Annotated in this window: 50 protein-coding genes, 2 tRNA genes and 1 other RNA gene (2 of these 53 running past the window's edge); 29 read left to right on the top strand and 24 right to left on the bottom strand. The window is 36.1% G+C overall.

Translation table 11 applies throughout. The features are described 5' to 3' along the window. On the bottom strand, positions 1 to 864 hold the 5' portion of the coding sequence (metH, locus tag H3T57_RS05245; protein ID WP_198193412.1) for a methionine synthase. 2,634 nt of this gene lie to the left of the window's left edge; 864 of the gene's 3,498 nt are visible here — the first part of the coding sequence; the start codon lies at positions 862 to 864; the stop codon falls past the left edge of the window. Between the two features lie 439 nt (positions 865 to 1,303). Here metH and H3T57_RS05240 point away from each other — a divergent pair, with 439 nt between their 5' ends. The 9 genes from H3T57_RS05240 to H3T57_RS05200 all read left to right on the top strand — a co-directional run bounded on the left by H3T57_RS05240 (position 1,304) and on the right by H3T57_RS05200 (position 15,561). Next, entirely contained in the window at positions 1,304 to 3,574 is a 2,271-nt protein-coding gene (locus tag H3T57_RS05240; RefSeq protein WP_370552685.1) for a peptidase domain-containing ABC transporter, read from the top strand. A gap of 1 nt (position 3,575) precedes the next feature. Next, complete coding sequence (locus H3T57_RS05235; RefSeq protein ID WP_198184751.1) at positions 3,576 to 5,144, top strand: HlyD family type I secretion periplasmic adaptor subunit; 1,569 nt, start codon at positions 3,576 to 3,578, stop codon at positions 5,142 to 5,144. A gap of 35 nt (positions 5,145 to 5,179) precedes the next feature. Beyond that, positions 5,180 to 7,036 carry a tetratricopeptide repeat protein gene (locus H3T57_RS05230; RefSeq protein ID WP_198193411.1) on the top strand — a complete coding sequence of 619 codons (1,857 nt, stop codon included), beginning with the start codon at positions 5,180 to 5,182 and terminating at the stop codon, positions 7,034 to 7,036. 35 nt (positions 7,037 to 7,071) lie between these two features. After that, positions 7,072 to 10,158 carry a glycosyltransferase gene (locus H3T57_RS05225; protein ID WP_198193410.1) on the top strand — a complete coding sequence of 1,029 codons (3,087 nt, stop codon included), beginning with the start codon at positions 7,072 to 7,074 and terminating at the stop codon, positions 10,156 to 10,158. A 116-nt stretch (positions 10,159 to 10,274) separates the two neighbouring features. Beyond that, entirely contained in the window at positions 10,275 to 11,303 is a 1,029-nt protein-coding gene (locus H3T57_RS05220) for a hypothetical protein (RefSeq protein WP_155565127.1), read from the top strand. 70 nt (positions 11,304 to 11,373) lie between these two features. Continuing rightward, positions 11,374 to 12,648 (top strand): glycosyltransferase, encoded by a 1,275-nt coding sequence (locus H3T57_RS09225; RefSeq protein ID WP_198193409.1) that lies wholly within the window; start codon positions 11,374 to 11,376, stop codon positions 12,646 to 12,648. Between the two features lie 151 nt (positions 12,649 to 12,799). Next, positions 12,800 to 13,867, top strand: a complete 1,068-nt coding sequence (locus tag H3T57_RS05210) for an ABC transporter substrate-binding protein (RefSeq protein WP_198193408.1) — start codon at positions 12,800 to 12,802, stop codon at positions 13,865 to 13,867. Continuing rightward, a complete protein-coding gene (locus H3T57_RS05205) occupies positions 13,864 to 14,799 on the top strand; it encodes an ABC transporter permease (protein WP_198193407.1) in 936 nt (311 codons plus the stop codon). Before H3T57_RS05210 ends, H3T57_RS05205 begins: the two co-directional genes overlap by 4 nt. 6 nt (positions 14,800 to 14,805) lie before the next feature. After that, the gene (locus H3T57_RS05200) at positions 14,806 to 15,561 is read left to right on the top strand and encodes an ABC transporter ATP-binding protein (RefSeq protein ID WP_198193406.1); all 756 of its coding nucleotides are present in this window, start codon (positions 14,806 to 14,808) and stop codon (positions 15,559 to 15,561) included. A 145-nt stretch (positions 15,562 to 15,706) separates the two neighbouring features. Here H3T57_RS05200 and ppa read toward each other — a convergent pair whose 3' ends face one another. Then, positions 15,707 to 16,231, bottom strand: coding sequence for an inorganic diphosphatase (gene ppa, locus H3T57_RS05195; RefSeq protein WP_155567844.1), 525 nt, complete (start codon positions 16,229 to 16,231; stop codon positions 15,707 to 15,709). Between the two features lie 288 nt (positions 16,232 to 16,519). Here ppa and H3T57_RS05190 point away from each other — a divergent pair. The 3 genes from H3T57_RS05190 to H3T57_RS05180 all read left to right on the top strand — a co-directional run bounded on the left by H3T57_RS05190 (position 16,520) and on the right by H3T57_RS05180 (position 18,973). Next, a tRNA-Ile gene (locus H3T57_RS05190) sits at positions 16,520 to 16,593 on the top strand. Between the two features lie 107 nt (positions 16,594 to 16,700). Beyond that, a complete protein-coding gene (gene ettA, locus H3T57_RS05185; protein WP_122123271.1) occupies positions 16,701 to 18,380 on the top strand; it encodes an energy-dependent translational throttle protein EttA in 1,680 nt (559 codons plus the stop codon). 80 nt (positions 18,381 to 18,460) lie between these two features. Beyond that, the gene (locus tag H3T57_RS05180) at positions 18,461 to 18,973 is read left to right on the top strand and encodes a GNAT family N-acetyltransferase (protein WP_198193405.1); all 513 of its coding nucleotides are present in this window, start codon (positions 18,461 to 18,463) and stop codon (positions 18,971 to 18,973) included. Between the two features lie 168 nt (positions 18,974 to 19,141). Here the strand turns inward: H3T57_RS05180 and H3T57_RS05175 are convergent, their stop codons facing one another. From H3T57_RS05175 to queG, 7 genes are all read right to left on the bottom strand, one after another. Then, the gene (locus H3T57_RS05175; protein ID WP_232349735.1) at positions 19,142 to 20,818 is read right to left on the bottom strand and encodes a sugar MFS transporter; all 1,677 of its coding nucleotides are present in this window, start codon (positions 20,816 to 20,818) and stop codon (positions 19,142 to 19,144) included. Positions 20,819 to 21,008: 190 nt separating this feature from the next. Further along, positions 21,009 to 21,647: a 5,6-dimethylbenzimidazole synthase gene (bluB, locus tag H3T57_RS05170; protein ID WP_155580157.1), complete on the bottom strand. Its 639-nt coding sequence runs from the start codon at positions 21,645 to 21,647 to the stop codon at positions 21,009 to 21,011. Positions 21,648 to 21,706: 59 nt separating this feature from the next. Beyond that, a complete protein-coding gene (locus H3T57_RS05165; RefSeq protein WP_110438693.1) occupies positions 21,707 to 22,369 on the bottom strand; it encodes a phospholipid-binding protein MlaC in 663 nt (220 codons plus the stop codon). Between the two features lie 15 nt (positions 22,370 to 22,384). Then, on the bottom strand, positions 22,385 to 23,206 hold the full coding sequence (locus H3T57_RS05160; RefSeq protein ID WP_198193404.1) for a VacJ family lipoprotein: 822 nt from the start codon (positions 23,204 to 23,206) through the stop codon (positions 22,385 to 22,387). Between the two features lie 282 nt (positions 23,207 to 23,488). Beyond that, positions 23,489 to 24,319, bottom strand: coding sequence for a TerB family tellurite resistance protein (locus tag H3T57_RS05155; protein WP_110438695.1), 831 nt, complete (start codon positions 24,317 to 24,319; stop codon positions 23,489 to 23,491). A 175-nt stretch (positions 24,320 to 24,494) separates the two neighbouring features. Then, positions 24,495 to 24,719, bottom strand: coding sequence for a ribbon-helix-helix domain-containing protein (locus H3T57_RS05150; protein WP_198193403.1), 225 nt, complete (start codon positions 24,717 to 24,719; stop codon positions 24,495 to 24,497). A gap of 20 nt (positions 24,720 to 24,739) precedes the next feature. Further along, complete coding sequence (queG, locus tag H3T57_RS05145; RefSeq protein ID WP_198193402.1) at positions 24,740 to 25,798, bottom strand: tRNA epoxyqueuosine(34) reductase QueG; 1,059 nt, start codon at positions 25,796 to 25,798, stop codon at positions 24,740 to 24,742. A gap of 371 nt (positions 25,799 to 26,169) precedes the next feature. On the opposite strand from queG, the gene H3T57_RS05140 reads away from it, so the two are divergent. Beyond that, complete coding sequence (locus tag H3T57_RS05140; protein ID WP_155580160.1) at positions 26,170 to 27,414, top strand: NAD(P)/FAD-dependent oxidoreductase; 1,245 nt, start codon at positions 26,170 to 26,172, stop codon at positions 27,412 to 27,414. Here the strand turns inward: H3T57_RS05140 and H3T57_RS09220 are convergent, their stop codons facing one another. The 3 genes from H3T57_RS09220 to H3T57_RS05125 form a co-directional block, all read right to left on the bottom strand. Then, positions 27,415 to 27,729 carry a TM2 domain-containing protein gene (locus tag H3T57_RS09220; RefSeq protein ID WP_155566530.1) on the bottom strand — a complete coding sequence of 105 codons (315 nt, stop codon included), beginning with the start codon at positions 27,727 to 27,729 and terminating at the stop codon, positions 27,415 to 27,417. Between the two features lie 211 nt (positions 27,730 to 27,940). Then, a complete protein-coding gene (locus H3T57_RS05130; protein ID WP_122123280.1) occupies positions 27,941 to 28,315 on the bottom strand; it encodes a VOC family protein in 375 nt (124 codons plus the stop codon). Positions 28,316 to 28,375: 60 nt separating this feature from the next. Beyond that, positions 28,376 to 29,806: a PLP-dependent aminotransferase family protein gene (locus H3T57_RS05125; RefSeq protein ID WP_198193401.1), complete on the bottom strand. Its 1,431-nt coding sequence runs from the start codon at positions 29,804 to 29,806 to the stop codon at positions 28,376 to 28,378. A gap of 394 nt (positions 29,807 to 30,200) precedes the next feature. On the opposite strand from H3T57_RS05125, the gene pdxS reads away from it, so the two are divergent. From pdxS to H3T57_RS05105, 4 genes are all read left to right on the top strand, one after another. Further along, positions 30,201 to 31,088, top strand: a complete 888-nt coding sequence (gene pdxS, locus H3T57_RS05120) for a pyridoxal 5'-phosphate synthase lyase subunit PdxS (RefSeq protein WP_122123282.1) — start codon at positions 30,201 to 30,203, stop codon at positions 31,086 to 31,088. Between the two features lie 79 nt (positions 31,089 to 31,167). After that, a complete protein-coding gene (gene pdxT / locus H3T57_RS05115; RefSeq protein ID WP_198193400.1) occupies positions 31,168 to 31,743 on the top strand; it encodes a pyridoxal 5'-phosphate synthase glutaminase subunit PdxT in 576 nt (191 codons plus the stop codon). A 189-nt stretch (positions 31,744 to 31,932) separates the two neighbouring features. Next, on the top strand, positions 31,933 to 32,292 hold the full coding sequence (locus tag H3T57_RS05110) for an AAA family ATPase (protein ID WP_198193399.1): 360 nt from the start codon (positions 31,933 to 31,935) through the stop codon (positions 32,290 to 32,292). A 341-nt stretch (positions 32,293 to 32,633) separates the two neighbouring features. Next, positions 32,634 to 33,581, top strand: coding sequence for an AAA family ATPase (locus H3T57_RS05105; RefSeq protein ID WP_198193398.1), 948 nt, complete (start codon positions 32,634 to 32,636; stop codon positions 33,579 to 33,581). Between the two features lie 69 nt (positions 33,582 to 33,650). Here H3T57_RS05105 and tgt read toward each other — a convergent pair whose 3' ends face one another. The 6 genes from tgt to ssrA form a co-directional block, all read right to left on the bottom strand. Next, positions 33,651 to 34,793, bottom strand: coding sequence for a tRNA guanosine(34) transglycosylase Tgt (gene tgt / locus H3T57_RS05100; RefSeq protein ID WP_198193397.1), 1,143 nt, complete (start codon positions 34,791 to 34,793; stop codon positions 33,651 to 33,653). A gap of 453 nt (positions 34,794 to 35,246) precedes the next feature. Beyond that, the gene (queA, locus tag H3T57_RS05095; protein WP_198193396.1) at positions 35,247 to 36,299 is read right to left on the bottom strand and encodes a tRNA preQ1(34) S-adenosylmethionine ribosyltransferase-isomerase QueA; all 1,053 of its coding nucleotides are present in this window, start codon (positions 36,297 to 36,299) and stop codon (positions 35,247 to 35,249) included. Between the two features lie 87 nt (positions 36,300 to 36,386). Continuing rightward, positions 36,387 to 37,802 carry a glycosyltransferase family 39 protein gene (locus tag H3T57_RS05090; protein ID WP_198193395.1) on the bottom strand — a complete coding sequence of 472 codons (1,416 nt, stop codon included), beginning with the start codon at positions 37,800 to 37,802 and terminating at the stop codon, positions 36,387 to 36,389. Positions 37,803 to 37,897: 95 nt separating this feature from the next. Then, entirely contained in the window at positions 37,898 to 39,259 is a 1,362-nt protein-coding gene (locus tag H3T57_RS05085) for a glycosyltransferase family 39 protein (protein WP_198193394.1), read from the bottom strand. Between the two features lie 455 nt (positions 39,260 to 39,714). Continuing rightward, positions 39,715 to 40,281, bottom strand: coding sequence for an SspB family protein (locus H3T57_RS05080; RefSeq protein WP_198193393.1), 567 nt, complete (start codon positions 40,279 to 40,281; stop codon positions 39,715 to 39,717). A 34-nt stretch (positions 40,282 to 40,315) separates the two neighbouring features. Further along, positions 40,316 to 40,626, bottom strand: a transfer-messenger RNA (tmRNA) gene (gene ssrA, locus H3T57_RS05075). 115 nt (positions 40,627 to 40,741) lie between these two features. On the opposite strand from ssrA, the gene H3T57_RS05070 reads away from it, so the two are divergent. From H3T57_RS05070 to H3T57_RS05050, 5 genes are all read left to right on the top strand, one after another. Beyond that, positions 40,742 to 42,145, top strand: coding sequence for a hypothetical protein (locus H3T57_RS05070; protein WP_198193392.1), 1,404 nt, complete (start codon positions 40,742 to 40,744; stop codon positions 42,143 to 42,145). Between the two features lie 354 nt (positions 42,146 to 42,499). Then, complete coding sequence (locus tag H3T57_RS05065; protein ID WP_198193391.1) at positions 42,500 to 42,757, top strand: hypothetical protein; 258 nt, start codon at positions 42,500 to 42,502, stop codon at positions 42,755 to 42,757. Positions 42,758 to 43,206: 449 nt separating this feature from the next. After that, a complete protein-coding gene (gene thyX / locus H3T57_RS05060; RefSeq protein ID WP_155565152.1) occupies positions 43,207 to 44,130 on the top strand; it encodes an FAD-dependent thymidylate synthase in 924 nt (307 codons plus the stop codon). A gap of 38 nt (positions 44,131 to 44,168) precedes the next feature. Then, positions 44,169 to 44,309 carry a hypothetical protein gene (locus tag H3T57_RS05055; protein ID WP_155565153.1) on the top strand — a complete coding sequence of 47 codons (141 nt, stop codon included), beginning with the start codon at positions 44,169 to 44,171 and terminating at the stop codon, positions 44,307 to 44,309. Between the two features lie 26 nt (positions 44,310 to 44,335). Continuing rightward, positions 44,336 to 44,698: a hypothetical protein gene (locus H3T57_RS05050; RefSeq protein ID WP_198195198.1), complete on the top strand. Its 363-nt coding sequence runs from the start codon at positions 44,336 to 44,338 to the stop codon at positions 44,696 to 44,698. A gap of 19 nt (positions 44,699 to 44,717) precedes the next feature. Here H3T57_RS05050 and H3T57_RS05045 read toward each other — a convergent pair whose 3' ends face one another. Beyond that, complete coding sequence (locus tag H3T57_RS05045; protein WP_198193389.1) at positions 44,718 to 45,887, bottom strand: Mrp/NBP35 family ATP-binding protein; 1,170 nt, start codon at positions 45,885 to 45,887, stop codon at positions 44,718 to 44,720. A 134-nt stretch (positions 45,888 to 46,021) separates the two neighbouring features. Here H3T57_RS05045 and H3T57_RS05040 point away from each other — a divergent pair, with 134 nt between their 5' ends. The 3 genes from H3T57_RS05040 (at position 46,022) to H3T57_RS05030 (ending at position 50,072) form a co-directional block, all read left to right on the top strand. Continuing rightward, positions 46,022 to 47,173 carry an OpgC family protein gene (locus H3T57_RS05040; RefSeq protein ID WP_370552875.1) on the top strand — a complete coding sequence of 384 codons (1,152 nt, stop codon included), beginning with the start codon at positions 46,022 to 46,024 and terminating at the stop codon, positions 47,171 to 47,173. A 263-nt stretch (positions 47,174 to 47,436) separates the two neighbouring features. After that, positions 47,437 to 49,005 carry a Do family serine endopeptidase gene (locus H3T57_RS05035; RefSeq protein ID WP_230873403.1) on the top strand — a complete coding sequence of 523 codons (1,569 nt, stop codon included), beginning with the start codon at positions 47,437 to 47,439 and terminating at the stop codon, positions 49,003 to 49,005. Positions 49,006 to 49,052: 47 nt separating this feature from the next. Further along, complete coding sequence (locus tag H3T57_RS05030; protein ID WP_198193388.1) at positions 49,053 to 50,072, top strand: aromatic acid exporter family protein; 1,020 nt, start codon at positions 49,053 to 49,055, stop codon at positions 50,070 to 50,072. 16 nt (positions 50,073 to 50,088) lie between these two features. On the opposite strand, the gene H3T57_RS05025 is transcribed toward H3T57_RS05030, so the two are convergent. Continuing rightward, the gene (locus tag H3T57_RS05025; protein WP_198193387.1) at positions 50,089 to 50,307 is read right to left on the bottom strand and encodes a Trm112 family protein; all 219 of its coding nucleotides are present in this window, start codon (positions 50,305 to 50,307) and stop codon (positions 50,089 to 50,091) included. 46 nt (positions 50,308 to 50,353) lie between these two features. Next, positions 50,354 to 51,331 carry a co-chaperone YbbN gene (locus H3T57_RS05020; RefSeq protein ID WP_198193386.1) on the bottom strand — a complete coding sequence of 326 codons (978 nt, stop codon included), beginning with the start codon at positions 51,329 to 51,331 and terminating at the stop codon, positions 50,354 to 50,356. 189 nt (positions 51,332 to 51,520) lie between these two features. On the opposite strand from H3T57_RS05020, the gene H3T57_RS05015 reads away from it, so the two are divergent. From H3T57_RS05015 to H3T57_RS05005, 3 genes are all read left to right on the top strand, one after another. Next, a tRNA-Gly gene (locus tag H3T57_RS05015) sits at positions 51,521 to 51,595 on the top strand. A gap of 585 nt (positions 51,596 to 52,180) precedes the next feature. Beyond that, positions 52,181 to 52,918 (top strand): DNA/RNA non-specific endonuclease, encoded by a 738-nt coding sequence (locus tag H3T57_RS05010; protein ID WP_198193385.1) that lies wholly within the window; start codon positions 52,181 to 52,183, stop codon positions 52,916 to 52,918. A 605-nt stretch (positions 52,919 to 53,523) separates the two neighbouring features. Next, the gene (locus tag H3T57_RS05005) at positions 53,524 to 54,642 is read left to right on the top strand and encodes a glycerol dehydrogenase (RefSeq protein WP_198193384.1); all 1,119 of its coding nucleotides are present in this window, start codon (positions 53,524 to 53,526) and stop codon (positions 54,640 to 54,642) included. Positions 54,643 to 54,693: 51 nt separating this feature from the next. Here H3T57_RS05005 and H3T57_RS05000 read toward each other — a convergent pair whose 3' ends face one another. From H3T57_RS05000 to H3T57_RS04990, 3 genes are all read right to left on the bottom strand, one after another. Then, on the bottom strand, positions 54,694 to 55,155 hold the full coding sequence (locus tag H3T57_RS05000; protein WP_198193383.1) for a hypothetical protein: 462 nt from the start codon (positions 55,153 to 55,155) through the stop codon (positions 54,694 to 54,696). Next, positions 55,152 to 55,670 carry a hypothetical protein gene (locus H3T57_RS04995; protein ID WP_198193382.1) on the bottom strand — a complete coding sequence of 173 codons (519 nt, stop codon included), beginning with the start codon at positions 55,668 to 55,670 and terminating at the stop codon, positions 55,152 to 55,154. Before H3T57_RS04995 ends, H3T57_RS05000 begins: the two co-directional genes overlap by 4 nt. Positions 55,671 to 55,837: 167 nt before the next feature. Further along, positions 55,838 to 56,959: an asparaginase gene (locus tag H3T57_RS04990; RefSeq protein ID WP_232349733.1), complete on the bottom strand. Its 1,122-nt coding sequence runs from the start codon at positions 56,957 to 56,959 to the stop codon at positions 55,838 to 55,840. Between the two features lie 142 nt (positions 56,960 to 57,101). On the opposite strand from H3T57_RS04990, the gene H3T57_RS04985 reads away from it, so the two are divergent. Further along, a protein-coding gene (locus H3T57_RS04985) for a hypothetical protein (RefSeq protein ID WP_198193381.1) crosses the window boundary here: on the top strand, positions 57,102 to 57,671 show its beginning. The gene runs 1,143 nt beyond the window's last position; only the first 570 of its 1,713 coding nucleotides appear in the window; its start codon is at positions 57,102 to 57,104; its stop codon lies beyond the right edge, outside the window.

The following is a 57,671-nucleotide window of genomic DNA, read 5'->3' as shown; positions in this document are numbered from 1 at the left end:
GATCATATTTATTTTCTGTTCTTTTATATAACGGGACATCCAAACAGCCATTTCTTCTGGAGAGAGTGGGTAGTGCGTTTTACCGTTGACGAGTTCTGGCAATCCTGCGTTAGGTTGCATTGAAATTAAATACGGCCAGTATTGAGATAGCCATTTGATACCCTCGGCCATTTCCCGAGGACCTGTTCCGCAATTCATTCCCATCATTTGAACATCCAACGCTTCAATGACGGTCGCTGCGGCAGCGATATCACTTCCAACAAGAAGGGTGCCTGTTGTCTCAATGGTTACTTGTACAAAGATTGGTAAAAAAATATCAGCTTCTTTTAATGCTATCTTGGTTGCGTTTACAGCAGCCTTGATTTGAAGTGGATCTTGGCATGTTTCAATTAAAAAAGCGTGAACACCTCCTTCAATCAAACCTCTACATTGCTCTGTAATAGCGTCTTCAAGTGAATCATAATCAATATTTCCCAAGGAGGGTAGTCTAGTCCCGGGTCCGATTGATCCAAGAATATATCTATTTTTTTTATCAGCAAATGAATTTGCGGCTTCATTGGCAATTTCAGCGGCACGTTTGTTGATTTCTCTTGTTTGGTCCTGAAGGTCAAATTCGGATAGGGTGATGGAAGATCCTCCGAAAGAATTTGTTTCCACCATATCTGCACCTGCTGAAAAATAGCGTTTATGAATATCCCTAATCAAATCGGGTCTAGATAAATTAAGGATTTCTGTACAGTTTTCCTTTCCCCAAAAATCTTTGTTAATATCGAGATCAAGTGCTTGAATGATAGATCCCATTCCTCCATCACATAAAAGAATCTGTTCATGAAGTTGATTCAAAAGCTGACTTTGTTTGGACATAGAAAACCTTGATGTTAGCATTTTTTATTTATTAAAATCAGGATACTCAATTGAAATATCTACCATAATTTTAATAAAATGAAATTTATTAAATAAATAAAAAAAAAGAATAAGAGGTCCATTTCGCATTTTAATTATTTGAATTAATTTTGATACTCCAAGTCCGGTTTGAAGATATGTGAAAAGAATGATAGGGTAAAACTCATTATAGTATTTATTGCATATTCAGCATGAAAAGAATTGAATTATTAAAATGATAATGATATTTTGGCAGAAAAATTGCAAAGCATTAATTGATATAGTTAATTAAGGAAATGATTTTATTGTTTATTTTAATGGTCAAATGAATTTATGATAATGAAGACTGCATATTAAAAAAAGCTGTTCTTATTAAAAATTTGTAAAATATTTTGTTAATTTAATTGATAAAGGATGATCGGTGGATCAACCAGATAAGGGCTCCATACAGTCAGGAGCAGGGCAAAGCAATAATCAAGGGAAAACGCAGAAGCTTTCCCCAATGATGATTCGTTTACGGGCAACAATGGCAGCTGCAAAATATCATGGGGTTGATCTTGATATACGTGATTTTGCAGCTGAGCCTGGTGAAGACTCTCCATCCCCGGCAACCTTGGCACGCTGGCTGAATAGTCAGGGGCTGATTGCTAAAGGGATGCGTTTGAAATGGCGATATTTGATACGCTTGTACAATTCACCTCCCATAGTACTAATGTTTAAGGATGGTTCCGCAGGATTGATGGTGGGTGTCAATCCTGAAAAAAGGATTGTTTTTTTAAGAGATCCGTTGAAGGGAGAGGGTGAACCTCCTATTCCTGTTGAAGAAGTCCGTTTAAGGCAGGCATGGACAGGTGATATTCTTCTTGTAAAGCAAAATAAAAACCTGTCTGAAAGTGAAGATAAGCTTGATTTTAAATGGCTTTTCAAAATGGTATTGCGTGAACGTGCCTCCTTGCGTGATATTTCAATAAGTTCGATGATAATCAGCGTTTTGCAAATTTTTCCTGCTTTTATAGTGATGCAGGTTGTAAATCGGGTGGTTGCTTTTCAATCAATGGCGACACTGGTATCGATTAGTGGATTGTTGATTGTCTTAAGTTTTTATGAAATTTTAATTAGTTATGCCAGACGAGAGATTACCAACGTTATGGCAACACGTTTGGATGCTCGTATTTCAATTCATACCTATAATCGTTTGCTTTCTTTGCCATTGGAATTTTTTGAACGACAACAGACTGGTCGTTTGATCGGAAAGGTTTCTCAGATATATCAGGTGCGAGATTTTATCACGGGCCGTTTAATGACAACTTTCCTGGATTTGTTTACATTAGTTGTTATTTTACCGTTCTTATTTTACATTAGTGTTATTTTAGCATGGCTGACCGTTGTTGCAGCAGGTTTGATCGGTTTAATTGTGGTTATTTTTATTAAACCCTTAACATATTATTATAGTAACCGTATTGAAGCGGAAATGACACGTGGATCAGCAATGTATGAAACCGTTGCGGGTATACGAACTGTTAAAACTTTAGCTTTGGAACCTTCCCGTCGTCGTGAATGGGATAATATCGTTGCTGAGGTTTGTAAATGGCGGTTATCAACAACGCGTATGCAAAATTGGCCTGAAACATTGGTTATGCCGTTGGATTTCTTTATCAATCGAGGGATTATTCTTATTGGTGCCTTTATTTGTATAACCAATCCAACAGCGGGAGTTGATGCCGGTGCAATTGTTGCTTTTATGATGCTGGGAGGTCGTGTCGCGGCTCCTCTCGTTGGGTTGGCTAAATTAATGACCGTAATAACAGAAGTAGAAACCTCATTATTTCAAGCGGGGGAAATATTAAATAATCCAACGGAAACAAAAGCGTTGACTACAGGATTGAGACCAAAGATTATTGGTGCGCTATCCTTTGAAAATATTAATTTTACATATCCTGGGGGAAGTAGTCGGGCGTTAAAGGATTTAAATTTTTCAATTCCAGCAGGTACGATGTTGGGTTTGGTGGGACGAAGTGGATCCGGTAAATCCACTATAACGCGTCTTTTACAAGGCGTTAGCCGAAATTATGAAGGTTTTCTAAGGCTGGATGGTGTAGATTTGCGTGAAATCAATCTTACCCATTTAAGACGCTCTTTTGGTGTTGTTTTACAGGACAACTTTTTGTTTCGTGGAACAATTAGGGATAATATTACCGCTGGACGTCCCGGATTGACGATGGAAAAGGTTATCTGGGCAGCACGAATGGCTGGCGCTGAAGAATTTATAGAACGTATGCCCGCTGGATATGACACTTTTATCGAAGAGGGTTCAACGAATATTTCAGGAGGACAAAGGCAACGTCTTGCAATTGCAAGAGCTGTTATTCTAGACCCAAAACTAATGATTCTAGATGAGGCAACATCCGCTCTTGATCCTGAAAGTGAAGCGTTGGTTAATGCCAATTTGGAGCGAATTGCCAAGGGAAGAACGATGGTTATTGTTTCACATCGATTATCATCATTAGTTAATTGTGATCAAATACTGGTTATGGATCAGGGTGAAATGCAGGCAATTGGAACACATGAACAATTATTAGAAACCTGCGAAATTTATCGTACTTTATGGTTGCAGCAAAATCGACATGTTGATGAGAGAAAGCATTCAAAAAAGAATGAAGCCCAGAAACCTGTAATTACGGAAGGAACATAAAATGGTGGATGATAATCATAAAAATCAGTTGCCAGGAAATGTGAATTCTGAAAATAACAATGAAAAGTCTAATATTTCTAATGAATTGACAGATACTACTGAAAAAAAAATAAAAAAAACTTCAGAAAAAAAAGATGTTTCATCGACTGATGAACAGACAAGCATACCAGAAGGATATTTGCCTGCAGCAGATAACGAGACAGAATCTCAAGCTGATATGCCGATAGCTTTACTAGAGTTTACTTCACCTACTGCAGCTATTATCAATATGCCGCCAACGGCTTCTGCCCAGTATATTACTTGGGTTATTGGAGCTTTGGCGCTTTTTTCCATTATCGCATTATGTGTGTTTCCACTTGACAAAGTGGTTTCAGCTCAAGGTCGACTGGTTTCAGTGGATCCACCTTTGTTAATTCAACCAATGGAAGAGAGTATTATTAAATCAATTGATGTTAAAGAGGGGGATTTTGTAACGAAAGGACAGGTTTTGGCTCATTTGGATCCGACAATTCAACAGGCTGATATTGATAATCAACGTTTACAAGTTGAAAGTGGACAGGCTGAATTTGACCGTTTGCAGGCCGAAGCTGCTAATAAAAACTATACAGTGGACCCATCTAATCCTTATTCGGTAGAACAGGGGAATAGTTTTATAAAAAGAAAACTTGAGTATGATGCGAAAGTTGATGGTTTCAACCAGAAAATCAACGAACAATCGTTTCAACTTAAAAACTTTCTTGCAACTACTGCTGTATTGAAAGGGAGATTGCAAGTTGCATCTGATATTCATTTGATGCGGAAAAAATTGCAGGAACAACAAGTGGGAAGTCGCTTATCAACTTTGGGTTCGCAAGATACTTTAATGGATGTTGAAGATAAATTAATAACGGCACAACAATCAGCGAATGCCACGCAAAAGAAAATAGCATCTTTATTAGCTGATAAACAGGCCTACATTGAAAGTTGGAAGGGTGAAGTTTATAAAAATCTAACTTTAATTCAAAGACAATTGGCAAAAGATAAGGGAGAGTATGAAAAGGCAAAACTTCGTCGTAAAAAAGTTTTGATGAGGGCCGAACAGGATGCAATCGTACTATCAATTTCAAAAGGTTCTGTTGGTTCTATACTAAATTCTGGAATGCCGTTTATGACTCTAGTACCTGTTGGTACAGGTTTGGAGGTTGAAGCTGCTGTACAAGATGCGGATGTTGGATATATGAAGTTGGGTGATAAAGCGATTATAAAATTTGATACTTTTCCCTATACACAATATGGTGGAGCGGAAGCAGTTGTAACAAATGTTAGTGCCGATGTCTTTCAGCCTGGTGATACAGGTCAGGATATGAGTAATCGTCGGGGTGCAGCACCTTTACAATTTCGAGAAAAACCTTTTTATCGTGTAAGATTGAAAATCAATAAATACACTTTGCACAGTATACCGAATTTTTTTCATCCAACCCCTGGACTTACTGTTACAGCTGATGTTCATGTTGGTAAAAGAACAGCGGCTCAGTATTTAATGAATGGTATTGTACCTAAGTTAACAGAAGGAATGCGTGATCCACAGTAATGTAAAACATAAGGTGAAATTGAATTGGGAAATTTATGATGCGTGTTTTTTTTAATCCCTTGGATAAAGTCAGAAAAAAGAAAATTCAAAAGCTTTTGAATAAGGGGAAAAAACATTATGAAAGAAAAGAATATGTTTCAGCATATAATTGTTTTTCACAGGGCGCATCTTTAAAATCCCCTGAAGCTCAATATTACCTGGCTTTATGTTATTTAAATGGACATGGAGTTGCTTTTAGCCTGCAAGAAGCGTCTTTATGGTTTGAAAGTGCGGCATCAGCTGGCTATAATGACGCTGAATATATGCTTGCATTATTATATATGCGTGGACTTCCCGAACTTAATGCAGTAACGGGACATGATATATTTACCCTAAAACAGGCTAAAGTTTCCGATGACTTAAAAACCGATTATGAAAAAGCTCGTTATTGGGCTCAAAAAGTAGCTGAAAATGGGTCTGCTGATGGTCAGGCCCTCTATGCTTATCTCTTATCAGAAATCACATCTGAACAAAATCAATTTGATGAAATAATAAAATGGTATGATAAGTCAATTTCCCAAGGTTCACCGCAAGGTTATATGGGGAAAGGATTATTTTTATTAAAAATTAGCAAAACCCAGGATGATTTTTCCAAAGCGGCTGCATTATTGCAAGTTGCAGCTGAAAATGGACTTGGTACGGCGATTTATACCTTGGCTATTATGTATGAAACTGGAAAGGGGGTTGAAATTAATCATGAATATGCTGTTCAGTTGTATAAACAGGCTGCGGAATTGGGTATCCGACAGGCGCAAGCATTATATGGCATTGCCTTACGAAAAGGAAATGGGGTTGAGCGGAATCTTATTGAGGCTGAAACTTGGTTAAGACGTGCTGCCATAGGTGGGGATGTAGAGGCTGCTTCGGTATTGGCCGATATGCTGGCATCAGGTAATAAGGATATACCACCTAATTATACTGAGGCTATAAAATGGTATCAGTTTGCGTTTTTAGAAAAACAGCATGTTGGTGCCGCTTTTGCCTTGGGATATTTATATTTTAATGGTTTAGGAGTTGTTAAGGCTGTAGATAAGGCAATTGATCTTTATAAATTTGCTGCTGATAAAGGATATTTGCCAGCGTTAGATATTCTTGCCGAAATCGCTTTTACAAATTCTCAATATATTTCTGTAGAAGAAGTCGTCGATAATTATTTGCGTCCCCAAGCGGAAAAAGGCAACAAGAAAATTATGTTAAAATTAGCGATGGCATTGACAAACAATAAAAATTCTGAAGTTGATTTAAACAAAGAAAAAGAAGCAAAAAAGTGGTTGCAAATCTGTTGTGATGAAGATGCAGAAGCTCAATATTGGTATGGGCGCATGTTGTTGCAGGGAATTGCTGGGGAAAAAAATCTTAAAGAAGCTTGTAAATGGATCAAGTCTTCAGCGGAGCATGGGATAGTCAAAGCGCAATTATTATGGGCTTCCCTTTTGTCGGAAGGGAAAACGGAAGATGGAAAAATTCATATTCAGGAAGCTTTAGAATTTTTTAAAAAGGCTGCTGAAAAAGGTGATGCATCGGGCATGTTTTCATTGGGTGCAATTTATGGGGGTGGAAATCATTTAAGAGAAAATAGGCAGGAAGCTCAAAAATGGTTTGAAAAAGCTGCTGAATTGGGTCATTCAAAAGCTCAGCTGATGTTGGGACGTTATTTATATGACGGTTTAGCGGGAAATAAAGATATAGCTAAAGCGCGTTATTGGTTTGAAAAAGCAAAAGATAATGGGGAAAAAGAAGCAGGGTTGGTATTGAATGCACTAGATGAGGAAATAAATCAGCAAGATTTGAAACCTGTTAAAAATAAACAAGTGGAAGTGGCTCCTGGTTTGTTTATATTTCAAGACACATAGCTAATTTATATTTAATTGCTTAATTGTGAGGCGTTGTGTCAGGAAAAAATAAAGCACAATTAGTGGTTTACGCTAGAAAAAAAGCAGAAGGGCTCGAAAAACTAAGAAAGAATGCACAGATTGCATATTCAAAAGCCCAAGAAGCTAAGCAAAATGGACAAATTGAGATTGCACTTCAATGGATGTGTAGAGCGCATCATTTAACACGAGGCAATCCGAACATTATCTTTGATTTGGCAGTTTTAAATCTAAAAACTGGTAATTTAGAGGGTGCCCATGATTTATTGCAGCCTTTATTGAAGCAATATGATTTCTATGAAGGCTGGATAGCACAAGCAGTTATTTATTCTTCTCGCAAATCCTCAAAACAATTAATTGAAATTTTGAATTATTTTCTTTCTCATTACAGTCCATCCCCGGAAACATGGTTATTGACTATTAATCTCTTGAAACAGGTTTCAAATATTGTCGGCTGTTGTTGTATCAAGGGCTCATTAAATGAAATATGGATAGATTCATTTAATGATTATCCAGTCAGTATTTATTTGGATAATCAATTATTTATTAAAACAAATCAGCCAAAAATTATCCTGCCTTCAGGCTGGCAGAAAAAATATAAAAAATTGCGTATTGAACAAGATGGTGTTCCTTTTGTAGGCAGTCCTGTTGATTTGGAGTCAATTAATCTAACAATTGGGTTTGTAGAGGTTAAGAATGAAACATTAATCGGGTGGGTTTGGTGTCCAGCCGAGCCCAGTCGAATACCTTTGATCACTATAAAAGATTATAAGGGAAAGATTTATCATCAATTTCAACCCAAGGATGATATTGAGGTTGTTACTCTTGAAACACCTTTATTACAGGCAAAATCTTTTAGAATTCCCATCCATGATTTTTCTGCCGGAATGTATTCTGTTCAAGATGAGTTTTTGCGTCATTTAATTGGTAGTCCTTTGGATCCTAGCTTGGAATTCAGGGCAAAAACTTTTTTAATCCATATGCAAACCCCTGCATATCATAAGAAAAATATTAAAATTTCAAATGTAGCTCATTTTTTTCCTGTTCAAGCAGTTTATAAAGGATATGATCCAGTAATAGATAAAAAATCATCAGAGGGTATAGTTATTGTCATACCTGTTTATAAGGGAAAACAGATAACATTGGATGCACTTCAGAGCGTATTGAATAGTGTACCGGAAAATGTAAAGATTCAATTGGTTAATGATGCTTCTCCTGATAAGGAACTGGTTGTTTCATTAAAGAAATTCATAGATGACCAGCAAGTTTTTTGCATTAATCATAAGGTAAATAAGGGGTTTCCCACTGCTGTTAACAGTGGTATGAAGGCTTGGCCTGGATACGATATTATCTTGTTAAATAGTGATACCTTCGTAGGAGGGAAATGGACCGAAACGCTTTGTCAGGCCGCTTATCAGGAAGAAAATATTGGAACGGTAACTCCTTTTTCAAATGATGCGGGTATTTATTCTTATCCTTATCACGATAAGAAAAATTTGATGCCTGATAATCAAACAATTTTTCATTTTTCAAAAATATTTAAAAAAATAAACAAGCATCAATTAATAGAGATACCTACGGCACATGGTTTTTGCATGTTTATCCGACATGACTGTCTGGCGCAAACAGGATTGTTTCGTGAGGATTTATTTGCCCAGGGATATGGTGAGGAAAATGATTTTTGCATGCGTGCACGGCATTTGGGTTGGAAACATGTTTTGGCAGCTGATTGTTTTATAGGACATAAAGGGGGTGTTTCATTTGCGTATGCAAAAAAACTATTAGGGAAAAGAAATACGGAAATTCTCAATCGGCTTTATCCAGGATATGATGAAATGGTACAGGATTTCATACGTGATGATCCGTTATTGCCATTCCGTCGAAATATTGATCTATATAGAATTCAAATCCTGCTTGATGCTCAAAAGAAACGTCATGAGAAGTATCAATTTGTTTTATTGGTCACGCATCAATTTGGTGGAGGGGTGGAAAGGGCGGTTCAAGAAAGAACAGATATTTTACGTTCCCAGGGTTTTATTCCAGTATTGATCAGACCAACAATTTTGGGGGATGGCTGTCAGATTGAAATTCAATTCAAATCAAAAAGAAATTTGGAAAAAGAAATAAACCTGATTTTTCCCAATCTAATTTTTTATTTTCCTCATGAATTAGAAAAATGCCTAAATTTTCTACAATTTCTTTCTGTAGATTCGTGTGAAATACATCATTTGAAAAAACATCATAAATTGATGACAGATTTATTACTTAAAATAAATAAACCTTATGATGTATATATTCATGACTATCTGATTTTTTGTCCGAGAACCGTTTTATTAAATGAAACCATGCATTATTGTGGCGATACGAATGATTTGCAGATTTGTCAAAATTGTGTAAATAGTTTGTGGAAGGAAGAAGAAAGCCCTAATTTTATTGATATGGAAAAATGGTGGCATGATTCATGGAATGAATTAAAACAGGCAAGGGCTGTTTATGTGCCTTCCAATGATACATTTGAACGTGTTTCAAAACATTTTCCAGAATTGGGACAATTGGAGTTAAAATTTCTCGAAGACGATCGTCCTGATCTCACTATGAAACAATTAACATTCTTTTCTCAAAAGCCCTGCCAGTTGAATGGAAAGATCAAAGCTAGAGATAATAGTTCAAACCGTTTCCGTATTTGCTTAATAGGTGCGATTGGAGTGGAAAAAGGGTTTGATGTCATTCTTGCCTTACTTCAAGATGCTGATAAGCGTGATTTGCCGATTGAGTTTGTATTGGTTGGTCGTTCCGTGGATGATGATTTGCTAATGCGTTCCGGTCGCATATTTGTAACAGGAGAATATAAGGAGGAAGAGGCAGTTTCCATGGTGCGGGAACAAGAGGCTGATCTTGCATTTTTCCCGTCAATTTGTCCGGAAACCTGGTGTTATTCACTAAGTATTGCTTGGCGGGCTGGATTGAGGACAATAAGTTACGATATTGGTGCTATTGCTGAAAGAATTAAGCGAACAGGACGAGGAAATGTCATTTCGTTAAATTTATCTATTGCCAAACAGAATGATTTTTTATTAAAAGAATGTAAATATGTTGGTCATTAAATAAAAATTAAAATTTGTTTTGAGAAATTATTAATTTTTTATTAGTTTTAATAAAATATTATTTAGTTATTTTAACTTTGCTATACTTAGCCATCTTTTAAAAAGGAAATATATTAATGTCAAAGTCTGATGATCAATCAAATAATAATCAGTATCAACAACGAATTATTGATTTAAATGTAAATGGTCATTTAATGAGTTTAGACACTGGATTATATTGTATTTATCATGTTGCCAATCAAATTCCGGCTGATGAATTTGGTTTGCCCGGCCTGCGTATTTCTGTTCCTCCCTTCAAACAGAATGCTACAGTTGAGATCAAGACTTTTGAAAATGATGGGTGGCTAGGCGCTGAAAAAAATGCTGTTCTAGTACGTATTTCGGGAGATGCTGGTTTGGTTCTTGTAACAGTTTATCGGAATCCATCAAATAATTATCCCGCACCTCAATTACAGGTTATTCGACTTAATGATGCTTCTGAAAATGATAATTCAAATAATTTGACAAATGGATTGGGCAATCAAAATTCGGGTATCAATGAAAAAATAGCCAGACAGTCAAAGCGTGCGGTCGCTCAACAACAGAATGAAATTGAAAAAGAAGGCAAAATGCGTGTTGTCGCCCATGTTCAACGTCTTGGTGACGTTAGTGTCGAACTTGGAGATTGGATTGGTATTCCAGACAGTAAAACATGGATTGAAGGATTCGGTTTGTCATTAGATGATCGTATACAGCCAGAAGATATTGAATATCAGGCTGTATTGGGAAAAGGGTGGTTTTCTCCCTGGTATAAGGGTAATGAATTTTGTGGAAGTAGAGGAATGTCACTTCCCTTGTGCGGTTTGCGTGTTAGATTGAATGGTGATGCCGCGAAAAAATATACCTTATCCGTGAAAGCAACCTTTATAGATGGAACTAAATTAGGTCCTGTCGATGATGATACCATTCTTTCATCGGAAACCATTGCGCCTCTAGAGGCATTTAGCCTGGATTTAATTGATCATGACAAGGGAAAAAATAGCAAGGAAGTCCCTGAAACTCATGTTAGTTCCAGCAATGTGAAGAGTATAAAACCAAGAACTAATATCAAGGTTAAAAATGCTAAACATAAATCTTCATCTAATCAGAAAAAAACTGAAAGCTGATTTTAACCAATATTGATTACCAAAATTAATTATGTTTAATTAATAATTATTGAATTAGCTCGTTAAAATTGTGAAATATTTATTCATACATCAAAATTTCCCCGGTCAGTATTTACATATAATAAAATATCTTGCGGGAAAGCCTGATAATGAAATTGTTTTTGTCAGTCAAGTGACGAGGCGAACAATTGGGGGAATTCGGAATGTCTTTTACGGTAAAATTGATCCCGTAAATGAATTGCACTCTTCCTTGAACGAATTGCATCAGGCCGTTAAAAGAGGAGAGGAAGTTTACCAAACTCTTAAAAAATTAAAACAGCTAGGTTTTGTCCCTGATATCATTATTGGTCATCAGGGATGGGGGGAGATGTTGAATGTTCAGGATATTTATCCTGATGTTCCAATATTGAAATATTGTGAGTTCTATTATCATTCAGATGGATTGGATGTTAAATTTGATCCGGAATTTTTATCTGATGAACTGCTTCCGTCACGGGTCAGAATCAAGAATACCATTAATTTAATCTCTGCGAATAATCCAGGTTGGGGACAGACCCCTACGTTGTTTCAGTGGAAAACCTATCCTGAATGGGCGCGTGGACAAATTACAGTGTTGAGAGAAGGGGTTGATCTAAAGATTTGCAGTCCTGATGCAGATATATATAATCATACAATGAAATTCGAGGATTTCATCATCCACCCCAAAGATAAATTGGTCACCTATGTTGCCCGTGGATTGGAACCCTATCGAGGGTTTCATATTCTTATGCGCTCCTTACCCAAAATTTTAAAAGAACGTCCAGACGCAAAAATCGTTATAGTTGGTGGGGATCAAGTCAGTTATGGTGCTGCGCTTCCCGGTAAATTGACCTGGAAACACTATTTTCTTCAACAGTTGGGTAATCAGCTGGATCCCACTAGAATTTATTTTGCCGGGCTTTTGTCTTATCCCGTTTTTTGCAAACTTTTAAAACGGTCAGATGCGCATGTGTATATGACCTATCCTTTTGTTTTATCGTGGTCTTTACGAGAAGCGATGGCGATGGGTTGTCCGATTATTGCAAGTGATACTGACCCAGTCAAAGAATTTATTGTTCATCAGAAAACTGGAATTCTGACACCTTTTTTTGATAAAGAAAAACTTGCTGATAATGTTTTGGAGGTTCTAGAAAATAAGGATCTTTCAAGTAAAATCAGACATTTTTCTCGGGAAGAGGCTGAACGATCTCTTTCAATGGATATTTATTTAAATAATTATAATACATTAATCGATGATCTTATAAATCATCGAACGCCAGATCTAAGTCTGGGTAAATCCCCTGCCATGATTGGAGAGGAGCTGTAGATCATATCCATAAAAGAGAATTTAAATACGTTAAATTATTGTATATTACAATTTTTTTTAAATTAAGTTATATTAAAATTGTATTTTATTGAAAAATACTGATATATACGTTTTTTGCCAAATTCTCTGATTTATAATAAGGAAAAACCTTATGGATTTTGATCGCATCAACCGTCGTAAATTTACGCGTTCCTTTCTAATGGCTTCTGGTGCCGCTTTAATCGTCGGTCGTTGTGGAAATCAGGCCTTCGCTGAAGAGCAATCTCAAACTGGAGATAGTCATTTTCCTGATTTGGGAACAGTGCAAAAACTTCAGGGTGCTGCAAGAAAAATAACACTTGCTTGGAGTGCGGATTCAATATGTACGGTTGCCTTTCCAGTTGCACAAGCCAAGGGTTTTTTTAGTAAATATAATTTGGATGTAAATTTTATTGATTTTGCAGGATCTGTCGATCAAATGCTGGAAACAATGTCGACAGGTAAGGCTGATGGTGCGTCAGGTATGGCCCTGCGTTGGTTGAAACCTTTACAGCAGGGATTTGATGTTAAACTTGTTGCGGGGTTACATTCTGGCTGTTTGCATTTATTGGCTTCTGGTACAAGTTCCATAAAGAATCTAGCAGATCTGAAAGGTAAGACAATCGGTGTTGGAGATATTGGTGGACCAGCAAAAAATTTTTTCAGCATGCGTTTCAGGGAAATCGGGATAGATCCTGAAAAAGACGTAAATTGGCGTCAGTTTCCATCTGACATTCTACCTTTGGCTATAAAACGTCAGGCGGTCCAGGCTGCAGGACTGGATGATCCCTTGGCTTATTTACTTAAGCAGGAACATCATCTTGTCACTATAGATTCCAATATGTCAGGTGAATGGGCAAAAATCGCCTGCTGTGTTGTCGGTTTAAGAGGGTCATTGATAAGAAAAGATCCATTGGTAGGTAAGGCACTCACTCAGGCAATTCTGGAAGCAGGTCAATGGGTGCATCATAATAAGGAAGAGGCGGCTGAAATTTTTAAACCCTATGCGCCCAAGGCAACTGTTGGGCAGTTAACTGAAATTCTTGAATCAGAAGGAACTCATCAACAGGTTATTGGCAGCAATCTCCGGCAAAATGTATCTTTTTATGCACAGCAATTAAAACAAATAGGTGTTTTTCCTCTTTCTCTCGATATAAATGCGTATGCCGATAAAGTTACCGAGGACATTTTTGCTTTATGATTCAAAAAGTAAAAATGGCATATTGGCCGCAATTGGCAGCTTTTATAATGTGGTTTGGGACTGCTTTTCTTACCTATTTTATCAAAAATGCTGATGATTTTCCCAGAACAACTGAATTTGCCTGTCTATGTATCATTATAGCGTTTTTTTGTATAGTAACGTTTCCATTTAATAAAGTTAGATATTATGGACCATGGTTGCTGGCTCTGGCTCTTATTGCAGGAGGATGGGAAATTGTACAGGCAAAGTGGTTATTACTGCCGCGTCCTTTTTTTGGTGCACCACAGGAATTGTTGGATGTATTCATAACAGATTGGTATCGTCTACTGGATTCCCTGTTACATTCCCTAACGTTGCTGTTGGGAGGATATATTTTTGGTTGTCTTATTGGCTTTTTAATCGGAATAGGAATGGGATGGTCTTTACGTTTTGGCTATTGGGCCCATCCTGTATTGAGGTTTTTTGGACCTTTGCCACCTGTAGCTTTTTTACCTTTACTTTTTGCCGTTATACCATCCAGTTGGTTGGCGGGTGAACTGTTAATGGCATTTGCCGCCGCTTTTCCTGTTGCAGTATTGACATGGTCAGGAATCGCAGGGGTCAATCCGGGATATTATGATGTTGCCCGAACGATGGGGGCAAGCTCATCCTTCTTGATTCGTCATGTTGCCATTCCTGCGGCTTTACCTTTTGTTTTTGTAGGGATGTTCATGGCTTTGGGTTCCTGTTTCTATATGCTTGTCGTAGCGGAAATGCTGGGGGTTAAAGCAGGTCTCGGGTTCTATATGCAATGGGCGCAGGGATGGGCTGCCTATCCAAATATGTATGCGGCTTTAATCATCATGGCGGTAATGTGCACAAGCTTTATGACCCTACTTTTTAAAATTAGGAATCGTTTACTGCGTTGGCAAAAAGAAAGTATTAAATGGTAGGGATGTATGGCAGAAAAACAAAGGATTGACATCACACATTTAAGCCATGGTTATAGTCTGGATAATGATGATTTACCGGTATTGGATGATATTAATCTGAAAATTGAACCACAGGAATTTGTTGTCATACTGGGCCCATCAGGATGTGGTAAATCAACATTGTTACGAATGATAGCGGGGCTTGAGCAACCTTTGAATGGATCGATTCAGGCAAATGGACAGGAAATTTCTGAGGCAGATCCATCAAGAGTGGTTGTTTTTCAGGATCCGACCCTATATCCATGGTTGACAGTTTGGGATAATGTCAATTTGGGTTTCAAAATCCGTAAGGAAAAGAACGATCATGCCGTTCAACTGATGCTTGAACTGATTGGGTTGAATAGTTTTAAAAATGCCTACCCTCGACAATTATCGGGTGGCATGGCACAAAGGGTGGCGTTGGCCAGAGCCTTGGTTAATGATCCAGGCATTCTTATTTTGGATGAACCACTGGGAAAATTGGACAGCCTGACTCGCATTACAATGCAAAAAGAGTTGGTTCATTTATGGCAACAAAGGAAATTCACGGCAATTATGGTAACCCATGATATTGAGGAGGCATTGTTACTGGCAACGCGCATCATTGTCATGCGACAACGTCCAGCACATATCATAGGTGAATTTCGGCTCAATATGGATTATCCAAGACATAGAGACTCGGAAAAACTGATTAAAATTCGTGAAGATATATTTCATCTTTTGGGTTATCAATCAGATTGGTAAAAATTAGATCTACCAGCATATTTAAACGTTCAACTTTTATTTAAAGAAATAGGATGAATTATAAAAATCATTATTAATTTTTGATGATTTTTATAATAAACTAGGAGCAATTTTAAGCTCCTAGTTTATCTGATAAGCTATATATTTATTTTTTATATTTTTTAATTGCGGTTTCAATTAATTCACAAGCTTTTGCCTTATTGTCCCAGCCCTGGATTTTAACCCATTTACCCTTTTCCAAATCTTTATAATGGGTAAAGAAATGTTCGATTTCTTGGCGGATAATTTCTGGAAGCTCTGAAACTTCATGAATTTTCGAGTATAGAGGATGAATTTTATCGTGTGGAACACAGATCACTTTTTCATCCATGCCTGATTCATCCTCCATTTTTAAAACACCGATTGGACGGGAACGAATAACACAACCTGGAACCACCGCTTCCGGAATCAAAACCAGCATGTCAATAGGGTCACCATCAGCTGCAAGGGTGTTGGGAATAAATCCATAGGCAGCAGGATAAGCCATGGGGGTAAAGACAATACGATCAACAAAAACAGCACCGCTTTCTTTGTCAACTTCATACTTTACTTTTGAACCCTTGGGAATTTCAATAACAACATTAATATCATTAGGCACGTCTTTGCCCGGTGCAATCTTAGAAAGATCCATAATCATGTTCCATTATTATTTAAAACAGGAATACTAGCGAATTGCCGTTGATTTATCAATATTGAAACGGGTTAAATTGCTAAACAGGGATGACCTGATAGTCATATCTGGACTTGATCCTAACATTTTGGAAAAATTATAAAAATATATCTCAAAACTTTTGATGATATCAGGATTATAAATAAATGAAATTGAATGGAATGGGTAATAATCAAAGTTTTTTCGGATAAACGTAAAGAAAATGCTTGCAAAAATGATTGTTTTGCGGCAAATATGAGCTGCGTCAACGCGCCTGTAGCTCAATTGGTTAGAGCCGACCGCTCATAACGGCCTGGTTGCAGGTTCGAGTCCTGCCAGGCGCAGACGCTTTTTATCCAGCCTGAGGGCAATAAAAGATAACGGTGATTGTCTCAGGTTCTTCCCCCTAAATATTTAATACTAGATAGATGATATAAGGAGCTTCTTAACGATGGCTGGGCCTCAATATGTATACGTGATGAAAGATTTGACAAAGGCTTATCCCGGTGGTCGTGAAGTGTTTAAAGGCATAACTTTGTCTTTTCTGCCTGGGGTAAAGATTGGTGTTCTTGGGGTCAATGGTGCGGGTAAATCAACTCTATTACGCATTATGGCAGGAAAGGATAAGGAATTTGGCGGGGAGGCCTGGGCAGCTGATGGAATCAGGGTTGGATATTTAGAACAAGAACCGCAGCTGGATGAAACTAAAACGGTTGGTGAAAATGTTGCCGAAGGTTTTGGCCCTTTAAAAAAGGCTGTTGATCGGTTTAACGAAATTTCAATGAAATTTGCCGAGCCGATGGATGATGACACCATGAATGCCTTGTTGGCAGAACAGGCTGATCTGCAAGAAAAAATTGATGCCGGTAATGGTTGGGAACTTGATCGTCAAATTGAAATTGCCCTTGATGCGTTACGTTGTCCACCAGCTGATGCAAGAGTCGATAAATTATCAGGAGGTGAGCGACGTCGTGTTGCTCTGTGTCGTCTGTTGCTGGAAAAACCAGATATTCTTTTATTGGATGAGCCGACAAATCATCTTGATGCGGAAAGTGTTGCATGGTTAGAACAGACATTACGGGAATATGCTGGTACTGTTATTCTGATTACCCATGATCGATACTTCCTGGATAACGTTACGAACTGGATTTTGGAAATTGAGCGTGGCCGTGGTTATCCATTCGAGGGTAATTATTCTTCATGGCTTGAACAAAAGCGCAAACGTCTGGCTCAGGAAGAAAAAGAGGAAAGTGCACGTCAACGGGCCCTGGCGGCAGAACAGCAATGGATCAATTCCTCACCAAAGGCACGTCAGGCGAAAAGCCAGGCCCGTATTGCAAAATATGAGGAAATGCTTTCTCAAAGCCAGGAAAAGGCAACAGGTGTTGCGGATATATATATTGCCCCTGGCCCCCGTTTAGGTAATGTTGTTATTGAAGCGGATAATCTCAGCAAAGGATTTGGTGACCGTTTACTAATTGATAAATTGAACTTCAAATTGCCTCCTGGAGGGATTGTAGGAGTAATCGGTCCAAATGGTGCGGGTAAATCAACCCTGTTCAAAATGATTATAGGTGCTGATAAACCTGATGAAGGTGAGATACGTATTGGTGATACGGTAAAGTTGGGATATGTTGACCAGTCCCGTCATGAATTGGATCCCAATAAAACCGTATGGGAAGAAATTTCCGGTGGGACGGATGTCCTTTATCTGGGTAAGCGGGCAATTCCTTCGAGAGCCTATGTTGGAACATTTAATTTCAAGGGTTCGGATCAGCAGAAAAAGGTTGGTGTTCTATCCGGTGGTGAACGAAACCGTGTTCATCTTGCCAAAATGTTAAAACAGGAAAGCAATGTAATCCTGCTGGATGAACCAACCAATGATCTTGATCTCGACACTTTGCGTGTTCTTGAAGAGGCTTTGGAGGAATTCCCCGGTTGCGCTGTGGTCATCAGCCATGACCGATGGTTTCTGGATCGTCTTGCAACTCATATCCTTGCATTTGAAGGGGATAGCCATGTCGAATGGTTTGAAGGCAATTTTGAAGCGTATGAAGAGGATAAGCGACGACGTCTGGGTCCTGATGCAACAGAACCTAGTCGTATCAAATATCGTCCAATTTCACGATAATTTCGGTTATTATTGATTTAAATTGAAAAAGCCCATATGATTTTTGTCATGATGGGCTTTTTATGTAAGTTTTGATATCTGTGAACTGGTTGGATTTAAGAACTTCACGTTTGATTTTATCGCCGGTAAATTGGCAGGATATGCCGGATATTTTGGCTTTAAAAACGGATGTTTTAACCTTTAGTAGTATGTTGGGTGGTGTTCGATCTTCATGGCAAGTGCAAAAGGAAATGGCTGAGGATATTCTTTATTGGGGATCACATAGGATTGGCATATATACTGTCCGCAAGCATATTCAAAATAGAACAGGTCAATTTTTGGGAATAACAGGGATACACTTGCGCAATGATAACCGTGGGCATGCATTGAGATTTGCACTATGGGGATGGGCGCAAGGGAAAGGTTATGCCCGTGAGGCAGCATTTGCTGTGTTGTTGGCCGCCCATGAGCGTGGGTATCAACGGATAGTGGCGGTTACCAAAGAAAGAAATATAGCCTCTCGTCGTATTCTTGGAAGTATTGGCATGAATGTTGAGGAGCAATTCATGCGTCATGGATATAAGATGCTAACCTATGTCAGTGTATTATCGTAGAGAGAATGACTGTATAGTCCAACCAAAATTTAAAAAGATACAATGTATATTGTAATTTTTATGCAGACATGAAAAATCCAGAATACGGACAAAAAAAATTTTTTTCAGTTAAAGGCACATCCGTATTCCAGATTTCAGGTTTTTTAAAGAATTATACTTATGAATAAATTATGCTGTTACCTTTTTTGGTTTGGAACCTTTGGCACCATAATAGAGAATAAATGCGTAACAAATCAGGGTTAGAAAGAATGCATGCTGAATTCCAATGGCATCGCTTAGCATTCCCTGAATGAACGGTACGACTGCACCACCAACAATAGCCATAACTAACAAACTTGATGCCTGTTCTGTTAGAGGGCCCATTTCTGCAATACCGAGTGAGAATATGGTTGGGAACATTATAGAGTTGAACAATCCAATCGCCACGATGGAATAAACCGCAACGTACCCTGTGCTAAACATGGTTGTCAATAATAGACAGAGATTGATAATTGCACACCAACTTAGCATTTTACTTGGCGAACTTTTGACCATCACGGCTGATCCAACAATCCTGCCAACCATGGTGCCTCCCCAGAATAAAGTAACATATTGTGCAGCTTGCTGTTCAGACATTCTGCCTATTTCTGGCAAGGTCAGATAATTTATCATAAAACTGCCCAATGCGACTTCGGCACCAACATAACAGAAGATTCCTATGGCGCCCAAGACTGCATGAGGATGTTTGAACACGTCAGAAAGTTTATAGTTTTGTTTCTGTTGGTTTTGATTGTCGTCTTTGTTGGTAGGTAATTTAAAGATTGCTACAAAGCCAGCCAGTAAAACAAGGATAATTCCAAGCACTGCATAAGGAGTTTGAACAGATTTAGCTTGTTCTTTACGATACTGTTCAATTTTAGTATTGGTTGAATCAGAAATATGTTGTTTGAGCTGTGTGAGATTTTCCTGATCAATTGGTTGTAATTTCAGGGTTGAAAAGCTTTCAAGGGCTTCAACCAAGGACCCGGTTGGAATTTGGTCAATTTGTTCAGCGGTGAAATGACTTAATAAGCTTAATTTTTTTTCAGTTGGTATATTGTTTAGTGTTGTTCCAATTAATTCGGGTGAAAATTTTTGTAATTCTTGTTGGATTAGGGAATCCGGAAGCTTTTCGTATACATAAGGAGGTATGTTTTTCAAAGCATAAGCAACATTTTCATTGGAGGCCTTTGCAAAAATTGCCTCTATATCATTTGTTGGATTATTTTCAAGAGTTGAAATCAACTGGATGGTCTGAGGATCGGATGCAATCCTGTTGGGTATTGTATAAGCGGCACCGGTTAAGATTAGGATACTGCCAAGATAAGGAGCAACAGTCGTCCCAAGGGCATTCAAGGCCTGGGCCATGTTAAGGCGGCTAGAACTTGTTTTTTGTGGCCCTAAAAGTGTGACATAAGGATTGGCTGAAACTTGCAGGATGGTAATGCCGGTTGCCAAAATAAATAGGGCAAGAAGGAAAAAGTAGTAATTGGCAATTGTTGCTGCCGGCCAGAATAAAAATGTTCCAATGGCGGCAATAATCAATCCGGTAATGATTCCTTTTTTATAGCCAAGCTTGGATACAATTTTGCCTCCCGGAACAGACATTAAAAAATATGCTCCAAAAAACGTGAATTGCACCAGCATCGCTTGTGTGTAATTAAGGTTAAAGACGGTTTTGAGATGTGGAATTAAAATGTTGTTTAGACAGGTTAAGAAACCCCACATGAAAAACACGATTGAAATAACACTTAAGGCAATAGGGTAATTGGTAAATTTATTGTCTTGAGTTGTTATGGATGACGCTTCATTTGAAGAATGACTCATAAACTTAATTCCCTTGTTATTTAGGGTTATATTTTATATCAAGATGGTTTCTTTTTTAAGGTAAATATAGAAAGGCAATATTTATTTAACAAGAACTCATGAATTATAGCAAAGCATAAAAAGTGTCTGTTAAAAAGGTTTTTTTTAATTAAACCGTAAAAAATGTCACGAAATTCTTAATCTTGAATTGCTATTTGATAATCCATTTATTTTTTTGTGAATTACGCTTTTCCCAACCTTTTTCTTCAAGCTCTGGTTTATCCCGGATCGTTTGTGGATATCCAACACAGAGGTAAGCGATAAATTCAAGGGTTTCCGGTATTTCAAGAATTTGATGTATATCCGTCGGTGTTATGATGGAAACCCATCCAACGCCTATACCATAGGCTCTGGCAGCTAACCAGAAGCTATATATGGCCATAACAGTTGAGTAAGCGGTAGTTTGCGGCATTGTCTTGCGTCCCAGGCCTTTGCCCTGATCGGGATTGCGTTCGGAAAAAACAGCAATATGATGTGGAGCGTCATCCATTCCGGATAGTTTTAGAGAATTGTAAAGCTTTTGTTTATCGGAACTGTAATCACGGCTTGCCTGTAAATTATTTTTTTTAAAAACATTATGGATTTTCTGTCGCAATTCGGGCCTGTTAATTTTGATAAAGTACCAGGGTTCACTCAATCCAACAGAAGGTGCCTTACATGCAAAAGACAATAATTGATCCATTATTTCGTCAGGTATAGGATCTGGTTTAAAATGCCTGACATCCCTTCGCCAAGTGAACAGCTGTTCAAGTTCATTTATAAAATGATTTGAAAAACGCTCTTTAGTCATGATTACTGGCAGGATAATTATTATGCCATCATAAAATATTTTATGATGGTCAATTTAATTTAGGAGTGGTTTTGAAGTTGGCGTTTTAGAGCTGCAATCAAAGCGGATACATCATTTTGATGACGTGCAATAAAAGATGTGTAATCTCCTCTTTGAGTTACGGCAAGTGACGCATTTTCACCAATAATATCAACAACCATTGGGGAGCCATTTTTAATTTCAATAATCCACTGAATGACGACATCTGGCTGTTTTGGACGTTTCAAGGTAGTCTGAATGGATTTTTTGTTTCCCTCTGTTGACGTAATTTCGCCAATGGTAAACGAAACCCCTTTATATTCTCCAAGCCGATTGGTAATTGAATTAACTAGTACCTGATGAAAAAGCTGGGTATATTCTTGTTGCTGGTCTGAAGTGGCGACTCTCCAAAAACGCCCCAGACAGAATTTCGCGATACCATCGACATCAACATATTTATTCAAAATAGGCAGAAATTTTTCTTTTTGTTCAGTCTTCGAATAATCTGCATTTACAATGGCAACCATTTCATTCCCGGTGGATCGCAGCCACTCTTTCAACTGATTGTCGGAATAGGTGGCTTCTGAAGCATGAACTTGGGTTATAAGAGGGAAAATCGCTTGTTTTGAAACAACGTTCCCAGCAAGGAGAATACCGCTAATCGCAAGTGCAGGAAAAAAGATTTTACAAGGGTGAATTTTCAAAATATAGCTCCTAAATTATTTAACATACCATGCAGGGACAGTTGCTCTATGATCCTCGATAAGTGCTTTGATTTCAGCGTCTTGCTGTTGTTGATAGGCACTTCGTATGGTTGCGTAAGGATCCAAAGAATCCTGTTGCAATTGATTCATCGCATCAAGATAATCAGCCCTCGAACTTATTACACCTAAAATATTATATGCCCAGTTAAAAGTTATCAAGCCATATCCCCTTGGGACATAATTCCAAGGTGACAGACCAACCGCAATGATGGATCCCCCACCTTCACGTAGAGAGGTTGGTCCCATGAAGGGAACGAATAGATAGGGACCTGATTTTACGCCCCAACTGGCCAGAGTCATACCGGGGGTGGTGTCATGATGTTTATATCCAGCCATTTCGGCTACATCTATTAATCCTCCAATTCCGGCCACCATATTTATACACCAACGGGCAAAAGCATCTCCAGCGCGTCTTGATTTACCTGCCCCGACATCTGAGAAAAAGACAACGGGTTCATCCATGGTGTGTATCATATTGCTGAGTGATTTCCGGACCACTTTTGGCACCGCCCATACATACGCTTTGGCTACAGGTTTCAGCGTATATTTATCCATTTTCATTGTAAAATTGTACATTTTACGATTGGTTGGCTCATATTTGTCATTATTATGTTTATATTCAGCCAAGGCTTCAGGATCTTTTGGTGGCGGATTACTGCATCCATTCAGAAAAATGCCAAGACAGCCCAGAAAAGTTAAGCAAGGTAATAAAAAATTCTTTTTTTTCAGTTCGGATGATTTTGGAAAATTAAAGAAAGAAAATAGGGTGAAATTCATGGCAACCTTTGTTAACTTTTAATTCGTTATAACAATTTTAAATTTTGATCATACAATTTAAATGAATTAAATAAATAATCATAACAATTTAGGCAATAACAATTCAGAACATAGCAGATTCATCATTAAACAACAGAAAAAAGAATTTGTATTAATTAAAATTGAGATATGAAAGATCTGATTGTGGTAATAAAACAACAAATAACGAAAGATCTTTTATGTTATGCTCATGTCTCAAAATTAAAAATCTGATCCAAACGATTATATAGAAAATTGTTGAAATTAAATTCCACGATTATGTTTAATATAATCCCATGCAGCATTAATTTTTACGATTTTTTGGTTTGCCTTTTCAATTTCCTGTGGATTTCCCCCTTTTGCTGCAATAAGGTCAGGATGATAGATGCGAACAAGTTCACGCCAACGGTTGCGGATAGTTTCGGTATCCGTTTTAGGATCAACCCCAAGTATTACGTATGCATCAGGTTCGTCAGAAACAGAACGGGGACTGCCTCCTTGTGCTGCATAATCCCATACTCGTTCTGAGAGACCGAATATATGCTGGATATGTCGCAAATATTTTTCTTCAAGCGGATGAAGAGGTTCCGATTTTTTTAAATCAGAACGGGCCAGCATATATAGAAGGATAAAAACATTTTCAAGTTTGCCTTTTTCCTCTTGGAAATTATGTTTAAGAATTTTTGCAAATTTTGGATAATCATCAACTCTTGAACGGGCCCGATCAAAAAGCATACCTATTTGCTTTTCTTGCTGTGGTGGAATATGAAGATGATGTTTAAAATAATCAACCTCACTTCGGTTGACCGGACCATCACATTTGGCAAGCTTGGCAGATAAAATGATGAGACATAATGCCATAACTTGCTCTTTTTTACCGGCATTTGAGGCCATTTGCACAGCAATATAGGTGCTGGCACCCACAAGATCGGGAGAGATCTTATGTTTCCATTGTTCAACCCATCCTCCCAAAGGTGGATTCAACAGCTTGTTTTTATCCGCAGCATGACCAATGGCAGCACCTAGTAATGCTCCAAGAGGACCACTTGTTGCGAAGCCGGCGATTGTTCCAAAAATTTTTCCAAAAACAGGCATTGAATTAATATAATATAGTAGGATTAAACTTGCTTCATTCTATTATTCTTTTGTTAAAAGGCAAATTTATTTTAAAAGTTTTCGTGGCATATATTATCTGTAATATAAGGGATAATTTATTTATTTAATTACAGTCAATGATTTTTATTGAAAAAAAGTTGGAAAAATCAAATAACTATATTTTTTTTAATATAAAATGTAACGCTGTTAATCTTAGCATAGAGGATAGCGGATGATTTGCACACCGTTTTGTATCAATTTCAGTAATCAAATGAAGCAGGGTAAGATTTTTTGATACCGCCATTTGATCTAAAATATCCCAAAAGTCCTGTTCCAGAGCGATGCTTGTGCGATGGCCAGAAATTTGAAAACTGCGTTTTTTTAAATAATGTCGTGACATGATTTTTGATTGGCTTGCAATTATACGGATATCATAAATTGATCAAATGCCCATTGGGCTGTTTCCTTGATAATAGCATTATCATGATTTTTCCAATTTATTATTAGTGGTAAAAGATTTTCTATATTTGAATTACCTGCCGCAATCAGGATATTCCTGATAAATCGTAAATGACCAATACGCTTTACAGGAGATCCAGTGAAAAAACTTCTGAAATCTTCCTCATTGAATTGAAGAAATTTTGCAAGTGGGGGTGAAACAAGTTCGGTTCGAGCCTGTAACTTGATGTGACGACTTTGACTGGCGAAACTATTCCATGGACAGACAGCCAGACAATCATCACAACCGTAAATTCGATTTTGCATAGCCTTACGAAATTCAATGGGGATACTGCCGGCATATTCTATAGTGAGATATGAAATACAGCGTTTTGCATCCAGTTTAAAAGGCTCGGTAAAAGCCTGAGTTGGACAGGAAACCAAGCATTTTTTACAGGAACCACAATGTGATTTGCTTGCAGGTAGAGGGGGAATATGAAGGGTGGTCAATATCTCACCTAAAAAAAGCCAACTGCCAAATTGACGGGAAACCAGATTTGTATGTTTTCCCTGCCAACCTAAACCTGCCTTTTGCGCAAGAGGTTTTTCCATGATAGGTGCCGTATCGACAAAAATCTTAACCTGTTCATTAGTTGAATAATATTTTGTCTCTTTTAATATAAATTGGGCTAAATGTTTCAGCCATCCCTTGATTATATCATGATAGTCCCGATTACGGGCGTAAACAGATATATTAGCACATTCAGGATGTTTAAGATTTTCCAGGGGATTTTCCCTGGGGCCATAATTTACTCCCAAGACAATTGCCGTTTTCACTTCTGGCCATAAATGGTGGGGACTGGAACGATAATATAGACGATCTTCCAACCACTGCATGGTTCCATGCCGTTTGAGAGAAATAAACTCCTTAAGCAAAACCGCTTTTTCTGGTGGTAGAGATGCTTCACAAATGCCACATTGATCAAATCCCAATTCAATCGCTTTTTTTTGAATAAGTTTGGAAAAATTTTTAGGTAGCATGAAGATATGAATATATAACTACATCAATTGTAATTCAGATTATCTATTTTATAGAATAGGTTTGTATATTCAAACAAGTTTTCTTTAAGTGTAGAAAACATTCTTAAAATGAAAAATATCAAGAGACATGATTCTTATTGTCACGTAAATAAATATAGAAATAGGTCATGATTATATAGTTTTATTTGCAATTGACCTAATTATTTAAAAATTGTAACGTCATAATTAAAGAACAAATAATAAATTGTTGTTTTAAGAAAAGTAATAATTCAAATAAAAATTCAGTTTATTAATTAAACAATTGTACGGTTTTTTTTAAATCACAAACTTTATAAGTATTCAATTAAGATCACGTAAAGGGGCAAGTAAAAATGCAGAAAAAACGTATTGTTGTATTAGGAGGTGGAATTGCGGGAATGGAATTCGTGACCCGATTATCCTCTTTATTGAAATCTGAACAATATGAATTAATGTTAATTGATAAAAGCGAATATCATATTTGGAAACCGATGCTGCATACATTTGCTGCAGGAAGTGCGAAACCCAATGAACAGGGGATCAACTTTCTTACACAGGCCAAACGTGATGGTTATATCTTTAATCCGGGAAATGTTTCAAAAATTGACTTGAAACAGAGAAAAATCACTTTAGACGCATTATATGACAAAACCAATAAAGAAATACTTCCGGAACGTAATATTGAATTTGATTACTTGGTTATTTCGATGGGCAGTAAAACCAATGATTTTAACACTAAAGGTGTAAAAGAATATGCCTATCCAATTGATGATCTGGATCATGCCCTTGATTTTTACAATGATTTAAGGAATTTTATAATACAAGCTGCAATTTTGAAGGAAAAGCATCATGTTGTCATTGTTGGGGCCGGAGCGACTGGAGTTGAGTTAAGCGGTGAAATTATCTATCAGCTTAAACAGTCATCACAGTATGTTGGGTATGATTTTACCGATTATTTGCATTTGACAGTTGTGCAATCGGGGGATCAGATCTTACCCACTTTTGAGAAAGAAATTGGTAATGCTGTTAAAGTGACCATGAATAAAATTGGCATAAATACTTTGTTATCAGCGCGCGTAAAGGAAGTAACCAAGGATCACGTATATCTTGAAAATGGTGCTGTAATTCCTGCAGATCAGGTTGCTTGGACAACCGGAATAAAAGGTGATAATTTATTGCAGGAAATTGATGGTGTCGAATATTCCAAACGATCCCAGATTGTTGTGACCCCACGATTACAAGTCGTTGGGTTTCCCTATGTATTTGCAATGGGAGATTGCTCTTCTGTTCAGGATAACTCTTTACCACCAACCTCGCAGGTGGCTACGCAACAGGCCTACTATTTAAGTCGTAATTTTTTAAAACTGATTCAAGATCCTGCTTCGGTCAACCCTTTTGATTATAAAGATTATGGTTCACTTGTCAGCGTTGGACGTTATCAATCTTTTGGTGTTTTTGGTCATCATATTGCAATAAGAGGGTGGGTTGCAAAAATTGCACATTTATATTTGTATCGCTCACATCAAATCAGAATATTGGGTTTGAGACGTGCAATCAGCGCAATTTTGGCAGATAAATTCAGAAAGCTGTCAATATAGTTAGGCTCGATAAAAGGTTTTGGGTTTGCTTGTTTGTATTAAGAGCATAAATAAATCATATATCCACCACAGCCAGACAATTCCGCAAAAAACATAACCTATCAGGACTATTTTTGTAACTAATCCTAAAACCATAAGGAAAGCCATCAGGATACCGGTAAAAAATTTGTTGATATAGATACGATGCACCCCGAAGAAGCCCAAAAAAAACCAAAGGATCATAGCGATTACAAATGATCGGTTTCTAACATTTAAATTGGTTACCAGACTTATTAATCTTTTACATTCCTTTAAAGTTAAATTGTTATTGAACATTGATGATTAGCTTCCATTAAAAATTAATGATCAATGTATTATATAGTTTAAATATCTTGATTTTAAATGTATTGGGATATGGGAATGTACTATTAACTGTTTGTTAAAAATATAAATAAATTATTGATTTATGTTTGATCAATGTTCATTTATTATTGAACATTGATTGTAAATAATATGTAACAAACTTTGAATCATTCAAGAAACTATTCTATTCTTCATAAAAAGCGCAAAGTTTGTTTCCATCAGGATCACGAAGATAAGCCAGATATTTATTTGTTCCTTTGCGTAAACCTGGAGGGTCCTCAATTGACACACCACCATTGGCTATTCCTGCGGCATGGAATTGATTGACCTGTTCGGGAGAGTTCATTTGAAATCCGATAGTTCCACCATTGGAATAAGTTGCAGCCTGTCCGTTGATTGGCTTGCAAATAATCAGTTTTTGACCATCCTTCGCATAAAAAGGGCGCCCCTTTTTATCAAATCCTGAATCGGAAAGATTCATAACCTTGAAAATAGCATCATAGAATTTCTTTGCTTTTTCTATATTGTTGGTGCCGACGCAGATGTGACTGAATAACATGTTTATTTCCTTATAAAATTACTTGATTTGTATAAATAGGTTAGAATTGATATTGCCTTTTCACAATGAATTTTTTAATCTTTTGATTGTTTTTGAAGAAAAATGAGAGAAATTAAATCGTATCTCTCCTTGAGACCCTCCAAACTCTTCACCCTTTGCAATAATTATTTTTTGTTTTAACCATTCCTGTAAAAGGGTGGACAATTCCTTGTTTTTGTCTGGAGGACATTTTGAATAGAGATAAAGTCCACCTTTTGGAGGTTGAAATTGGAACAGAGATTGGTAATTTTGATCCAACCAATGACATAGATTCTTTGCTTTTTTCGAAAGTTTTTTCTGTAAAAAATTGAAATGATTATCCATTTGATGGGTTAAATAATACTGGGCAAGTAATTGTGGTAAAACACTTATTCCACCCTCGATTTGACGTCTAACATTGGTAAGCTGATGGATAATGGGACGAGGGGCTATAATCCAACCAACACGGGTTGCTTTACCAATATATTTAGATAAAGAACCAAGATATATAACCTGTTTGTATTTGTCATACATTTTGATGGATCTACAATCAGTATTCTCATCAAATGAAAGCAGGCTATATGCATCATCTTCAATAAGAGGAATTTGATTATCATGACAAAGCCGTAGGATTTCTTTTTTACGAAAAGATGAAAGGATTGAACCGGTTGGATTTTGAAAAACTGGATTTAAAAAAATCATTTTTACGGGATGTTTACGAATCAATTTCTGGAGTATTTCTGGGTTCACCCCGTTTTGATCCAGTGCAGCAGGATGAACACGTAAACCGGAAGCTTGAAAAATGGGAAGTCGGAAAAAAGAGGAAGGGGTTTCTATCGCAATATGATCGCCTGGCCCTAACAAGGTTTGAGTCAATAAAAAAAGGGCCTGCTGAGTTCCAGTTGTAATCAGAATTTCGGATAGGTCAACTGATATACCTATACGTTTTTTCATATGATATTGAACGGCCTGGCGAAAGGAATAAAGACCTAGAAGTGTAGTTTCATCATCTTGTTCTAACGATAGAACATGTTGCCAGGGTAAATCGGTAGGATCAATTTTTGGTAAAAGGGAAGGTGCAAGATCACCAGTTGCCATATCAATAAGGTTGATATGCTTTTCCTGAACCTTTTTACGTAATTCTTGTATATGAATCTGATAGGGATCTCGCTGATATTGGGTATATACCGATTTGACAGGATACCAATTCATTGATGGATAAAGATTTATTTCATGTTTGAGCGGATTTACATACGATCCACTGCCTATTTTTCGAATTAATAATTTTCGATCTGTCAATTCGTTCAATGCACGGATAACAGTTGAACGATTGATGTTCAGGAGATGGCTTAACTGCCTTTCAGAAGGCAATCGTTCACCAGGACCCAGGGTACCATTGATAATGGCTTGCTGAATAAGATGAATAAGTTGCTGATATAACGGTTTATTGGAAGAGTAAGACAAAGTCCACATGATGATCAAATCCTGAATACAGAGTCATGATATAATATAAATATATTTTTTCTATCTTATTTTTTCATAATCATTGTGGAATTATTTCTATTATTGGATATTATTAAGCTAGGATCTTGATTATAAAACATATCCCTTGCAAAATTGCCAATTGTATTTGTTGTAAAGGCGTCGAACGATCCTACTACTATCCCTCCAACAAATGGAACAATTTTTGTCAAATTTATAATTCCAGTTGATCAGGCATTGGTTATTAGTCATGGCACTTTTCAAGTGAGCTTATAAATTTAAAGATTATATATAAATTGGATGGGTTTGAATCATACCAATTGGATGTTTTAATTCCCTGAATGTTTATGCATGATAATCTTAATTTAAACCGGAGAATATATTAATGAATAAAAAAGTAGGATCTGAAAGAGTAAAACGTGGTATGGCCCAAATGCAAAAGGGTGGGGTCATTATGGATGTTGTGAATGCAGAACAGGCAAAGGTAGCAGAAGCAGCGGGTGCAGTTGCCGTGATGGCTCTGGAACGGGTTCCTTCTGATATCCGTGCTGCTGGAGGGGTGGCTCGTATGGCTGATCCAACTATTGTTGAGGCTGTTATGAAAGCGGTGACTATTCCTGTAATGGCAAAAGCCCGGATTGGTCACATTGCCGAAGCTCGCGTACTTGAAGCGATGGGTGTTGATTATATTGATGAAAGCGAGGTTCTTACACCTGCAGATGATGAATATCATTTGCTGAAAAGTGAATATACAGTGCCTTTTGTTTGTGGATGCCGTGATTTAGGTGAAGCGTTGCGCCGTATCGGAGAGGGTGCCTCTATGTTAAGGACCAAGGGGGAACCGGGCACAGGTAATATTGTTGAAGCTGTACGTCATATGCGCAAGGTTCAGTCACAAATTCATCATGTAATGGGATTGAAAGACGATGAATTGATGGTATATGCACGTGATCTTGGTGCACCTTACGAATTGGTTAAACAGGTTAAACAACTTGGCAAATTACCTGTTGTAAATTTTGCTGCGGGCGGTGTGGCAACACCTGCGGATGCGGCCTTGATGATGTCATTGGGTGCTGATGGCGTTTTTGTTGGATCCGGTATCTTCAAATCAGAAAATCCCGAAAAATTTGCCCGTGCAATTGTTCAGGCAACAACTCATTATGAAGATTACAGATTGATTGCCGAATTATCCAAGGGGTTGGGTGTGCCAATGAAGGGTATTGAAATGAGCAAATTATCAATGGATGAACGAATGCAAGAAAGATCCCATTAGGTTTTGGAAAGGGGAAATTTGAATTTCCCCTTTATAGGAATTTTTATAATGTTGATTTAAAAGGTATATATGAACCATTATGCATAAAAAAATTGGGGTTCTTGCGTTACAAGGAGCAGTGAGTGAGCATATTGCCCAGTTGCAGGGATTGGGTGCTTTGGGAATTGAGATCAAAACAGCAGAAGATCTTAAGCGGGTAAAGGGATTGATTATACCTGGTGGTGAATCAACAACAATCAGCCGTTTGATACAAGAAGTTGGACTTTATGAACCAATACGTGATTTTGCAAGAAAAAATCCAGTTTTTGGTACTTGTGCAGGCTTAATTTTGTGTGGTTCCTCTATTACAGATGGTGGAGAGAAATTAAAACCTTTAAATCTGATCGACATTGCCGTAACACGTAATGGTTTCGGTCGTCAGATTGACAGTTTTGAAGTTGATTTGGATATAGGGAATATAGGAAAAAATATTCCTTCCGTTTTTATTCGCGCCCCCTATATTGCTTCAGTTGGTGAAGATGTAAATGTCCTGGCGGAATATGATAAAAAAATCGTTATGGCGGAACAGGGCAATATTCTAGTTTGTTCTTTTCATCCCGAATTGACGGAAAACAATCAGGTTATGGATTATTTTATGTCCAAGATTGAAAGTTGATGAAATTTATAAGCTAACCGTTTCTTTGTTTTCTTTCCAATGAACAAAAAAGCCAGCATGATGAAGTGATTGCTGGTTTTTTTATTTGCAAAAAGATAATTTTTAAATAAAACGTTTCATTTATTTATCATTTTAAATTTTTAATAAAATAGTTTATTTATTTGAATTATTTATATTATGTATTTGATAATGAAAATTAAAAACATTCAAATCAGGAATTTCAAGCGTTTTACTGACTTGAAAATTGAGGGGATTCCAGAAACTGCAAAAATGGTTGTTTTGGTAGGGCCGAATGGTTGTGGGAAATCATCAGTGTTTGAGGCATTTAATGCTAAATTATTTACCTTGTGGTTTGGAAAAAATAATTTAATGTCTAGAAAGCAAAATGTTTTTAATGATATTAGTAGTCCTATCCGAGAAGATTGTGAATATTATAATAAAGATAGTGACGAAAGTGTAAATATTAATTATGAATATTATAATCAACGTGTAAAAGAATCATCTAAGAGTTTATATTATAAACCGCTTATCGTAATCAATCATCTATAAACGTTAATTCAATATCGAAAAATGATATTACTACAAGACACCCTATCTCTTTTATTTCAAATGATGAAAAAGTAGCATTAAATTATACAAAGTTAATTCATCTAACAATGAGCGGTGTTTATGCGGAAGAAAATGATAATAAAACAATCAAAAAATTAAGAGGAGAATTAATTGGTAAACTTCAACAATCAATGCAAAATGTATTTAGTGATTTGATATTAAACAACATTAAATGACCATTAGAAGAGGGTACCTTTTACCTCAAAAAAGGAATTGTAGATCATTATAATTATAAAAACCTGTCCAGTGGGGAAAAAGCCGCCTTTGATTTGCTTTAAGACTTGATTATTAATCTTGATGATTATCAAGGTGCTTTATTTCTTATTGACGAGCCTGAAGTGCATATTCATACCAATTTACAGGGTAAAGTGATTGAAGAGATGTATAATCTTATTAAAGGTGAAGAGCAATTATGGATTACGACACATTCCCTTGGCGTCATGATGAAGGCTAAAGAACTTTCCCTTAAAGATCTAGGCAGTGTTGCTTTTCTTGATTTTGACCAGCATGACTTTGATCAAGCGGTTACGTTAAGACCTTCGCCGATTGATCGGGTGGTATGGCAGAAATTCATGTCGGTTGCTTTGGATGGTTTGGAAACAAAATTGGCTCCCGAAATTATTGTCATGTGTGAAGGGAGTTTAGAAGGTAAAAGTCGCTTTAATTTTGATGCGGAAATTTATACTAGGATTTTCCAAAACCATTATCCTCATATAATTTTTATCTCAGGAGGGTCCAGCAAGGATCTGCAACAAGAAAGCTTGGGATTTAAAATACTTTCTTTGGTTTTGGAGCAACAAAGTAAAGTGCTACGTTTAATTGACCGTGATGATCACAGTGATCAAAAAGTTGAAGAATTGCAGAAACAAGAAATTTTCGTGACCTCTCGTCGTGCTATTGAAAATTATCTCTGGGATAATGAATTGATTGAAAAATTGTTCGAGGAACATAATAAAATCGAATTATTGTCCAAAGCTTTAGCCGGCAAAGAAGAGGCCATAAAAAACAGTGTATCACGTGAACATGCAGAGGATGATTTAAAAAGAGCTTCGGATGAAATTAGTAAAAGGTTGAAGAAATTATTAAATTTGAGCAGATGCGGAAATGATTACGATACCTTTATGAGAGATACGATGTGTCCCCTTATTACTCCTGATACTAAACTTTATAAAGAAATGGAGCGGGATATTATTAAACCTATTTTGGAATGTGCTTCATCTAAACAATAATTTTGTCTTCAAGGGGTATCAAGACGAAGCTTTAAGCAATATTTTTAGTTTATATTATTGTAGTTATAATCAATTCCATTCATCCAGTTTCCAATCGCCTTTATTCCAGTCATTATGCAATTCTGTCGCTTTTTCTTCTAAATTTTGATCCAAAATAGCCTTATGTATAGTTCGCATTAGCCTTTGGTAATAGGCAAGATTATGCCAGGTTAGCAACATTGCTCCAAGGATTTCCTTGCTGCGGAAAAGATGATGGATATAGGCACGACTGTGTTTTGAACAGGCGAGGCAATCACATTCTGGATCAATAGGTCGCCGATCATGAATGTGACAGGCGTTTTTCATATTAAGTGTTCCACGGCTTGTATAGGCACGACCGGTTCTTCCCGCTCTTGTTGGCATGACACAATCGAACATGTCAATCCCCCGCATAACTGATCCCAACATATCCTGTGGCGTTCCCACACCCATTAGATAACGAGGTTTGTCTGATGGAAGATAGGGAACAGTCACATCAAGGGTTTCAAACATTTGTTCTTGGGGTTCACCAACAGCAAGTCCGCCAATTGCATAACCTTCAAATCCTATTTTGTTTAATGCCTCCGCGCTTTCAATCCTTAAATCGGGTTCAATACCTCCCTGAACAATGCCGAATTGAGCATAACCAGGTCTTGTCTTGAAGCGTTTTCTTGATCGTTCCGCCCAACGCATGGACATACGCATTGAGCTGGCAATGGTATCATGACTGGCTGGAAGTGCAGGACATTCATCAAAACACATGGTTATGGTGGCATCAAGCAGATATTGAATATCCGTCGAGGATTCTGGTGTCAATTTATATGTGGATCCGTCAATATGAGAACGAAAGGTAACACCTTCCTCGTTCAGTTTACGCAAGGCCCCCAGAGACATAACCTGAAACCCGCCAGAATCCGTTAAAATAGGTCCAGACCAATCCATAAATTTGTGTAATCCACCCAGTTCATGAATCAGTTCCGCCCCTGGACGAAGCATCAGATGATAGGTGTTTCCCAATACTATTCCCGCTCCGGTTGAACGGACAGCATCCATGGTCATGGCTTTGACTGTTCCCACTGTTCCTACAGGCATGAAGGTTGGCGTGATTACGTCGCCATGAGCGGTATGTAATATTCCCGCACGGGCTTTATGATCTTGAGCTTGTTGTGTCCAATGGAATTTTAACGATGTCATGATTGATGTGTCAAATTAAAAAAGGTCAATTTATTGATGTTATATAAATTTATTTTATGAAAAGGAAGATTAAAAAATTATCTAATTATCATGGATATTGAAAATTTATCATAATCTGGGGGATAGTGATCATTAATAAAATGATAAATAAAGTGATTATATTCTTTGAAATTCTTACAAGTTTTCGAAAAACCTGAATATTTTAACATTATAATTGATAAATATTGTATTTAGAGATAGGTATTTAATATAGTCAATATTCATTCAGTAATAAATCAAAGTATTGCAGAAGATATGGTTGTTGTTGGTTCTATCCAGAAAAAACAGAATCAGTTTCTTAATTTCTCCCAGAAAAATCCCTTTGATAATTTATCTTGCATGAAATCTGAAAATCTTTCATTTATTTAAAATGACAGGGTTGTTATAACCCTGGAAATTAAAATACTTTGTTTATTATAAAAATTCTTTTTCGATAACACAAGCATCCCCGTAAGAATAAAAACGATAATTGTTTCGAATAGCATGTTCATAGGCTTGACGCATTTTTTCTGTTCCACCAAAAGCGCAAACCAGCATAAATAATGTGGATCTGGGTAAATGAAAATTAGTCATCAAGATATCGATGGATCTGAATTGATGACCTGGACGTATAAAAATGGATGTTTCCTGTTGAAAAGGGTGAAATATTCCTTGTCGATCAATTGCACTTTCCAATAATCGCAAGGTTGTTGTTCCCACCGCGATAATACGTCTTTTTTCAACTTTAGCTTGATTCAATCGTTCAGCGTTTTCTGGACTGAGCACGCCATATTCTGCATGCATATGGTGATCATTGATGTTTTCACTTCGCACTGGTAAAAATGTTCCAGCACCCACATGTAGAGTAAGGGCCAGCCGTTCAACACCTTTATGATCAAGCTGGGTTAATAATTCTTCTGTAAAATGCAATCCGGCTGTAGGAGCGGCAACTGCACCAGGATTTTGTGAAAATATTGTGTAATAATCCAGCTCATCCCTTTCAGTTGGTCCATAGGGACGACGAATATAGGGAGGTAGCGCCAATTGACCAGATGTATTAAGCCATTTATCAAATTCATTACCCTCAAGATTAAAACGGATAAACGCACCACCACCTGTTTCAAGTTTTACCACTGTGGCAAAACATTTTTTATCTGGAAAATCAAGGCGGTCTTGTTTCTTTAAACGTTTACTGTTTTTGATCAATACATGCCAAGTACCATCTCCCATCGGTCGATCAAGTGTAATGCCAATGTGAGCCATACCCCTTTGTGCGAATAATTTGGCGGGAATGACCTTTGTATCATTGGCAATCAAGATATCACCTTTTTGAAAATAACAGGGTAAATCCCGTATTGTTTTATCCTGAAATTTTCCCGATTTTGATGGAATGTAAAGAAGTTTGGCAGCCTCTCTGGGACGGGCCGGATGCTGGGCAATGCAATGTTCAGGAAGCTTGAAATCAAAATCTGCAGTAAGATCAGTCATGGATTATTATGGTTGGGTCATTAAAAAATGTTGAGAATATACATTTGTTAAATGTATATATCGGTTAGAAAGATCAAGAGATAAGAATTATTGGTTTTCTTGGCAAGTGTACAAACGAACTGTATCGTCTTCATAACGTATATCATTTAATGTTTTTTCTTCAGTTAAAATACGGCATCCTGTCACATCGGGATTATCTTTTGCTCCAACGCGATAATAAGCCAATGAATTCTTTACTGGTTTCCCTTGTTTAATCGTATCATTATTAAAATTACCCATAACCATAAAGGATAATCTTTCCGCCTGTGTTATCTCATGTGGCGTGAAAATGGCGCTGGTTAGAGGGAAAGCGTTTTTTTGTAATTGATCGTAATAGGCAGGTAACTTATTTTTCGAAAATTGATGCAAGGTACTCATATTATAGATTAATGCAATGATTGCTAATAATAAGGTTAGTAATTTTGTATAATAATTAACATCACGCCCAATTAAAATGGCACTGATGATACAGATCAAAATTATATGGGTATAACTGTAATGGGCCAGTCTTGTTTTGGCGAGACTGAAGATCAGAAAACTTGACAGGATTGCAGAAAGAATAATTAAAATATCATATGAAAACATTTTCCATTTTCTAAATGAAAAAGAATAAATCAAGGCGAAAATGAAAATTATGGTGATCAGACTAAAATGATCCACAAGCTGATTAAAGAAATACCAGATGGAATGGTAATGACCTGTAATACGGTCAGAGGCTCTGGCTATAAGGTCATAGCGGTACATTTCCTTGATAAAATCGAACTTGTCATAGGGATAACGTAATGCTAGCCAGATTAAAATAGGTGAAAAAAAAACGATTATGGGAAAGGTAAATGATTTTATTGAAAGCTGTTTGTTTTTGAATAAATAACTGTAAGCAATAAAATAGGGAATAGCCATAAAAAGAGCATGCCAGCTTTTTGTTAAAAAAGCCAAGGCAGAAAAAAAAGCCGCAAGTGTAATATGTCGGGTATCATTTTTACTTGCTAGGGCGATTACAACCATAACTTGGCAAAATATATAAAAAGCATCCGCGTCTCCAGAACGGAAACCGTGGGTTTTGATTATCAGGGATGCAGTAAATAATAGGGATAAAAAAAGAATGGAGCTGATTATATTATATTTTTTATATGTGTAATAACAGACAATACTGCAAAGCAGTATTGTTGAGACTATTGAAAATAATCGTACCGTTAAAATGGATTTTCCAAATAAAGAAATGATAATACAAGTTGGTAAAAAGCTGAGTATGGGCTTTAAATTCCACATATCAGTTTTATTCATCCATGTGTTGATAATCCAGTTTTTATTGATATTCATTTCAATTGAACTGACTGCATGACGGCTTTCGTCCCAGCTATCGAAATGGGTAAGATTTATGTGATAGAAAAGGGTGCAATAGAAAACTGCAAGAAGTATAAACAATAGAATAATAAAAAAATTTTTTCTTGTTAATAAAAACATAATTATTCAGTCATCATTATAAAAAGCGGGGTTTTATTCATAATCAATTATTTCGTTAGAAAATATAGGGTTTGAATGAGTGTTAAAATGTTAATTTATAAATTTTTACAAGAAAATAAAGATATTTCGTTCTGATCATGTTTATTTTTTAATTCTGTTACTTTTTCAGTTACGGGATGACATCGATTGATATCGGAATTGTCATTGCCTTGATCACGATAAAAAACCAGTGCTTTTGATATGGGTTTTCCATATTTGATTTTATCATAATTGAAATTGCCAAATACCATGATGGCTAAACGTTCATTCTGTTCTATATGTTGTGGTACATATAAGGTATTATATTTTGGATAGGCATTTTTTTGTAGTTGATAATAATAGTCTGGCAAATGTATTGAAGAGATTTTATGTAGATTGGTAAATGCGAAAATAAATGCTATAAAACTTAGAATAATAATAAAATATCGGGTATATTTATTAATGTCTCGACCAATCAAAATACTTGTGACCAGACAGATTAATATAATATGCGTATAGCCATAATGGTAAAGTTTTGTTTTAGCCATACTGTAAATCAGCAGACTGCTCAAAATGGCTGATAAATAAATGATGATATCATAAGTTAAAAAATGTTTTTTCCTATATTTGTAACTATAAAATATGGAAAATATAAATGTTAAAAAAATGAGGCCAAAATTATTGAATAAAATTTTTATAAAATAATTCCAGCCATGAATATGATTTTCAATCATATGGGAGGAGCGTTTTATTAAATCATAACGCACCATTTCTTTGATAAAAGCAAAACCATCATATTGATAACGTATGCCAAGCCATATTAATATGGGCAAACTAAAACAAATGACAGGATATAAAATAGCTTTTATATTGAACCGATGGCTTTTAATTAGATAACCATAGGAAATTAAAAAGGGTAAGCCCAGGAAAAGAGCATGCCAACTTTTTGCTAGAAAAGCTAACGATGAAAAAAAAGCGGCCAGAGTAATATGAAAATGATCATACTTTGTTGCTAATGATAATGTTGCGGTAATTTGACAAAGGATAAAAAATGAATCAATGTCGCCGCTTCTGAAAGCATGGTTACGAATTAAAAGTGAGGTTGTAAATAGAAGTGAAATAAAAAGAATGGCTGTGTAAATATTATATTTTTTAATTGTATAATAACAGACAAGATTACATAAAAATATTGCACATAAAAGAGAAAAAAGACGGATTGCTAGAATTGATTTGCCAAAAAGTAAAATCATTAGACAAGTTGGCAGAAAACTTAAAATAGGTTTTAAATTCCACATGTCGGGTTGGCCAGCCCAACTGTTTATAATATAATTATGATTGTAGATCATTTCCAAAGCACTGACGCCGTGTCGGCTCTCATCGGAACTGGCAAAAGGGATTTGGTTGATATGAAAGAATAGAATAAAAATAAATAAACCCATTAAGGCTATTAATAAAATATTCCAAAAATTCTTTATGATTATTAACATGTTTAAAATATTTATAGATTAAAAATAATTTTTTTATATTAAAATGATTGGGAGTCAATGAATATTATACAATAAAATTCTATATAATAATAAATTTATAATGAATATAAAGACTTGCAGTTTATTTGTTATTGTGAAGGAATATAGTTTAAATATTTAAATTATATTAGAAACTACGAAGCATGATAGTAGGATTAATAGTCTAATCAACTATGATATTTTTTATAATCTGGAAAATCTATTAGTTTCATAAGTCGCTTTATGTTGTAATTAATCTATCTTTAACAAAAGTTATATTTTAACTGTTAAAAAAATGATTAATATTTTTTATAGCACAATACGGTTTATTACCAATTAAACTTTTGGTTTTGTTAAACTATTTATCATTTGATATTATATTATAAAATTTAATCGGTTTTTTTTCTAAAAGCATCTAAACTTATAACCTGTGATTTCTCTTTCGATGCGTTACTTTCCTTAGAAGGTTTAGCATCTTTTAATTCTTCCATATTATTTGTAACTGTACGGAGTGTTTGAACAGGTGTCTTTTCTTCAGATTGAATCATGATTAGACCAGAAGGAATAGGCTGAAAATTAAATGCTAGATTAACAAACGGATCTGCAAACCCAATAATAGATCCGAATGGAATAACCAATATACTCCCAACTCCGCCAAATGAAAGACCAACAGACATTTGCTGTTTAATTCTGTTGATTTTCAGGTCCCAAAATTGATGTTGTAAAACAATCGTCATTTCTTCTGGATATTTTTCTTTAAGTTGGGGTGGAATAATCACATCAGGATAGTCGGTTTTAAACTGGATATAGAAATTATGACTCCCAGGCAGTCCATCTTTTGCAACTGATTCCAGAGCTTTTAACATGACCTCACGATAGGCAGCTTCAATCCATTCATTATATGGTAAAAGGGAAGGAGGGTTTTCGTTAGAACCTGAATTATCTGAATTGGTCATTGTCTAAACTTTAACTATAAAATCAATAATCTAAAGTGAAGGGTTTCTGTTGCCCGGCACCCTTCAAGCCGCGCTTGTCACATTGGCTTATTAGGCCGCGATAGCGTGTGCCTCGAAATTATCGTTGGCATTTGTAAAAAACAGTCCGATAACGGTGGTACAATACCGAGCAAAAAATATATCTTTACTACGCGTGTCGATCCTGTTTCGTCCCCATAAGCTTTATGGTGGAGACGCCGGGTACCGCCCCCGGGTCCACTACGCCTATTTCATATACCGTTTATTGCCATAGTTGGGTAAACCAACAATTTTAATATAATAATATTTCACTAATAAAAAAAGGGGAAATTAATTTTTTTTGATCCAAATTAAATTTCTGGGTAACCGTAATTAATTTCCAATTGTTTTTACTTATTATTTCTTTATAATTTTCCGTAATAATCTTAACAGGAAATAAGCAATGAAAAAATCAGTAATCTTTGGAACAACCGCAGCCATTCTTGTACTAGGTTCAAGTCTTGGAGGTGGATATATCTATCTTCAGCATCAGCTACACAATCGTCTTGATGCGGGAATTAAAATGTTGGAGCAATCCTTTCCGGGTTCTTCTATTGTTTATGATCGCAGTGTAACCAATGTATTCACACGTAGTGCCATTTTGGAAAAAGTGAAGATCAAAGGCCAGTCTGGGCAATTATATACAATGGATAAATTGAACATCAAATCTGGTTCACGTAATGGATTGATGAGCGCTACAATTGATAATTTTGAGACAAAAATTGATAGTGACTTGATGATGAATAACGGGCAGATTCACGTTGATCATATTGATTTAAACAATTTTGTTCCCAGAAAGGATTTGCTTGACATCGATGCATCTGGAAAAATCAAGAGTGTTTATTTTTCAAAGGCAAAATTTGATTTGTTAAATCTGAAGAATATTACAATGAAATTATCTTCTGGATCGGAAAAGATAGCAATAGCTCAATATCAAATCAAAAATTATGGATTAGATCGAAAATCCGACCAAACTTTGAATGATTTCCGTTATTATGATAAAGTTAACAATCGGGACAATTATTTCAATATTCAATCACTTCAGATTAAGGATTTGAGTTTTGCTAAATTTTTCCAAAATATTGAAAATGGAAAAACGTTTGAATTTGCAAGTGACGAACCTAAACTTTTTCATATTAAAAATGTCGAATTAAAAATTGATGCTGCACGATACCAGCTTGGTGACATGCAAATTTCGACAGAAAAAGATGGAAAAAACCGTTTGTTTAGAGGTAATAAATTCGATAACTTACAATTACAAACCGATAGTGATCCAAGACTGTACGCTTTAAAGCAATATGGTTATGATCAACTAAATCTGTTCGGGAATTTGTCCGCGCAGTATCATTATGATCTGCAAGAATGGAATCTTGAACCGTTCCAGATTGGTGCAAAAAATATTGGGAATGTAAAAATTAATGCTCGTGTAAAAGGTCCGGAAAAACCATCAGCAAATAATGAAATGGCAATGATAAATGATTATAAGATTGTATCCTTTACAATGCATTTTCGTGATGATGGATTAATACAACATTTGGCTGATCTTAAAAGCCGTGAAAAGAATGAATCCGTTGATCAGATTAAGCAAGAATGGATTGAGGATTTACAGAAACCCGATAGAGATTTTCCGGAATTGTCTAAACAAGCTGGAAATGCTGTCATTGATGTTATTCATCATCCGGATCATGAGCTTACAATTGAGGTTAATCCGGATAAACCTTATTCATTTTTAGATCTAACTTCATATAATGCCAGTCAGATAATTGATCATTTGAATATTAAGGTTCATAGTGATTCTAAGCATTAATAATGGATTTTATAAAATAAATTCATGAATTTATTCGGCTGGATTGAATAAACTTACATAAATTACATTTTCAAGATGTGCAAAATGAATAAATTGAAAAAAGTATTTTTCTCTCTATTTGTTTTGCTTTTTATTTATTATAGGATTGAATTTATATAATATACGTTATGGGGAGGCTCCGGTCATATTAGAATACACGCATAATGCCCTGACACGGATTGCAGGAAAAAAGGCATTATTCATATTCCAAGGCGTTTGTCCTTAAAGTTTTCCAAAAAAGTTAAACAAATAGGGGATTCAGATAACGGTTTCTGGGAAACTTCAATATAGAAAACCGTTTTATACAAGGTTCATGTGAATTTTGATATTGGCAGAATAAATGCTGAAAATTGGTGGATTAAATCTTTATCCCATCAGCTAAGCGGGATAGATTATTTTTACAAGACCAGAGTATCGGAAAAGTCAGGGTATCAAATTCATATTAACTATTTGAGAACAGAGGGTATGGGAAACGGTACAAGAATTATTTTGGGAAGTATAGCCAATTTTTATATAAAACAGGCTATCATTCAATTACGGTTGATTTTTCATATGATGATAATCAGTCATTAAAATTTTGATATGGATATTTTATATAATCGATTAATTTTAAAATCCGGAGAACTATTTATTATAGATCCCGGTTTAAAAGAGCAATTCCTAAGGGAGAGAGAATACAAATCTAATCTTTCCAGAACGGATATGATCGATAAAATTTATTAATCTTGAATCTTTCCAACAGGGAAAAAATTTTACTCTTGATTATCATTTTTGTTAGAGTTTGCCAAAATCTTTAGGGATCCACATAATGAAATGAAAAATATCAGCTGATTTTGGACAGGGTGTGAAAGTTAATGATTTGTTTAAAAGCGGTTTTCTTGATTTTTTTTAAATAGCTAACGAGGGGAATATGCAAATCATGACTGTTAAAAACCATTAAAATCATATATTTTAGGAAAATAGTTTTATACTGGTTTATAAATAATTTCTTAGTCGTACTTAAAATGAGTAAATAGATTATTATGGCACTTACAGAAGAACAACAGGCAGATATTAAAGCGCAGTCAAGTCAGCAACTTTATACAAAACGGCCAATTTCACCAGGTTTGGAAGAAATGCTTTATCAAGCTTTTCCTGTACTGGATCATGGATTTGTCAGGGTTGTCGATTATATGGGTAATGATTCTGCAATTGTTCAGGCAGCCCGAGTTTCATATGGAACCGGTACAAAAAAAGTATCGGAAGACCGTGGTTTGATTCGATATTTAATGCGTCATTATCACACAACCCCTTTTGAAATGTGTGAAATTAAGTTTCATGTTAAATTACCAATTTTTGTAGCACGACAATGGATTCGTCATCGTACGGCCAGCGTAAATGAATATTCGGCCCGATATTCAATAATGGATAGAGAATTCTATATTCCCGAACCTCGCGTATTGGCAATGCAAAGTAAGGTTAATCATCAAGGTCGTGGAGAAGTTCTTTCTGCTGACCAATCAGAGGCAGTTCTATCGCTTTTACGTAATGATGCGCAAAAATGCTATGATGATTATGAAAAAATGCTTCGTACTCCTGAAGAAAATGGTTTTGGGCTGGCTCGTGAGCTTGCCAGAATGAACTTGACCTTGAACAGTTATAGTCAATGGTACTGGAAGGTTAACTTACATAATTTATTTCATTTCTTGCAGCTAAGAATTGACTCGCATGCACAATATGAAATCCGTGTTTATGCCGAAGTAATGCTGAAAACGGTTCGGGCATGGGTTCCTCTGGCTTGTGAGGCATTTGAAGATTATCGCAAAGGGGCTGTAACATTTTCCTCGACCATGATGAATGTTATTGGCAAGTTGTTAAATGGACAATCTGTTGATCAAGCTGACAGTGGATTAAGCAAACGTGAATGGACAGAAATGATGCAGATTCTGGATCATTACAAATCCTAGAGTTAATGTGTATATAAAATCTCTTGGAAAGATTGAAAATGGAAAAACTTTTATATGTTGCTGGTATTATCATTTTATTTATCGGCATTGTTGCAGCGATGTGGTTTCTTCCTTTTGGACGTAATCTGGATGCGGATAATCAGTATCTACATGAGACTTTTTATACAAAGAAAAAATGAACTATGCTAAATATTTGATTATAAATATGAAAGTAGTTGAAAATTTCATTATGGATTATAAAGATAAAAAGAATCTTCATGTCGATGAATATGAGTATGAATTACCTGGAAAATCCGTTCATTCATCATCTGAATCAATGGGAGAAAGTTTTTTTACCCAACCTTCAAATCTTGATTCTGACATTAAACCTCTAGATCCAAATCAAAAAATCGAATTTGCCACTTTATGCCCTTGGTATATTGCCTGTACTTTCGTTTTGGTTTTGGGGTTGATTTTTGAATTTGGAATTTTAGGAAAAAACGGAAAGCAGGGACCTTTATGTCGGTATATGCCAAAAAATAAGGTTTGTTATGTTTTGGCAGGTCCTGGATCTTCTTTAGAGAGATAGATTCGGGGTGACAGGGTTTTTAGGAATTTTTGCTATTTGCAAGTCCTGTTTTACAAATGGCGGGATAAATTAAATCTGCAATAGCATGGTAGGCTTGACTTTCTGGGCTATCAGGTTGTTGAACGGTTATGGGAATTCCCTCATCTGATGCCGTACGGATCGCAGGTAAAATAGGTATTTCCCCCAAAAAAGGGATATTCAAAGCTTTAGCTTCTTTTTTAACACCATCCTGTCCAAATATATAGGTTTTTTCCTGACAACGAGGGCAAAGAAAATAAGACATATTTTCAATGATACCCAATAGAGGGGTTCGCGTTTTCTGAAAAAGAGAAATACCTCTTTTGGCATCCAATAAAGCAATATCCTGAGGTGTGGAAACCATTATCGCACCATCTAATTTAATGGATTGGCCAAGGGTAATTTGAACATCACCCGTCCCAGGAGGCATATCAATCAACATGATATCCAACTCTCCCCATTTTACGTCTGACAACAGTTGTTTGACCGCCCCCATTACCATGGGTCCCCGCCATATAACCGCCTGATTCGTGGGAACCAGCATGCCAATGGAAATTGCTGAAATACCCCATGCCGTCATTGGGATCAGTTTGTGGTCTCTTACTTCTACCTTGCCTTTTAGATCAAGCATATGTGGAATGGAAGGGCCATAGATATCAGCGTCCATGATGCCAACCTTTAATCCTTTTTGAGACAAGGCAATCGCAAGATTGACAGTTGTTGAGGATTTTCCAACACCTCCTTTTCCCGAAGCGATTGCAATGACACATTTAACCGAATTGAGAGTTTCAATGGGTTTGGCATTTTTTATATTATTTGCTTTTATTGAAGTTGTATCTGATTTGGTATGACCGGTTTGTTTGGGTGGGAATACCAAGCGTTTTGATATGGTTGGATCATGTAAGCCGGAAGAAATGGCATTCATAAAAACACGGGCTTGTTCCACATCTTTAAGCTGACTTAAATGGTGTTCGATTTTTGCCCGTAATGGTTCCACTTGAGCGGGATCGACATTGGGGACTTTTAACGTTATATGTATTTTTTGGTTTTCAATATGAAGCGTTTCAATCAAATCAGTGTCTAGCAGCCGAATATGGGGAGACCATGGGAGCGTAAAATCTTTCAAAGCCTCTTTGACTTTTTGCCGGTTAATTGAAATAGGGTTATTCATGTAAAACCTTGAAGAAACAATCATTAAAAAATGTAATTATCTAGTTTATTTTAAAAAGTATATAACAGATTTGTAAAGTTGTAATGAAGCTCTGAAACTAATTTTCTTCATTTTATTTAGAAAGAAAATGTAGAATAAATTGGAAAGAATCGTTAAGGAATAAAGTTCTGATCAAACAGCAAAAAAAATCAAAAAGGGATCATCGTATCGATGCTTTGCGTGGATTGGCGCTGATCATGATGTATATTGACCATATTCCTGAAAATCTTCTAAATCGTTTTACCATGCGGAATGTAGGGTTTGCCGATGCAGCAGAAATTTTCGTATTATTAGCTGGATATGCTTCCTGGCTTGCATATGGAAGAAGGATTCCGCTTGATGGGTTTTGGAAAATTTGTAAAAGGATTTTTGCACGTTGCTGGAAAATTTATCTTTTTCAGATAGGCTTGGTATTAATTACATTATTCAGCATCTATCAGTGGCGTCGGATATGGATACTGCCAGTTGATTTTTTAGAGCCTGAATTGGCGCATGGTCACAGTATCTTAAGAGTATTCTGGCGGTTGTTACTTCTGGATGCATTGCCAAGTAATCTGAATATTTTGCCACTCTATATCATTTTACTCGCCTTTTTTCCCATACTTTATTTAATCATGAAATATCGTTGGTGGTTGGCGTTGGGAATAAGTTTTTTGCTATGGGGTTGGGTTAATCTTGATCCATGGTTCAATTTTCCTAACTGGCTTGATCCTGATGGTTGGTTTTTTAATCCTTTAGCATGGCAGTTTTTATTCACGCTTGGGATTTATGGTTCTATTCTTGCAGGTAAGCATGAAGGTGATTTTCCATATTTTGTATGGTTACAGGGACTTGCTATCGCTTATTTAATCTTTTCTTTCCTAGAAGCGTTTCCATGGGGATATTGGGGATTACCCGATTTGAGATTGATAGAACTGCATACTCCTGCAAAGGCTTATCTTTCACCATTGCGATTGATGGACGTTATCGCAATATTTTACCTTGTTCAATCTTCAAAATGGACCAAACAATTTTCCGAAAATAAAGTTGGACAGCTTTTGGCCTTATATGGTCGACACTCGCTGGAGGTTTTTTCCTTGAGTACGGTTTTTGATCTATGGGGGCGTTTGATGTTCGTTAGCTGGGGACAATCAGTATTTTTGCAGTTAGGTATAAATTGTATCGCAATATATATTCTTTATCTCCTGTCTTTATATCTTGATAAAAAAAGACAACGATTAAGAAATATCAATCTAAGATCCCAATAATATTATTAAAGTTCAATAATTTCAAAAATCAGGATTTATTCAGAAATAAGCTTATCATGAATTCATGTCTAAGATGTTAGAATTTTAAAACAGTGTAACCATAAAATCATGATTTTAGATAGATTTATATTTATTTTAATGAATTTTATGGTTAAATTAATTCAGTTATTTGATCTCTGCATGATTTTTAGAAAAGAGATAAGTTTGCGCATGAAGTAACCTGTAATAATGCTGTTATTATTTTTAATGAACAAAGAATAAGTATGTCAAAAAATCTTTTTCAAGGGGATTTGACACGTTGTTTGATCCTTACCATGGGGATATTCGGTTTGGTTTCAACTCATCGGTTGCAAGCTCAACCTGCTGTTAATTTACCTTTTATAGGTCGTTTAACTTGGCCAGATAAATTTAGTTCTCGATGTTCTTCTGGTAGTTTTGCAAATGTTGCCGAAAAATTATTGCCGACGGTGGTTAATATCTCAACCAGTCGAGTTCTTAAACCGGGGCAGCATGATGATGAAGATGATGACAATACGGAGGATACCGCTTCTGATCCAGATTCCCCTTTCGAAAAATTCTTTCAAAACTATATGAATGGCAAGAGTGGTCCTGATGACGGTATGGATCATCTTCAGGCTTTGGGTTCTGGTTTCATTATTGATTCATCAGGCCTTATCGTTACAAATTATCATGTTATTAAAGATGCCGACCAGATTTTGATAACTTTACAGGATAATCGGACGGTTAAAGCGGTATTGAAGGGATATGACGAAAGAACAGATATTGCCTTACTTAAGATTAATGTGAAGGAACCATTAACCATTGCGCATTTTGGCAATAGTGATTATTCAAGGATAGGTGACTGGGTTTTGGCGATTGGTAACCCATATGGTTTATCTGGAACCGTGACATTCGGTATTATTTCGTCAAGGGGAAGGGATATAGAGCAGGGGCCATATGACGATTTTATTCAGACAGATGCCCCAATCAACAAGGGAAATTCCGGAGGTCCCTTATTTAACATTAAAGGAGAGGTCATAGGCATTAATACAGCTATTTTTTCACCTTCTGGAGGGTCAATAGGCATTGCTTTCGCCATACCTGCCAATGAGGCAAGGGATATTATCAATCAGCTTCGTGTAAACGGCAAGGTGACTCGTGGATGGATTGGTGTTCGTATTCAGGAAATTAATGAAAGTATAGCGAGTAGCCTGAATGTAAAACCGTTTCAGGGAGCCTTGGTTGTAAAAATTGAGAAGGGTAGCCCTGCTGATAAAGCTGGATTAAAATCTGGCGATATCATAGAAAAAATAAATAGCCAGGTTGTTACAGCCCACACAATGCCAAGGATGGTTGCTGCCGCTCCCATTCATTCACAAATTAATTTAACAGTTATAAGACGGGGAAAGGTTGTTGATTTACCCATAGAGATACAAAATCTTGAAGAAAATGAGGAAAGTAAGGAGAGTGATATTCAGGATGAAAAGGCAAGGGTATTAGTAATTAAAGATCTGAATATTACGGTCAGTACGATAACGAATTTACTAAGGCAGAAATATAATCTGGCAGAAAAACAGCAGGGCGTTGTAGTGACCACCGTACATCATAAAGAGAAAAATTTGATGCAGCGTTTAAAGCCTGGAGATGTAATTGTGGGAACAAATACTAAAACTGTAAATGATGTTGATATGCTTCAACAGGCAATCACAAGTGTAAAAAAAGAAAACAGAAATCCCACTTCAATGCTTTTACTGGTTCAAAGCGGTTCCGTTATGCATTGGGTTGCAGTCCCGTTCGTTTCCGAAAGAAACAAAAGCGATCATAAACGATAATTCTGATTATGAATTCCAGGATTTACGGTTAATCGAGCAAGGTATAAATGAGGTTTGGAATTAAAAGGCTGAATTTATATCCCGCTGTTATTCAAAGTGTTCGGTTATTATTATCTGTAGCAACAGCAAGTCTACTTGCACATCTATGTAAATTGAACGAACCTTATTGGGCTTTAATTACAGCTGTTATCGTGACGCAAAGTCGTATCGCTCAAACTCTTCAGACCAGTCGTGATCAAATTATTGGTTCTCTGATTGGTGGAATTGCAGGGATCATAGCCATTGCCTTGCAGATTTATTGTGGCTGGTCACCGATTATAGTATTTACAATCGTAATGATTCCGATGGTTATGTTCGTTTCATGGCGTCCCACTATGAGGCTTGGAGTTGTGACACTTGCAGTCGTTTTTCTATTCCCTTCACCCGGAGGGATTTTTGAAAGACCTTTTGATCGTATCTTTTCTATTGTTGTAGGTGTATTGGCCTCTTTATTGGTTAGTTATTGTATATTGAGACCTCAGGCTAGATATCATGCCTTTTTACATGCCAAGGAAGCTTTTAGTAAATTATATAAATTATTGCACGCTGTATTGATTGAAGGAATTTCATGGGATGCTGTTGAAGTCAAAAATGATGAAATCATTACAGAACTTCGCGAATTGGCCAGTGATATAGATGAAGCACGTAAAGAACGGCCTACCTGTGTTTTGGAAGAAACGGATCCTGTGCTTGTGCAATTATTTCCAATTTTGCGACGTTTGCAAAGTGATAGTATTTTCGTGGCAAGAGCAATGGAGGCTTATGGTCAAAAATTACATCCCAATACCGAAAAAGCCTTGGAACATGCTTTAAAAGAAATATTTTATTTTTTTAAGATTCAGTCTGTAAGACAGGCCAACGGCAAACATAAAAAATTGCCGAATGCCTGTGATATTCATGTTGATTTTGATTCCTTGTTAAATCCACTGCTGGAAGAGGCTAAAAAATCTTGCCCTTCCATCATTCAATTTACATTAAAGGCGCTTTGTAATGATTTTTGCAGAGGTCATGATATCTTTTCCTCATGAAATGCTTTTAACGATATTATTTTTGTTTCTTATAGTTTGAGATTTCATCATCGCTTAATGTTCTTGCTTCATTGGCAAGCATTATTGGTATGCCATCCCTAATTGGATAAGCCAGACCTGCATTGCAACTGATCAGTTCATCAGCTTCACGATCATAAATAAGAGGGCCTTTTGTCACAGGACAGACAAGGATTGAAAGCAGTTTTGGATCAATGGGAGGGGTATTTTGAGACATTTGTTTATCCTTTAATGAATTAGATAAATTCTATTGGCAATCGGGCTTAAGAAAATAATAAGGTTGATAATTGACGACGTCCCTGCAACGTGGCTGGATCGTCAAATCCCCAAGATTCAAAAAAACGTAACAATTGTTTTTTTGCCGCTTCATCATTCCAGCTTTTGTCTCTTTTCATAATTTCAAGCAATTCATGTGCGGCTTCATTTCTTTTTCCGGCACCATTTAAAGCGGTAGCCAGTTCATAGCGTGCCTGAAAATTATCTGGATCCGATTTGATTTTATCCATTAATGTCTGTGTTTCCCCAGTGTTTTTATCACCTTCCAAAGCAAGATCAATGGCAGATTTCGCACCTATAATTTCGGCATGATCCTGTATGGATTCCGGAACTTGCTCAAGACTTTCCTGTGCCGCTTCTGGTCCTGCACTGGCAAGAATAGATCGTATCAACCCGCCCCATGCTTCCGGTTTTTCGGGTTCCAGTTCAAGGGCTTGGGAAAAAACACTCATTGCCTCATCGAATTTTTTGTCATGCAACAATGTTTGTCCCTGTTCAATTAAATCCGCGCTGGGCATTGCACTACCAGCGGTTTTTAATAATTGACTGACAAATTGTTGAATTGTACTTTCAGCTTGCACCCCTTGAAATAAATCAACTATTTGCCCCTGCCAAAAAGCAGCAACCAGAGGGATAGACTGAATGGGAAGGCCGATCTGCATCAACTGTTGGACAAGGGCTTGATTCGCGTCTATATCGATTTTTACAAGTTTCACGCGTCCTTGGGTGGCATTTGCAATTTTTTCCAATAATGGTGTAAGTTGTTTGCAAGGGTTGCACCAATTCGCCCAAAAATCAACTAAAACAGGAATTTTTTGGCTGGCTTCAACGACTTCCTGAACAAAGTTATTTTGATTACCTTCAATAATACTCGTTTTGGAAGGAGAAGCCGATGAAATGGCTGTTCCATGTTCAGTCAAAAGTTGACCTTTTGCAGGTTGGGACGGGGAGTTAAAAAGCGCCATAAATCATATCCTGTTTCATTTAAATGAAAAATTTGATTCTCATATGTTTAACAATTTCTAGATATTAGAATTGATTTTTGTATATATTATAGTGGATGAGAGACAGGAAATAAAAATAATTTTTAATTTTTGTTTTTTCCGCTTGCATCTTTGATAGAAATATCATAAAAGGCTTTTACGCTCTTCAGAGCGGGCGTAGCTCAGGGGTAGAGCACAACCTTGCCAAGGTTGGGGTCGTGGGTTCGAATCCCATCGCCCGCTCCAATTAATAATTCATTAAGTTAAATCTTACTTAATATAGATTAATTATTTAATCAAATAATCATTATATTTTCTGTAGTGTACAAAAGAAAATATATGAAATTAGTTCATATGTTGTGATTAAATATATAAATGATCGAGAATAAGATATTATCGTCATAGCTTGATGTTTATTTTGAATATTCCAACTAAATATAGTTCGTAATAAATTCAAAAGGTTATATGATTTTTTATTTCAAAAATAATTCATATAAACTGAAAATTTCCATTATTGATTTTTCTTGGAATTTATTATTTGAATTTTTATCAGATAATTTGTCATTTCAACAAATATATATCGTTATTTTTAAATCATATTTTTAAGTTAATATAATAAAGTTATCGTAATTAGTGTTTTAAAGCTGTTATGTTCTTTACATGACAAAAAATTGATAATTTTAAAAAAACCAAATTTTATAATTTTTAAATATGGTTAAAGAGATTAAATTTAATCAGAAAAAATTGTCTTTATATTGTGCAATAGGTTCGCAGCTATTATATATCAATCATTATTTTTTTAATGGACTAGATAAAGATTGAAGAGTAATTGTGAAAAAAAAGTTATTGGTTTTACTTTTTATTTTATTAGGGTTTGGAATTTGTGTTCAAGCGCAAATTCCATGTCAAAATAAGTTTTTATATGGAAAACCGCCAGTTATTGAATGGCCGATAAAAACAGTCTGCTTCAAAGATTATGCCGTTTCTTTTTCAGATATAACTTTGGGAAATATTTATTCAGCTGAATTTTTGACAAAAAGTCAGGTAATGGCCAGTAAGAAAATGAAAAGATATGGTAAATTTGATAAACGTGATCCTGTTGTCAGGGATTACAGAGGATCAGGTTTTGATCGTGGTCATATGACGCCTAGTGGGGATATGCCTGATTATCAATCTCAGGTACAGACTTTTATCTCCAGTAATATTGTACCTCAGACAAAGCAGCTGAATAGTGGAAAATGGAACTGGATTGAACATCATGTAAGGAAAATGGCAATATCTTACGATCAGTTATATGTTATAACAGGTTCTTATTTTCAGGAACCGGTCAAAAGAATCGGTTATGACGGAGTATGGGTTCCGTATGCAGTCTGGAAAGCGGTTTATATTCCGTCCTTAAAAAAGGGTGGGGTTTATTTTTGTAAAAATTCACATAGGCCTGTATGTTATCGCATGAGTATAGCTTTTTTCATTTACAAAACCGGGATTGATCCTTTTCCAGCGTTATCCAATGATATCAAGGAAAATAAATTTCCCTTGCCTAAACCTGTTCGTCCAAGGGTTAAGTAATATTTTTATATTTTGAAGACAAGAATTGAATTTAATATGGAATACTGTTTCTGATCTTTTTGAATAGTTAATGAGAATTTTATTGTATTATGCTTTTTATCAGCATATTTTTCATACACTTATGTGTATTGGTAGTAGCGGGCCCTGATTTTCTATTAAATTCAAGAACAAGGTTAACAGGCAATAAAAAAACTGTCATTCAAGTTGTAACGGGTACAACATTGGGGACAATTATCTGGGCTTTGTTCTCGTTGTTGGGATTACACCTTATTTTTCAAGTATTTTTTCAATTATTCATTTTGGGTCAAATCCTTCCACTGTTTTTTTTATTTTTATTATGATAACGCTTGAAACCCTGATCTGGTTTCTTTTTGTAGGATTGGCTTTTTCACATTCCGGGATACAGGCCTTTTATCAAATCTATAAGTCCAGGATAGATAGATTATCAGCATCTGTTTTTATAATGTTTGCATGCTCAATTATATTTAAATTATTTGTAAAATAAACTATCCTTATTATGTATAATTAAGTTGGTATTAAACTATTTAGTATATTCCATGGTTGTGAATATTTGAAAATAGGAACACATAATCAGAGGATTTGTGATGTTAACGATTATTCAATCTCCGTCAAAATATATCCAAGGTGCTGGTGCACTTGAAAAAGTTGGTAAATATGCCTTGATGCTGGCCAATAGTTATTTGGTTGTCGCTGATAGTTTTGTAATGAATTTGACACAAGCCGCATTGGAAAAAAGTTTCCAGATTTCCTCGGTGCAGGCATATTTTGAAATTTTTAGGGGAGAGTGTTGTAAAAAAGAGATTAATCGTTTAGGGGAAATTCTAAAGAGACACGGTTGCAAAGGGGTTGTCGGTGTTGGTGGCGGGAAAGCCCTTGATACAGCGAAAGCCATTGCGTTTTATAATAAGGTTCCGGTTATAATTGTGCCGACAGCTGCATCGAATGATGCGCCAACCAGCGCTTTATCTGTAATTTATACCGAAGATGGCGCTTTTGAGGAATATTTGATGTATCCTTCCAATCCTGATATGGTAATTATGGATAGCACAATTGTTGCCAATGCACCTCTTCGTTTATTGATTTCAGGAATGGGAGATGCATTATCTACCTATTTTGAAGCCAGAGCCTGTTATGAGGCAAGAGCTGTCTCCATGGCAGGGGGGCAATCAACATTGGCAGCCTTGAATTTGGCCAGGTTATGTTATGAAACCTTGTTGGAGGAAGGATTGAAAGCGAAAGCGGCTGTCGAGGCTGGAGTTGCTATAAAAGCTGTCGACAACATTATCGAGGCGAATACGTATTTAAGTGGTATCGGATTTGAAAGTTCTGGCCTGGCAGGTGCACATGCAATCCATAATGGATTAACCGTTCTTGAAGAATGTCACACCATGTTACACGGTGAAAAAGTTGCATTCGGCACTTTAGCCCAGCTTGTACTTGAAAATGCGAAACAGGAAGAATTGGAAACCGTTCTTGATTTTTGTGTACAAATAGGTTTACCGGTTACGCTTGACCAAATTGGTATACAGGATAATGATGATCTTAAGGGAAAAATAATGAAAGTGGCAAAGGCAAGTTGTGCAAAAGATGACACCATACACAACATGCCTTTCGAAGTTACTGAAGATCAGGTTTATGCTGCTATTATGGCTGCTGATAGAATTGGTCATAAATGGTTAAAAAACTATAATATTGTTTTGTAGCTGCATACAATCATACGCAATTTCGTGAGATTGTGTATGATATTTTGTTAATTATTCTGTATTAGATTGAAAATCAATTTTTCTTAAATTAGAAAGCGTCCTGAAATTACATTCCTTCACATGATAAATCATACATGCTTCAGTTTCATGTGGATTTTTTAGGGATTGTCCATCCTGGTCAAAGGATATCCTGCATTTCTTATAGCTGATAATTAATTTATTTTTCTTGAGTGCAAAAGGATCAACAAAACCTGTCATCTCAATTTTGCAGCTTGGAGTGTTATAATGAATCATGCCATAAGCGGGATAGTATGGCATATAACCTACAGCCGCATAATTATCCTGAGTTCTGTTTTCATAGAGGATCAGATTAACGGGATCCTTTTCGACAGTTTGTTCTGTAATGGATTGTGAGGAATGAGATGGATTCATTGCCATTGTGGGTAAAGATAAAATAATGCAGATAAATGTGTATGCATATTTTATTTTTGATATCAAGGATAAGGATTTCATTTGGGTTGACCTTTTTCTTCGGATTTGCTTGAAGAAATATTCTCTTTAATCGTTATCGGATAAATACGGTTTACTATTGGCAATGTTTCAAAAGAGCAAAAATCCCCATGCCATGTACTACAAGGAATTGTCTCACTAAGTATTTTCAATTGATGGTTTTTTGTAATTTGCATAGATATTTTGCAATAGGGATCTTCTTTTGCAGTGAATTCTAGTTTTGATGGATCATGATGGTTGAGTATCGTATTTCCATGGGTATTGGCCTGACAGGTAGGAGAATTGTAGGCTATTAAAGTTGCTCCAGGATGGATGGGATCTAAGGCTATAACATAATTTTTGCTTATGCCGACATGGCTTTCGAAAATTTCTATTTGTGGTAAAATTCTAGACGATTTATTTAATGGACTGATTTTAACACTGGATTTTGTGTTTGATGATCTTGCATATGTCAAATTCGATAGAAGAGTCAAAGAGATTATTAGAGACAGGATTGTATACGATAAATATTTTATCAATCTAAAACTCCACATTAGGGTTTTAATAAAAATTATTCTAAATGAAGGTTTAGGATAAACGTAATCTTGTTCTGATTTCAAGCTTGTAAAAAATTAAAGCTTAAGAATCAAATTGTGAAAATTAGGATGCCATATTTTGTATTAATAATAATGGCATTTATTTTAAATCAGTTCATTTCATAAAAAAGTTGTTGAATAGTATCTAATTCATTAATCTTGTTTGCCAAGATAAGTTGTAACAAAATTCTGGCTTTTTGCGGGTTTAAATCAGCTGCGGCTATAAATTTGTTGGCATCATCATTAACTTCAACATTACGATTGACAAATCCGCTTCCCGTTCTGCTGGATCGAACAACAATAACACCCTTGCTGGCGACCTCTTTCAATGCTTGTATTGCCTGGGTTGATGTATTTCCATCACCAACGCCAGCAAGGATTATGCCTTTTGCACCTCTTTTGACCGCATCATGAATAAGATCTCCATCCATCTGGATATGAGAATAAATAATTTCAACACGCGGAAAAGGGGCTTTCTCGGGTATGGCGTAAATATGTTTCCTTGCATTACTGGACGTACGGTAAAAATATACATGATCATTATTGATAATGCCGATTGGCCCTGTATTGGGGGATTGAAAAGTTTGGAGGCTGGTTGTATGGCTTTTTTGAACAGAATGTGCATCATAAATCATGTCATTCATTACAATCATGACAGGTTGGTGATAAGCCTCGGGGCGTGTAGCCAATTTAACAGCATTGACAAGATTGGATGCACCATCTGAACTGATAAAATTGGTCGGGCGCATTGCACCCGTCAAAATAATTGGTTTTTTCGAATTTATAAGTTTATCAAGAAAAAACGCGGTTTCTTCCATGGTATCAGTGCCATGGGTAATGACAATTCCTGATATTGAAGGATTATTTTCAGCAGCCTGAACTTTTTTGGCCAATTTTAACAAAATTGTATCAGACATATCCTGAGAACCGATTTGCGCCACGGGATCAACATGAATTTTTGCCATGTTTTGCAAAGCAGGTATGGAAGCGACAAGATCTTCTCCTTTGGTGTTACCTGCTTTATATTCGAGCTCGTCTGTTGTCGCTGATCCTGCGATGGTTCCTCCGGTAGTTAGTACAAGAACCTGTTTTTTTTCAGGCCTGATAACACGATCTATATCATTCATCGGTTTATCTTTCTCAGTTTTTGCATAAGAAGGGGAAAGTAAAATCAGACTTAATCCCATGGGGATAATTAAAAACTGAAAGAGGGATCTAGGTAAAATATTCATTATATCAGAATTAATTTTATATAATTTAATTATATTGATTGATCCAGGTTACTACCCTACCCATATTCAATATACTATTTTTCTATTAATTAAAAATATTATTGTTAATATTCTCTAATAAAGAGACAAGGTACAGGTTAAAATGGTTTTGAGTGTGTTCAAAAAAGGCTGTAAACGGTTCATGATGCCTTATTTTTCACAGTGGAAGATGACAATTTTACCTGTTTTGCAAAAAGGATATAAAACAGATTTTATACAGGTAACTGAAAATTGTGACATGACCTGTTTAATTGATCTATCTTACGCCCTGCATCCACAATCATTCATTAATACGATAGAATTTGAATGTGGAGATCCTACGATAATTCTGAATGAATTCTTGATTTCAAAACGTAAATTTTCAGTCAATATTTCCGGAGGAAAAATAAATACGAAATCGACGATTGCATTTAAAATCATTACTGATACAGGATTAGAGCAAATTTTTACGGTTTTACTGGATGTTATTGGTCAAAATAAAACAGTTTATAATCAAAGGCATGGTTTAAGAAAACCTGAATTATGGGTTATTAACAGCGATCCAGATCAACATTATAAACAGGAATTTGGATTGTCCTGGATTGAAGGTGATTTATTATTAAATCTTAAAACATACAATCTCTGGCAATATGACCCTAAAATTAATTCAAAATGGTTCAAGATTTTTACAATG

Origin of the sequence: Commensalibacter sp. W6292M3 (genome assembly GCF_016101315.1) — a bacterium.
GTDB lineage: Bacteria > Pseudomonadota > Alphaproteobacteria > Acetobacterales > Acetobacteraceae > Commensalibacter > Commensalibacter melissae.
This window is presented reverse-complemented; position numbering and strand designations above follow the sequence as displayed.

Coding starts and splice junctions, on each gene's coding strand:
- H3T57_RS05045 (WP_198193389.1), bottom strand. CDS start 45,887: ATGAATAACCCTATTTCAATTAACCGGCAAAAAGTCAAAGAGGCTTTG.
- H3T57_RS05235 (WP_198184751.1), top strand. CDS start 3,576: ATGGTGGATGATAATCATAAAAATCAGTTGCCAGGAAATGTGAATTCT.
- pdxT (WP_198193400.1), top strand. CDS start 31,168: ATGCATAAAAAAATTGGGGTTCTTGCGTTACAAGGAGCAGTGAGTGAG.
- H3T57_RS05085 (WP_198193394.1), bottom strand. CDS start 39,259: ATGGGTTTATTTATTTTTATTCTATTCTTTCATATCAACCAAATCCCT.
- H3T57_RS05090 (WP_198193395.1), bottom strand. CDS start 37,802: ATGTTTTTATTAACAAGAAAAAATTTTTTTATTATTCTATTGTTTATA.
- H3T57_RS05030 (WP_198193388.1), top strand. CDS start 49,053: ATGAGGTTTGGAATTAAAAGGCTGAATTTATATCCCGCTGTTATTCAA.
- ettA (WP_122123271.1), top strand. CDS start 16,701: ATGGCTGGGCCTCAATATGTATACGTGATGAAAGATTTGACAAAGGCT.
- H3T57_RS05070 (WP_198193392.1), top strand. CDS start 40,742: ATGAAAAAATCAGTAATCTTTGGAACAACCGCAGCCATTCTTGTACTA.
- H3T57_RS05080 (WP_198193393.1), bottom strand. CDS start 40,281: ATGACCAATTCAGATAATTCAGGTTCTAACGAAAACCCTCCTTCCCTT.
- H3T57_RS05110 (WP_198193399.1), top strand. CDS start 31,933: ATGAAAATTAAAAACATTCAAATCAGGAATTTCAAGCGTTTTACTGAC.
- H3T57_RS05155 (WP_110438695.1), bottom strand. CDS start 24,319: ATGCCTGTTTTTGGAAAAATTTTTGGAACAATCGCCGGCTTCGCAACA.
- H3T57_RS05205 (WP_198193407.1), top strand. CDS start 13,864: ATGATTCAAAAAGTAAAAATGGCATATTGGCCGCAATTGGCAGCTTTT.
- H3T57_RS05130 (WP_122123280.1), bottom strand. CDS start 28,315: ATGTTATTCAGTCACATCTGCGTCGGCACCAACAATATAGAAAAAGCA.
- H3T57_RS05140 (WP_155580160.1), top strand. CDS start 26,170: ATGCAGAAAAAACGTATTGTTGTATTAGGAGGTGGAATTGCGGGAATG.
- H3T57_RS05125 (WP_198193401.1), bottom strand. CDS start 29,806: ATGTGGACTTTGTCTTACTCTTCCAATAAACCGTTATATCAGCAACTT.
- H3T57_RS04990 (WP_232349733.1), bottom strand. CDS start 56,959: ATGAATATTTTACCTAGATCCCTCTTTCAGTTTTTAATTATCCCCATG.
- pdxS (WP_122123282.1), top strand. CDS start 30,201: ATGAATAAAAAAGTAGGATCTGAAAGAGTAAAACGTGGTATGGCCCAA.
- H3T57_RS05005 (WP_198193384.1), top strand. CDS start 53,524: ATGTTAACGATTATTCAATCTCCGTCAAAATATATCCAAGGTGCTGGT.
- bluB (WP_155580157.1), bottom strand. CDS start 21,647: ATGACTAAAGAGCGTTTTTCAAATCATTTTATAAATGAACTTGAACAG.
- ppa (WP_155567844.1), bottom strand. CDS start 16,231: ATGGATCTTTCTAAGATTGCACCGGGCAAAGACGTGCCTAATGATATT.
- H3T57_RS05050 (WP_198195198.1), top strand. CDS start 44,336: ATGAAAGTAGTTGAAAATTTCATTATGGATTATAAAGATAAAAAGAAT.
- H3T57_RS05025 (WP_198193387.1), bottom strand. CDS start 50,307: ATGTCTCAAAATACCCCTCCCATTGATCCAAAACTGCTTTCAATCCTT.
- H3T57_RS05035 (WP_230873403.1), top strand. CDS start 47,437: ATGTCAAAAAATCTTTTTCAAGGGGATTTGACACGTTGTTTGATCCTT.
- H3T57_RS05000 (WP_198193383.1), bottom strand. CDS start 55,155: ATGAAATCCTTATCCTTGATATCAAAAATAAAATATGCATACACATTT.
- H3T57_RS05055 (WP_155565153.1), top strand. CDS start 44,169: ATGGAAAAACTTTTATATGTTGCTGGTATTATCATTTTATTTATCGGC.
- thyX (WP_155565152.1), top strand. CDS start 43,207: ATGGCACTTACAGAAGAACAACAGGCAGATATTAAAGCGCAGTCAAGT.
- H3T57_RS09220 (WP_155566530.1), bottom strand. CDS start 27,729: ATGTTCAATAACAATTTAACTTTAAAGGAATGTAAAAGATTAATAAGT.
- H3T57_RS05220 (WP_155565127.1), top strand. CDS start 10,275: ATGTCAAAGTCTGATGATCAATCAAATAATAATCAGTATCAACAACGA.
- H3T57_RS05020 (WP_198193386.1), bottom strand. CDS start 51,331: ATGGCGCTTTTTAACTCCCCGTCCCAACCTGCAAAAGGTCAACTTTTG.
- queA (WP_198193396.1), bottom strand. CDS start 36,299: ATGACTGATCTTACTGCAGATTTTGATTTCAAGCTTCCTGAACATTGC.
- H3T57_RS05150 (WP_198193403.1), bottom strand. CDS start 24,719: ATGTCACGACATTATTTAAAAAAACGCAGTTTTCAAATTTCTGGCCAT.
- H3T57_RS05175 (WP_232349735.1), bottom strand. CDS start 20,818: ATGAGTCATTCTTCAAATGAAGCGTCATCCATAACAACTCAAGACAAT.
- H3T57_RS05210 (WP_198193408.1), top strand. CDS start 12,800: ATGGATTTTGATCGCATCAACCGTCGTAAATTTACGCGTTCCTTTCTA.
- tgt (WP_198193397.1), bottom strand. CDS start 34,793: ATGACATCGTTAAAATTCCATTGGACACAACAAGCTCAAGATCATAAA.
- H3T57_RS05160 (WP_198193404.1), bottom strand. CDS start 23,206: ATGAATTTCACCCTATTTTCTTTCTTTAATTTTCCAAAATCATCCGAA.
- H3T57_RS05230 (WP_198193411.1), top strand. CDS start 5,180: ATGATGCGTGTTTTTTTTAATCCCTTGGATAAAGTCAGAAAAAAGAAA.
- H3T57_RS05200 (WP_198193406.1), top strand. CDS start 14,806: ATGGCAGAAAAACAAAGGATTGACATCACACATTTAAGCCATGGTTAT.
- queG (WP_198193402.1), bottom strand. CDS start 25,798: ATGCTACCTAAAAATTTTTCCAAACTTATTCAAAAAAAAGCGATTGAA.